The sequence below is a fragment of the Thermodesulfovibrionales bacterium genome (genome assembly GCA_035686305.1).
Classification (GTDB): Bacteria; Nitrospirota; Thermodesulfovibrionia; order Thermodesulfovibrionales; family UBA9159; genus DASRZP01.
The window spans coordinates 1-57,671 of the sequence record DASRZP010000026.1; the positions used below are offsets into that span (position 1 = coordinate 1).

54 protein-coding genes and 1 tRNA gene (1 of these 55 running past the window's edge) are annotated in these 57,671 nt (G+C 54.0%); 23 read left to right on the plus strand and 32 right to left on the minus strand.

All coding sequences use genetic code 11. From position 1 onward, the window contains the following. A partial coding sequence (locus VFG09_02715) for an SDR family NAD(P)-dependent oxidoreductase (protein ID HET6514045.1) occupies positions 1-5,426 on the minus strand: 5,426 nt, incomplete at its 3' end. Between the two features lie 348 nt (positions 5,427-5,774). Between VFG09_02715 and VFG09_02720 the strand changes: the two genes are divergently transcribed. After that, a complete protein-coding gene (locus VFG09_02720) occupies positions 5,775-6,065 on the plus strand; it encodes a hypothetical protein (protein HET6514046.1) in 291 nt (96 codons plus the stop codon). Here VFG09_02720 and VFG09_02725 read toward each other — a convergent pair. The 6 genes from VFG09_02725 to VFG09_02750 all read right to left on the minus strand — a co-directional run bounded on the left by VFG09_02725 (position 6,014) and on the right by VFG09_02750 (position 13,758). Then, positions 6,014-6,838 carry an alpha/beta hydrolase gene (locus VFG09_02725; GenBank protein HET6514047.1) on the minus strand — a complete coding sequence of 275 codons (825 nt, stop codon included), beginning with the start codon at positions 6,836-6,838 and terminating at the stop codon, positions 6,014-6,016. The two genes, VFG09_02720 and VFG09_02725, sit on opposite strands and share 52 nt — an antisense overlap. Before the next feature lie 162 nt (positions 6,839-7,000). Continuing rightward, positions 7,001-7,768 carry a response regulator gene (locus VFG09_02730; protein ID HET6514048.1) on the minus strand — a complete coding sequence of 256 codons (768 nt, stop codon included), beginning with the start codon at positions 7,766-7,768 and terminating at the stop codon, positions 7,001-7,003. 44 nt (positions 7,769-7,812) lie between these two features. Further along, positions 7,813-10,410, minus strand: coding sequence for a molybdopterin-dependent oxidoreductase (locus VFG09_02735; GenBank protein HET6514049.1), 2,598 nt, complete (start codon positions 10,408-10,410; stop codon positions 7,813-7,815). Next, positions 10,407-11,645, minus strand: coding sequence for an NADH-quinone oxidoreductase subunit NuoF (gene nuoF / locus VFG09_02740; GenBank protein HET6514050.1), 1,239 nt, complete (start codon positions 11,643-11,645; stop codon positions 10,407-10,409). The genes VFG09_02735 and nuoF (VFG09_02740) overlap by 4 nt, the downstream gene beginning before the upstream one ends. Before the next feature lies 1 nt (position 11,646). Continuing rightward, positions 11,647-12,162 (minus strand): NADH-quinone oxidoreductase subunit NuoE, encoded by a 516-nt coding sequence (gene nuoE, locus VFG09_02745; GenBank protein HET6514051.1) that lies wholly within the window; start codon positions 12,160-12,162, stop codon positions 11,647-11,649. A gap of 114 nt (positions 12,163-12,276) precedes the next feature. Next, positions 12,277-13,758 carry a menaquinone biosynthesis decarboxylase gene (locus VFG09_02750; protein HET6514052.1) on the minus strand — a complete coding sequence of 494 codons (1,482 nt, stop codon included), beginning with the start codon at positions 13,756-13,758 and terminating at the stop codon, positions 12,277-12,279. A 210-nt stretch (positions 13,759-13,968) separates the two neighbouring features. Here VFG09_02750 and VFG09_02755 point away from each other — a divergent pair, with 210 nt between their 5' ends. From VFG09_02755 to VFG09_02765, 3 genes are all read left to right on the plus strand, one after another. Beyond that, positions 13,969-14,400, plus strand: a complete 432-nt coding sequence (locus tag VFG09_02755) for a CBS domain-containing protein (GenBank protein HET6514053.1) — start codon at positions 13,969-13,971, stop codon at positions 14,398-14,400. Between the two features lie 2 nt (positions 14,401-14,402). After that, positions 14,403-14,996 carry a hypothetical protein gene (locus tag VFG09_02760; protein ID HET6514054.1) on the plus strand — a complete coding sequence of 198 codons (594 nt, stop codon included), beginning with the start codon at positions 14,403-14,405 and terminating at the stop codon, positions 14,994-14,996. Between the two features lie 232 nt (positions 14,997-15,228). Next, on the plus strand, positions 15,229-15,948 hold the full coding sequence (locus tag VFG09_02765) for a PilZ domain-containing protein (protein HET6514055.1): 720 nt from the start codon (positions 15,229-15,231) through the stop codon (positions 15,946-15,948). Between the two features lie 119 nt (positions 15,949-16,067). On the opposite strand, the gene VFG09_02770 is transcribed toward VFG09_02765, so the two are convergent. The 5 genes from VFG09_02770 to VFG09_02790 are packed head-to-tail and all read right to left on the minus strand — an operon-like array spanning position 16,068 to position 21,508. After that, positions 16,068-16,355, minus strand: coding sequence for a hypothetical protein (locus tag VFG09_02770; GenBank protein ID HET6514056.1), 288 nt, complete (start codon positions 16,353-16,355; stop codon positions 16,068-16,070). Positions 16,356-16,409: 54 nt separating this feature from the next. Beyond that, positions 16,410-17,768, minus strand: a complete 1,359-nt coding sequence (locus VFG09_02775) for a sigma-54 dependent transcriptional regulator (protein HET6514057.1) — start codon at positions 17,766-17,768, stop codon at positions 16,410-16,412. Continuing rightward, the gene (locus VFG09_02780; GenBank protein ID HET6514058.1) at positions 17,765-19,795 is read right to left on the minus strand and encodes an ATP-binding protein; all 2,031 of its coding nucleotides are present in this window, start codon (positions 19,793-19,795) and stop codon (positions 17,765-17,767) included. The genes VFG09_02775 and VFG09_02780 overlap by 4 nt, the downstream gene beginning before the upstream one ends. A 42-nt stretch (positions 19,796-19,837) precedes the next feature. Further along, on the minus strand, positions 19,838-20,824 hold the full coding sequence (gene tsaD / locus VFG09_02785) for a tRNA (adenosine(37)-N6)-threonylcarbamoyltransferase complex transferase subunit TsaD (GenBank protein HET6514059.1): 987 nt from the start codon (positions 20,822-20,824) through the stop codon (positions 19,838-19,840). Positions 20,825-20,866: 42 nt separating this feature from the next. Further along, positions 20,867-21,508: an outer membrane lipoprotein carrier protein LolA gene (locus VFG09_02790; GenBank protein HET6514060.1), complete on the minus strand. Its 642-nt coding sequence runs from the start codon at positions 21,506-21,508 to the stop codon at positions 20,867-20,869. Between the two features lie 347 nt (positions 21,509-21,855). Between VFG09_02790 and VFG09_02795 the strand changes: the two genes are divergently transcribed. From VFG09_02795 to VFG09_02830, 8 genes are all read left to right on the plus strand, one after another. Beyond that, positions 21,856-22,839 (plus strand): hypothetical protein, encoded by a 984-nt coding sequence (locus VFG09_02795; protein ID HET6514061.1) that lies wholly within the window; start codon positions 21,856-21,858, stop codon positions 22,837-22,839. Further along, positions 22,823-23,572: a thiamine pyrophosphate-dependent enzyme gene (locus VFG09_02800; GenBank protein HET6514062.1), complete on the plus strand. Its 750-nt coding sequence runs from the start codon at positions 22,823-22,825 to the stop codon at positions 23,570-23,572. Before VFG09_02795 ends, VFG09_02800 begins: the two co-directional genes overlap by 17 nt. After that, a complete protein-coding gene (locus VFG09_02805) occupies positions 23,565-24,155 on the plus strand; it encodes a 2-oxoacid:acceptor oxidoreductase family protein (protein ID HET6514063.1) in 591 nt (196 codons plus the stop codon). The genes VFG09_02800 and VFG09_02805 overlap by 8 nt, the downstream gene beginning before the upstream one ends. Then, a complete protein-coding gene (locus tag VFG09_02810) occupies positions 24,127-24,582 on the plus strand; it encodes an N-acetyltransferase (GenBank protein ID HET6514064.1) in 456 nt (151 codons plus the stop codon). Before VFG09_02805 ends, VFG09_02810 begins: the two co-directional genes overlap by 29 nt. A gap of 315 nt (positions 24,583-24,897) precedes the next feature. Next, the gene (locus VFG09_02815; protein HET6514065.1) at positions 24,898-26,262 is read left to right on the plus strand and encodes an NAD-dependent succinate-semialdehyde dehydrogenase; all 1,365 of its coding nucleotides are present in this window, start codon (positions 24,898-24,900) and stop codon (positions 26,260-26,262) included. Between the two features lie 6 nt (positions 26,263-26,268). Continuing rightward, a complete protein-coding gene (locus VFG09_02820; GenBank protein ID HET6514066.1) occupies positions 26,269-27,900 on the plus strand; it encodes an acetolactate synthase large subunit in 1,632 nt (543 codons plus the stop codon). A gap of 114 nt (positions 27,901-28,014) precedes the next feature. Beyond that, positions 28,015-28,443 carry an OsmC family protein gene (locus tag VFG09_02825; protein HET6514067.1) on the plus strand — a complete coding sequence of 143 codons (429 nt, stop codon included), beginning with the start codon at positions 28,015-28,017 and terminating at the stop codon, positions 28,441-28,443. Between the two features lie 53 nt (positions 28,444-28,496). Beyond that, positions 28,497-28,757: a hypothetical protein gene (locus tag VFG09_02830; GenBank protein ID HET6514068.1), complete on the plus strand. Its 261-nt coding sequence runs from the start codon at positions 28,497-28,499 to the stop codon at positions 28,755-28,757. A 28-nt stretch (positions 28,758-28,785) separates the two neighbouring features. Here the strand turns inward: VFG09_02830 and VFG09_02835 are convergent, their stop codons facing one another. The 15 genes from VFG09_02835 to VFG09_02905 form a co-directional block, all read right to left on the minus strand. Next, positions 28,786-30,228, minus strand: coding sequence for an NADH-quinone oxidoreductase subunit N (locus tag VFG09_02835; GenBank protein ID HET6514069.1), 1,443 nt, complete (start codon positions 30,226-30,228; stop codon positions 28,786-28,788). Next, entirely contained in the window at positions 30,225-31,778 is a 1,554-nt protein-coding gene (nuoM, locus tag VFG09_02840) for an NADH-quinone oxidoreductase subunit M (protein HET6514070.1), read from the minus strand. The genes VFG09_02835 and nuoM overlap by 4 nt, the downstream gene beginning before the upstream one ends. Next, the gene (gene nuoL / locus VFG09_02845; protein ID HET6514071.1) at positions 31,775-33,664 is read right to left on the minus strand and encodes an NADH-quinone oxidoreductase subunit L; all 1,890 of its coding nucleotides are present in this window, start codon (positions 33,662-33,664) and stop codon (positions 31,775-31,777) included. Before nuoL ends, nuoM begins: the two co-directional genes overlap by 4 nt. A gap of 1 nt (position 33,665) precedes the next feature. Further along, complete coding sequence (nuoK, locus tag VFG09_02850) at positions 33,666-33,974, minus strand: NADH-quinone oxidoreductase subunit NuoK (protein HET6514072.1); 309 nt, start codon at positions 33,972-33,974, stop codon at positions 33,666-33,668. Next, on the minus strand, positions 33,975-34,490 hold the full coding sequence (gene nuoJ / locus VFG09_02855) for an NADH-quinone oxidoreductase subunit J (protein HET6514073.1): 516 nt from the start codon (positions 34,488-34,490) through the stop codon (positions 33,975-33,977). Between the two features lie 13 nt (positions 34,491-34,503). Beyond that, positions 34,504-35,019 (minus strand): NADH-quinone oxidoreductase subunit NuoI, encoded by a 516-nt coding sequence (nuoI, locus tag VFG09_02860; protein HET6514074.1) that lies wholly within the window; start codon positions 35,017-35,019, stop codon positions 34,504-34,506. A gap of 78 nt (positions 35,020-35,097) precedes the next feature. Further along, positions 35,098-36,051: an NADH-quinone oxidoreductase subunit NuoH gene (gene nuoH, locus VFG09_02865; protein ID HET6514075.1), complete on the minus strand. Its 954-nt coding sequence runs from the start codon at positions 36,049-36,051 to the stop codon at positions 35,098-35,100. Next, complete coding sequence (gene nuoG, locus VFG09_02870) at positions 36,048-38,768, minus strand: NADH-quinone oxidoreductase subunit NuoG (protein ID HET6514076.1); 2,721 nt, start codon at positions 38,766-38,768, stop codon at positions 36,048-36,050. The genes nuoH and nuoG overlap by 4 nt, the downstream gene beginning before the upstream one ends. 63 nt (positions 38,769-38,831) lie before the next feature. Then, the gene (gene nuoF, locus VFG09_02875; GenBank protein ID HET6514077.1) at positions 38,832-40,106 is read right to left on the minus strand and encodes an NADH-quinone oxidoreductase subunit NuoF; all 1,275 of its coding nucleotides are present in this window, start codon (positions 40,104-40,106) and stop codon (positions 38,832-38,834) included. Between the two features lie 9 nt (positions 40,107-40,115). Beyond that, positions 40,116-40,577 carry an NADH-quinone oxidoreductase subunit NuoE gene (gene nuoE, locus VFG09_02880; GenBank protein ID HET6514078.1) on the minus strand — a complete coding sequence of 154 codons (462 nt, stop codon included), beginning with the start codon at positions 40,575-40,577 and terminating at the stop codon, positions 40,116-40,118. Positions 40,578-40,813: 236 nt separating this feature from the next. Continuing rightward, positions 40,814-42,595 carry an NADH-quinone oxidoreductase subunit C/D gene (gene nuoC, locus VFG09_02885; GenBank protein HET6514079.1) on the minus strand — a complete coding sequence of 594 codons (1,782 nt, stop codon included), beginning with the start codon at positions 42,593-42,595 and terminating at the stop codon, positions 40,814-40,816. Next, positions 42,585-43,205: an NADH-quinone oxidoreductase subunit B family protein gene (locus VFG09_02890; protein ID HET6514080.1), complete on the minus strand. Its 621-nt coding sequence runs from the start codon at positions 43,203-43,205 to the stop codon at positions 42,585-42,587. The genes nuoC and VFG09_02890 overlap by 11 nt, the downstream gene beginning before the upstream one ends. Then, positions 43,202-43,618, minus strand: a complete 417-nt coding sequence (gene ndhC / locus VFG09_02895) for an NADH-quinone oxidoreductase subunit A (GenBank protein ID HET6514081.1) — start codon at positions 43,616-43,618, stop codon at positions 43,202-43,204. The genes VFG09_02890 and ndhC overlap by 4 nt, the downstream gene beginning before the upstream one ends. Next, complete coding sequence (locus tag VFG09_02900; GenBank protein ID HET6514082.1) at positions 43,615-45,309, minus strand: cytochrome b N-terminal domain-containing protein; 1,695 nt, start codon at positions 45,307-45,309, stop codon at positions 43,615-43,617. The genes ndhC and VFG09_02900 overlap by 4 nt, the downstream gene beginning before the upstream one ends. Positions 45,310-45,318: 9 nt before the next feature. Next, entirely contained in the window at positions 45,319-45,849 is a 531-nt protein-coding gene (locus tag VFG09_02905; protein ID HET6514083.1) for a ubiquinol-cytochrome c reductase iron-sulfur subunit, read from the minus strand. 252 nt (positions 45,850-46,101) lie between these two features. Between VFG09_02905 and VFG09_02910 the strand changes: the two genes are divergently transcribed. Continuing rightward, on the plus strand, positions 46,102-47,316 hold the full coding sequence (locus VFG09_02910; protein ID HET6514084.1) for an HD domain-containing protein: 1,215 nt from the start codon (positions 46,102-46,104) through the stop codon (positions 47,314-47,316). Positions 47,317-47,344: 28 nt separating this feature from the next. Here the strand turns inward: VFG09_02910 and VFG09_02915 are convergent, their stop codons facing one another. Both VFG09_02915 and recN read right to left on the minus strand, forming a co-directional pair. Beyond that, complete coding sequence (locus VFG09_02915; protein HET6514085.1) at positions 47,345-47,557, minus strand: 4Fe-4S binding protein; 213 nt, start codon at positions 47,555-47,557, stop codon at positions 47,345-47,347. Further along, on the minus strand, positions 47,554-49,212 hold the full coding sequence (gene recN / locus VFG09_02920) for a DNA repair protein RecN (protein ID HET6514086.1): 1,659 nt from the start codon (positions 49,210-49,212) through the stop codon (positions 47,554-47,556). Before recN ends, VFG09_02915 begins: the two co-directional genes overlap by 4 nt. Positions 49,213-49,346: 134 nt before the next feature. Here recN and VFG09_02925 point away from each other — a divergent pair, with 134 nt between their 5' ends. The 4 genes from VFG09_02925 to VFG09_02940 all read left to right on the plus strand — a co-directional run bounded on the left by VFG09_02925 (position 49,347) and on the right by VFG09_02940 (position 52,096). Further along, the gene (locus VFG09_02925) at positions 49,347-49,655 is read left to right on the plus strand and encodes an HU family DNA-binding protein (GenBank protein ID HET6514087.1); all 309 of its coding nucleotides are present in this window, start codon (positions 49,347-49,349) and stop codon (positions 49,653-49,655) included. Positions 49,656-49,841: 186 nt separating this feature from the next. Further along, a complete protein-coding gene (locus VFG09_02930) occupies positions 49,842-50,147 on the plus strand; it encodes an MTH1187 family thiamine-binding protein (protein HET6514088.1) in 306 nt (101 codons plus the stop codon). A 72-nt stretch (positions 50,148-50,219) separates the two neighbouring features. Continuing rightward, on the plus strand, positions 50,220-51,074 hold the full coding sequence (locus tag VFG09_02935) for a universal stress protein (GenBank protein HET6514089.1): 855 nt from the start codon (positions 50,220-50,222) through the stop codon (positions 51,072-51,074). Continuing rightward, positions 51,074-52,096, plus strand: coding sequence for a sodium:calcium antiporter (locus VFG09_02940; GenBank protein HET6514090.1), 1,023 nt, complete (start codon positions 51,074-51,076; stop codon positions 52,094-52,096). Before VFG09_02935 ends, VFG09_02940 begins: the two co-directional genes overlap by 1 nt. Before the next feature lie 28 nt (positions 52,097-52,124). On the opposite strand, the gene VFG09_02945 is transcribed toward VFG09_02940, so the two are convergent. Beyond that, the gene (locus VFG09_02945; protein ID HET6514091.1) at positions 52,125-52,415 is read right to left on the minus strand and encodes a hypothetical protein; all 291 of its coding nucleotides are present in this window, start codon (positions 52,413-52,415) and stop codon (positions 52,125-52,127) included. Positions 52,416-52,541: 126 nt separating this feature from the next. Between VFG09_02945 and VFG09_02950 the strand changes: the two genes are divergently transcribed. Further along, positions 52,542-52,617: transfer RNA gene (locus tag VFG09_02950), tRNA-Thr, on the plus strand. A 70-nt stretch (positions 52,618-52,687) separates the two neighbouring features. Continuing rightward, positions 52,688-52,924: a hypothetical protein gene (locus tag VFG09_02955; protein ID HET6514092.1), complete on the plus strand. Its 237-nt coding sequence runs from the start codon at positions 52,688-52,690 to the stop codon at positions 52,922-52,924. A 174-nt stretch (positions 52,925-53,098) separates the two neighbouring features. Here VFG09_02955 and VFG09_02960 read toward each other — a convergent pair whose 3' ends face one another. Further along, entirely contained in the window at positions 53,099-53,530 is a 432-nt protein-coding gene (locus tag VFG09_02960; GenBank protein HET6514093.1) for a helix-turn-helix domain-containing protein, read from the minus strand. A gap of 340 nt (positions 53,531-53,870) precedes the next feature. Here VFG09_02960 and VFG09_02965 point away from each other — a divergent pair, with 340 nt between their 5' ends. Both VFG09_02965 and VFG09_02970 read left to right on the plus strand, forming a co-directional pair. Beyond that, on the plus strand, positions 53,871-54,719 hold the full coding sequence (locus tag VFG09_02965) for a DnaJ domain-containing protein (protein HET6514094.1): 849 nt from the start codon (positions 53,871-53,873) through the stop codon (positions 54,717-54,719). Between the two features lie 102 nt (positions 54,720-54,821). Further along, the gene (locus VFG09_02970) at positions 54,822-54,989 is read left to right on the plus strand and encodes a hypothetical protein (GenBank protein ID HET6514095.1); all 168 of its coding nucleotides are present in this window, start codon (positions 54,822-54,824) and stop codon (positions 54,987-54,989) included. Positions 54,990-55,238: 249 nt separating this feature from the next. Here the strand turns inward: VFG09_02970 and VFG09_02975 are convergent, their stop codons facing one another. Beyond that, complete coding sequence (locus VFG09_02975; protein ID HET6514096.1) at positions 55,239-55,469, minus strand: hypothetical protein; 231 nt, start codon at positions 55,467-55,469, stop codon at positions 55,239-55,241. 208 nt (positions 55,470-55,677) lie between these two features. Here VFG09_02975 and VFG09_02980 point away from each other — a divergent pair, with 208 nt between their 5' ends. Continuing rightward, entirely contained in the window at positions 55,678-57,360 is a 1,683-nt protein-coding gene (locus tag VFG09_02980; protein HET6514097.1) for a DUF4388 domain-containing protein, read from the plus strand. Continuing rightward, positions 57,357-57,671: the start of a hypothetical protein gene (locus VFG09_02985; protein HET6514098.1), read on the plus strand. Its footprint extends 594 nt past the window's final position; the window shows 315 of its 909 coding nt (coding positions 1-315); its start codon is at positions 57,357-57,359; its stop codon lies off the right edge, out of view. The genes VFG09_02980 and VFG09_02985 overlap by 4 nt, the downstream gene beginning before the upstream one ends.

The following is a 57,671-nucleotide window of genomic DNA, read 5'->3' on the forward strand; positions in this document are numbered from 1 at the left end:
TCTTCAACAACGGCACGGATACGCGCCTCAACTGAGCCGTCGGCATCTACGGCAATTGGGTAGTTCAGACGTACGTCTTCAAGCCTGAGATGGTCAACAGGGCCAGTGCCCGAAACAAAAAATACCGCCTGCGCCATGGCCTCAAGTCCAAAGACCGCAGGCAACAGATACGTGCCTTTAAAGACATGGTCCTTCAGATAGGGATCTTTGTCCAGCGTGAGCACTGCTTTCGCCTCCACTTCGACTCCCCTTTCATAGGAGAGTATCTCTTCGAGAAAGCGCCAATCCTCTGGCTTAGAGACCTGCTGTCGCTGGACCGTGTGGATCCCCTCCAGTCTGCCCGCGATGACGACCTGTTTCATCCCCGGATCATGTTCCACCATCCGCAAAAAATGCTCTACGCCTTTGTCCTTGGGTATCGCATTGATCCCCATTTTTGAGAGCACGGCGACACTTCCCATCCTCTGCCCCATGCCGACCTCATCCCAGACGCTAAATGCAAGAGACATCACTTTCGTAACTTCTTTCGTGGAAGATTCATATTCCTGGAGAACCAGGTTCATGACTTCGTTGGAGAACCCATACCACCCATTGCCGGCCATTCCCGTTATACCGATGATAGATGATAACCCGACAAATAGTTTTGGCGGGTTGTCCCTGAGGACATCGCAAAGGTGAATGGCGCCGAGGAGTTTGGGGGCTACTTCGTGCGCCGCTTCAATAAGAGTGACCTGTTCCGTTCTGCGAGGTCTGTTTATCGCAGCTCCGTGGATAACGCCGGTGATTCTGCCAAGGTCCTCCTCTACGCGCTTCTTCAGATCCACGACTTTGGCCTTGTCGGCAATGTTGCATGCGTAGTAACGATGGGTAATCCCGCTTTCCTCATAGCGCTGTAATGCATGCTGTATCTCGTCGCTATTGTCAATGAGGACCGTGCTTCCGACAAGGGCCAATTTCACGCCCGTCTTCCTCGCGAAAGCGAGGGCGCACTCGGCAGTAATGCCCTTGGCCCCGCCCGTGACAAGGACCACATCCTCTCCGCTCCAGTGGATTTCCCTTTCCCGGAATGACCTCGTGTCAGCGAGCTCCAATACAGGAACTCGCCGGGTAAGATGCCTGTCGAAGGCTGCAATGCCGAGCGCCTCTCCCGAGCCGAGTTCTCCCATGATTTCCTGCAGCACCCGCAGGGAGTCTTCTGTTTTGCAAAACTCAAGGACTCGTATCCGTTCCGCGGGATTTTCGAGAGCAACGCTGCAGAGAAACGCGGTGCTCCCTTTGGATGCGATGGAACCATGCAGGTCATAGCCATGGAAGTCACCAGAGCCGAACTGCACAACGGCATACGTCGGCTTCGGTCTTTTCTCCTTCAGAGAATTGATGACCGCACCGATGCAGTGGATTCTTTCTGCCATCCTCAAAACCCCGTCTCTTGTCAGCAGCCCTGTACTTTTTCCCTGGGGGAGCAGGAATATGAAGTTCAGTTCCTCACTGCGCGTCAGAGAACAGTCCTGAAGAGATTTGAAATTTATTGAAGTCCACGAGACTCCTTGCTGGGTCAAGATATGCCGCATTTCGCGGGAGATGCTGTCCGCGTCATCATCCGAGACAATGAAAAAGTGCCTGTTTTCCGCAGCCCCGAATGAGCGGACCGATGTGCGTTCTCGCGCCACATAGGCAACCTTGAATTCGCGAACCCAGTGGTCTGCCGTCCCCTCAACTGAAACACCTTCAGAGCCCGACGATATGTGCGTGCGTATGGTCTCGTATATCTCCTGCAGTGAACTGTTTGCCATGGTTGTCGGATCAACTCCGTTAGCGTCATACAGTTTCACTGCCCTCGCCACAAACTGACTGGCCTTGATCGAGTCGAGATTAAGGTCGTCAAGGAGACGCTGTTCAAGGGATATCGACTGACGAGGGAATCCTGTGATTTCCGACGCAAGGGTCAACAGGCCTTCAGGGCCGCGGTCAGTAACGGTTGAGGGCACGGAAAGCTCCCCGTGGGCACCGACAGTTGGTGCAGGTGTCGGCCTTCTACCATCGTGTGGACGGTCGGGAACTCCTCTTGATTCAAGGCCCATGCGCATGGTTTCACTGCGTATCAATTTTCGGATAAGGTCTAATTGGTCAGCGGTGAACACCTTACCTGTTTCATCCAGAACACGAGAAAGAGACCGAGCCGGCTGAATATCGATTCTGGGAGGAGAATCTGGTAGTTCTCCGTCAGGGAAGACAAGAGGTCGTTCGCATGGATTATCAATAAAAGTGCGTTCCGAGACAGGAATGAATGGTCTCACCAGTCGGCCTTCGAATAGGGGTCGCCAATGTATCTTGACCCCATGTATGAAGAGCGACGCAAGCAAGACATTCAACGCCCGGTCGTCCCCGGCGCTTGGTTCAACAGGAAGGCACGATGTCCCATCTGTTCCCCGAATCGACTTCACTAAATGAGACAGCACATGTCCCGGACCAACCTCCACGAGAATTTCACATTCCTGCGTTATCGAGTCAACCAGCGAAATAAAATCAGCCTTTTCCTTCACCTGCCGTGCAAAGTAATCGCGGAGATTGGTCTCCGGCGTTACCTCCTTGCCATCCATGCAACTGAATACCTTTATTCGCGGCCTCGTCAGGGTCTCCGGAATAGGTGCACAGCTGTATATGGTCTCTGCCGCCTTATTCATGAACCGTGAATGGAAGGCATTGGAAACAGCCAACCTTTTTGTTCCAATGCCGAATTGCGACGCCAGGTGCAGCGCCTTTTCGACAGCCGGTCCCTCGCCGGATATTACGGTCTGGACGGGACTGTTGATATTCGCCACAACCGCATATCCATCAATATCCTTCAAAAGCTTCTCGGCCTGTTCACGGCCGCAGCCAAGAGTGGCCATGATCCCCGGATTCCCGTCATGAGCAGACGTCGCCCTGCCTCTCATCGCCGCAAAGGCCAGCAATGCCTTCTCGTCAAACGCTCCGGCTGCATAGAACGCTGTCAGCTCCCCGAGACTATGGCCGCCGACAACTACAGGTCTGATCCCGAGACGTTCAAGATGTCTCATCCATAAGAGCGATGTCATACATATAGCCGGCTGGGCAATTTCGGAACGGGACAGCACGTTTTTCCATCCGTCAATTTGATCGCTGTTCAGAGCCCGATCAAGGGGGCGATAGACGGCTTCCCGTATTGGGCTATGAGCTGATTCCGAGAGCCAGGCATCCACTGCATCCGCAATAGTGCGGGCCCAGGAGTACCGCCCGATAAGCGTCCGACCCATGTTCAACCGCTGGGAACCCTGGCCGGGAAAAAGGAAGCCGACGCGGCTGCCTGCCACCGAATTCCCGATCCAGATGTCCTGCTGGGCGCTCGACATGGTCTTGCCTGTTGGAATATTGTTCCCTCTGAGCATCTCAGCCACCCGCCCCAGACAGTCCAACAGACTCTCGGGAGAACCGGCAATCACGGCAACACGGAAAGGCTCGTCAGGGGAAAGATCTCCTGCCAGATGACTCGAAAGGTCGACGAGTTCACCGGTGCTGATCCCTGTTGCGAGCTTTTGAATCTCGGCCACGCGGGCGACCATCTTCTGCTGCGATCTCGCTGAGAGAACGAAGAGCTCAGTCTCCTGATAGGACGCGAGAAGCTCCCGTTCACCGGCGGAGGGTTGAAGTTGCAAGGCAGGCTCGCCGGCAGATTCAATGGTTACGTGGCAGTTGATCCCGCCGAAACCCATGCTGGAGATTCCGGCGCGCATCACCTTATCCGAGGGGAGGATCTCGCCCTGCAAGACGGGATAGAGCCTCCGGGCCTTCTCCTGGAATACCGGGTTGGGTTCCGTGCATCCCGCAAGGGGCGGGATAACACGCCTGTTTACTGCCATGACCGCCTTTATGAAGCCGCCGATTCCCGAGGCGGCTTTGGTATGACCGATCAGGGATTTGAGCGACGTGATGCCGCAGGACCGCAGAGGTTCAGTCTCCTTGTCCCCCATGGCATAACCGATCCCCTCGAGTTCGGCTTTATCACCGGCCCTCGTGCCGGTCCCATGGCCTTCAATGAAATCAAGGTCCCGAAGGCCGTAGCCTGCCTTGCCGTAGGCGCGGCGGATCGCAAGGGCCTGGGTCTGGGCCTTCGGCGCAGTTATGCCTCCCTTGCCGTCAGAGGATATGCCCCATCCCTGGAGCACCGCATAGATATAGTTTCCATGAGCACGGGCATTTTCGAGCCTCTTCAGGATCACAAAGCCGGCTCCCTCTCCTGGAATGAAACCGCTCGCCCGCCGGTCGTATACCTGCATATCTTCCCTGGTCAGGGCATTTGTTTTTGCGAAGCCGATCAGTTCGAACGTGTCGAGGCTGATATCGACTCCTCCCACGACGGCCACATCGAGGGTGCCGGTCGATAGCGCGGCAGCGGCGGTTGTTACCGCAATAAGGGATGACGAGCATGCGCCATCAACGGTGTAGCCCCCGCCCCGGAGATCGAGGAAATTGCAGATTCTTCCGGCAATGGTATTGGACAGATTCCCTGCAAGCGTATCTTCCGTGATAGGGGCAAAGGCGGACTTGTAATACTTCTCCATCGTCTCGATGAGTCCTGCTGTGACATCCAGAGACAAACGCCTCTTTTCGGCGGCGAGTTTCAGGGCCTTCTTCACGTAAGGCCAACGCAATCTCATATACTGTGACCTGCTGTGTTCACCCGTCAATGTATTCCCGAGAATGACTCCTGTCCTATCACAAGGGACGTTCTTGCGGTCGTATCCGGCGTCTTCCAGAGCCTGGAGGGCGATTTCAAGTGCGAGCCAATGGACAATGTCCGAAGACTCGACGACTGATTTCGGGATGCCCCGCTTGACCCAGTCGAACTCAAACCCATCAATGACGGCGGCGCGATTCGCGTAGGTTTTATCAGGAGCAACGGGATCGGGATCAAAATATTCCGAGATGGGCAGACGCTGGTCCGGGAAGCGCCGGAATTCTCTCCTCCGGGCAAGGATATTCTCCCAGAACGATCTTATATTGGGAGCGCCCGGGTAGTAACAGGCCATGCCAATGACGGCTATAGCATCATGAGATGTCTCGTTCTTTATCTTATAGTAGGTTTCCTTGTAAAACTTCCTGAACTCCGGGGAAGGATCAGAAATCTCAAGCCGCATTTTGACGGTTGATCGATCGGATGTTTTTTGAAGTGAGACGATATTACACTGCAGCCTCAGGGACTCTCCCCCGGGCACATAGAGTTTCACCTCGACCGCTTCTTCCTGGGAAAAGGGGACGGGAAGTTCTTTGATGCCCTGCGACAGGATAACCTGGAGACCCTTTGCTGAAACATTGGTGACTAACGCTCTATAGGTTGCCCCCCGGAAAATGAGATCACCCTCCAGTGCGAAGGGTATCCTCTTACTGCCCCTCTTTTCCACGTCCATCCCCCTTTCTCATGAGTCAAGCCAGGAAACAAGATGTCTCTTCAAAGGCCGAACGGCGTCGCAGATATCACTTTATCGGCTCGTTCTCAAGGCCTCCGATGCCACATGATGATGTATTCCTCTCCACACGGATCAAATCCCTGGATATCGAAGATGGCGAGTGACCCGCCGAAATTGAGGCGGTTTATCGTCGGGACTTGTCCTACGAAATTGTGAGCAAACATTAATGTCTCTTGACAACGCATAATATCGCTTGCAATAGCCAAACTATAGCACCAAACCCTCAGAAACTTCAAGTTATTTGAAGCCTCAAGGAATGTCCCGGCTGATGAGAAAATGAGGAGTCTGATGAAAGGAGAGATTATCACTGCGTCAGACAGTGTCCATTCCGGGACCGATGACCTGCTCGTCACCGTCGGCAGTCTCATGACAGAAACGAAAAATGAGGTATCCGCAATTCAGCGCCGGGCAGGGATGGAGATCATCAGGAAGAACGTTCCAGCCTTGTCCGATGTCATCGTGACGCTCGGCAGAAAGGCCGAGGAAGCTCTGACCAAAAGATTACTTCGGTCTTCTATGGTCTGGAGTCAGTTGTCACCTAAACAGCGTGACAGAAAAGCCTTGAGGCCCTCAACATAAGGACCGCCGGAGAGCAAGAATCCCTCATTGTGTCCGCCGGCGATCCTGAGGAACTCCTTTGGCTCACCTGCCTGCTCAAAGAGTTTCACCCCATGATCATAGGGGACAATCTCGTCATCGGGACTATGGATGAAGAGCTTCGGTATCTTTATCCTTCCTACCTTACTGATTGACGCGTACTGATATCGCGAGATGAGCCCCACAGGCAGGTGCGGAAAGAACCTTGCTCCGAGGTCTGGGACTGACGTGAATCCCGACTCCATGATGAGCATACCTGCCTGTTTCCGCAGAGCTATCTCGGCGGCAACAGCACTTCCCAGGGAACGTCCGAAGATGACGATCTTCTCCGGTCTTACGTGAAGGCCCTTTACAAGGTAGTCCCACCCTGCCTCTGCGTCACGGTACGTCCCTTCCTCATCGGGAGATCCCTGGCTCCTCCCATATCCCCGATAGTCGAAGATAAGAACGCCAAGGCCCAGGCCATGGAATATCCGTATTGAATCGATGCGGTGAGAGATATTCCCCGCATTCCCGTGACAAAAGAGCACGAGGCCAAGTGCGGCGTCGGCAGGTATGTACCACGCTGAAATGTCGATGCCGTCTACGGTGCGCAACGTGAGCTCCTCGTAAAAAAGCCCGATGCTCAGGGGTGTCGAGACGATCTCCCTTGAAGGGAAGTAGAGCATCGAGCCCTGCCTTGCGTAGACGTAGAGGATCAAGAGCAGATAGCCGATGACGAGGCAGGCCGTAATCAGAATTGCGGTGTTCTTCACGTTTCGCGGCAAGACCTTCCTACCGTTCCCGGATATTAACCTTCCTGTTGCACAAAACTAGCTTGTTCGGGAAGGCAGGTATGGTGAGAAGCCTTGTATTGCGATACCTTTGATGGTTGCCGACTGCACGATCAATAACTTCACGAGTCGCAGATCGGGCGGCTACTGCGGAGAACTCGCAATCCTTGCAAGCCACAGGAACCATCCTTCAGATACATAGTCTTTCAACAACCCTGATATCGCCTCGTTCGCATGCTCGTTCAGTCTCTTCACGATGCCCGTCATCGGAGAGCGCAAGTCGTGGATAGTTCCGTCACTGGAGGTGAGCCTTGCAAAGGGCTCTCCTGCGACGAGGGCCTTCACATCTCTCAGGTGCTCGACATAGATGAGTTGACCGCTTGCCAAGAAATGCCTGATATCCATACCGATTTCCCATATCTCTTCCTTTATGATCGGCCTCGCCCATATCCCGTCTTTATAATAAACGGTAAGCTCATCCATCTGTGTTGCATCAACAATGTAGTTCTTGAACTCGTTAATGTAAGCCTTCTTTACTATCCATCCCCTCTTGTCAAAGACCTTCTTCACGCTGTTCAGCACAAAGTCCGGCGTAAAGGGCTTCTCGATATATTCAAAGGCCCCAAGCCTCACAGACTCCTGGGCGTCTTCCAGAGAGGGATATCCTGATATGACGACGATGTCTGCCGAGGGCTGGACGATCCTCGACTCCCTTAAGACCACAAGCCCGTTTACATCAGGGAGCCTGACATCGGTGATGACCAAGTCAAAGCTCTCATGAGAAACCTTCTTAATGGCGCTCTCACCATCTTCGACGGTAAATACGGTGTAGCCCTCCACCCCCAGTATTTTCTTGCAACTCATCCCGATAACTGGGTCGTCGTCAACAATCAGAATTCTCTGCTTCTCCATACCTTCTCCCCAGCGAGGCACTCGCCCGGCTTGTTCGGATATTATTACCCCGATTTTTCAAGAGAGACCGCATTGCCATCGAATACAGGGACCTTTAAGACAGGATTGATCTTCCACTTCATGATCTCAAAGACCCCGTTCGTTTCAAAATTCGGCACAAGAAGAACATCCTCAGGTAACAAGGGGTCTATCTGCACAGACACTCTGATGCTGCCTGCATCTGCAGAGACCTTGAGATAATCACCGTTTCTTACCGACAATCTCTCGGCCAAACCCCTGCTGATCTTCCCATAGGCTTCGGGAGAGATGCTCTTCAAGGCTGCCGAATACCTGCTCGCGTTCTCGGAATGAAAAAGAGATACATCCCGACTGACATAGACCTTGCCGTCGGTATCGGATTTCCGTAGGAGAGGACCAAGATCAGGCAATGCAATCCCTTCCATATGGGCGTCATGCCGCAATGGCTCTCCCCTGTAAGGCCAGACGTACCTGCCGCCCCTCATATCTTCATATGTAGCGCCCCTGTAAAGAAGTGAAACTCCAGCTATCTCTCCAAGGACATCTGTCACGCTCTTATAGCCCATATCAAAACCCGATATGTTGCTCATCTCGGCAATTGCCTTCCATGCCTCAACACCTTTGCCGTCGATGGCCTTTCTGGTTGTCTGTACCCTCCGTTCAAGGTTCGTGAAGGACCCCTCTTTCTCTCCCCACAATGGCGCAGGAATCACCACATCGGCCATCCGGGCCGTTTCCGTGAGAAAGGCGTCCTGGACCACGAGGAATTCGATCTTCTCAAGGGCATCCCTCACATAGCCGCTGTGAGGGAGGCTGAGCGCAACGTTTTCACCCATGGCGTAAAGGGCCTTAATCCTCCCGCCATGGGCAGCTTCCATGACTTCTGCAAAACCGAGCCCCGGGCTCGAAGGGATCTCGCTCCCGAGAGTCTCCTCGCACCTCTTTCTGAAGGTTTCTATCGCCAGCGGTCTCCCGCAGGGAAGCATGTCCGGCTGGCAACCCATATCGAGTAAACCCTGCTCATTGGGAAGTTCGGAGAGGAGATAAATCCTGCCGTTCAGCAGATAGACAAGAGCGGCAAGGAGGAGAAGGTTGATCTCTCCCCTCGTTGTCTGGACGATCTCTCTTCCTATGATGACTGAGGTGTTCGTCATACCCGACAGGGTATCGACAGCTTCTGCAAGCTCATCCTGACCCACTCCGCTCACGTCGGATGCGTCTTTGAGTCCTACAGACTGGATTTCATGAATGATCTTCTCAAAGAAAGGCCTCTCCCCGGACAAGGGTTTCTTGTCCCTCAAGGCCGAAACCAACGCTGCCAGGAGCACGGTCTCAGTAGAGGAGTTCGGGATCAAGAGGTGCCTCGAAAACCTCTTTAATCCCTCGGCATATCCTACGGTAACAACGGGCACCCCTTTCCTCGACGCAGCCCTTATCTGAAGGCCCAAAACAGGATTTACGGAAGTCGGATCGCCCCCGATGACGAAGACGCCGTCGGAATTGGGTATACCATAGATAAAGTTTGCCGTTATGCCCTGACCAAAGATCTTTTCGAAGAACCGCTGAGCAGGTCCGTATGCAAGACCTGCAGCGGAATCGAGGTTATTACTGCCGAGGACCTGCCTGAAAAACTTCTGGAATACGTAGATATCTTCATTGGTACACCTTCCCGATGCTATCCCTGCTATGGCTTCACCCCCGCTCTCTTTCTTAATCTCCTTCAGCCTCTGAGCAACATGGGTGAGGGCCTCCGACCACGAGGCCGGTCTCAGTTCCCCGTCTCTCCGTATGAGAGGGCTCTCCAGCCTCCTCGCGTCTCCAACATAGTCATATCCGAACCTTCCCCTGCCGCAGAGGAGCCCCTTGTTCAGCCCTAAACCGATTCTCGGTATAGTTCTGACGATCGAATTCTCTCTCACCTGCAAGATCATGGAGCATCCGACTCCACAGTAAGAACAGACCGTTTCGATGTCCTTTTCGATCAGCCACGATCTGTAATCATGCCTGTGCAAGCGCGACAGGATGGCGCCCACGGGACAGACGGTCAGACAGTTTCCGCAATACTCGCAGTTATATCTGCCGCCAGAAAAAGGCTCGACAAAGGACTTCGTGCCCCGGTTCGTGATCGCTATGGCAGACGCTCCCTGAACATCCTCGCACATCCTGACGCACTTTGAGCAGAGGATACAACGCTCCATGTTTCTCACGATCAGCGGGTCATCAAAGCTTTCAGGTCTCGTTCTCTTGCCTTCGGCAAACCTTCCCGTTGCCGGACCGTACTTCATGGCAAGGTCCTGGAGGTCGCATTCGCCTGCCTTATCACAGAAGGGACAATCAAGGGGATGGTTTATGAGGAGGAATTCAAGCATGGCCCTTCTTGCCGTAACAACGTCCTTCGTTTCTGTCCTGACCACCATACCGTCGGTCACAAAGAGGGTACAGGCGGTCTGGAGTCTCGGCAGATTCTCAACCTGAACGAGGCAGAGTCTGCAGCCTCCGTAGGCCTCAAGGATATCATGATGGCAGAGGGTCGGTATGGATATCCCCGCAGACCTAGCCGCCTCAAGGATCGTGACAGGTCTTTCCAGGGATATCTTTTTCTCGTTTATGGTGACCGTTATCATCCCTTACTTATCTTTCCCTCAAAATCGTTCCTGAAGCTCTCGATAAACCTCCTCACGACGATCGCGGCGCCGTCTCCAAGGGGACAGAAGGTCTTGCCGAGGATATTCTGTGAGATCTCCAAGAGGAGGTCCAGGTCTTCTCTGCGTCCTGCGCCGTCTTCTATCCTGCCGAGGATCGTCCTCATCCAGCTCACTCCTTCCCTGCAAGGCGTGCATTTACCGCAGGATTCATGCTCAAAAAATTTCGTGGCCCTCAGACAGACCTTCGCCATGTCGACGGAATCGTCAAAGACCATTACGGCGCCTGAGCCGAGCATGCTGCCGACCTTCGGCAGATTGAGGAAATCCATGGGGCAATCGATCTTGTCAGGCGTAAGCACCGGCGTCGATATCCCGCCGGGTATTACAGCCTTAAGCCTTCCCGTGCCGCCAACGCCGCAGTGCGTATAAATGATCTCTCTCAAGGTCACGCCCATGGGAAGTTCATAGACACCCGGCTTATTAACATGCCCGCTTACAGAAAAGAGTTTCACGCCAGGGCACTCGGGGTTTCCTATTTTCGAGTATGCGTCCCCTCCTCTTTCCACGATGAAGGGAATATTGGCGAGGGTCTCGACATTATTGACGACCGTCGGTTTTGAGGAGAAGCCCCTGTTGACAGGGAAAGGAGGTTTGATCCGCGGTTGGCCCCTTTTGCCTTCAAGGGATTCTATGAGGGCCGTCTCTTCTCCGCAGATATAAGCACCTGCGCCCATGTGAAGACCGAGCCTGAATACAATACCCTTTCCCATAATATCGTCGCCGAGATAGTCTCTTTCCTCTGCCTCTTTTATGGCCTTCAACAGGACATCTCTAATCTTCGGATATTCTCCTCTAAGGTAGATATATCCCTTCTCAGCGCCCAAGGCATACGCAGAGATCACCATCCCCTCTATGAGGAGATGGGCGTTGTTTTCGAGAATGACCCTGTCTTTAAAGGTGCCCGGCTCTCCTTCGTCGGCATTGCAGATCAGGTATTTCGGCTTCTGGGGATCTGCTGCTGCAAAGGACCACTTCATGCCTGCGGGGAATCCGGCGCCCCCTCTGCCCCGCAGCCCGGACTTCTTCACCTCATCAATAACATCGGCAGGCTTCATTTCAAAGGCCTTCGCAACGGCATGGTACCCGCCATCCGTAATGTATTTGTCTATGTCGGCTGCATCCGGGCCGATGGTGTTCTTCAGGAGAATCGCCATGTTAGGTGTACCCCTCCAAAATCCCTATCATGCCTTCCCCGGTTAGGTTTCCGTGGAGGTCCGTATCAACGAGCATGGCAGGGGCTTTGTCGCAGGCGCCGATACATTCCATAATGACGAGGGAGAATCGTCCGTCCGGGCTCGTTCGGTTGGGCTCGAGGCCGTATCGTTCCTTCAGGATATCGGAGAGTCCCTCTCCACCCATGATCATGCACGCAACATTCGTGCAGAGCTGGATGAGGTGTCTGCCCATGGGTTGGTGGTTGAACATTGCATAAAAGGTCGACACGCCCTTTACGGTTGCCTTCGGGATATTGAGGAGTTCTCCGACCATTTGCAAGGCACCGGGGCTCAACCATCCAACCTCTCTCTGGAGGATATAGATGGTCGGCAAGAGGCAGGAGCGAGCATCATGGTATCTGTTCCTGATTTCATTCACTTCCTGCAAGATTCTGTCGTTCACGGTCACCATGTTTTCGCCCATATCGGCTTGGTCGTCTTGCCTAAAGGTTATCATGGAATGATTTCATAATCAACTGCCCGGAGGTGACCGATATATCGGGCTTCTTTGCATACGGAGAGAGCGGTAAGGCTTCAGATCACAACCACACAACAGGGAAGAGAAACAAGCTCAATCGAACCCGTATTCCCTCCACCGCGAATCCACGAGCCTCTTGATCTCAGCGGACATAAAGAGTTCCTGAGGCCAGTCCCTCGTCATGCCTTCCTCCCTTGTCTTCCTTGTGGCGTCAATGCCCATCTTCGAGCCGTATCTCGGAAAGTTCGCAGCATGGTCAAGGTCATCGAGGGGCCCGTCGGCAATGACAACGTCCCTCTTCCAGTCCACATTATTGAGGACACGCCACGCAGTATATGAAAGGTTCTGGACATCGACGTCATCGTCGACGATGACGAGGAGCTTTGCAAACATCATCTGACCCTTGCCCCAGAGGCCGTGTATGATCTTCTTTGCATGGCCGGGATAACTCTTCTTGATGGAGATCATTGCACAGTTGTGAAATACCCCTTCCATGGGCAGATTGATGTCCCGGATCTCCGGGAAATCAAGTCGCATGAGGGGCAGGAATATCCTCTCCGTTGCCTTGCCCATGTAACAATCTTCCATGGGAGGCTTGCCGACTAAGGTCGCAGGGTAGATCATATCCTTTCTGTGAGTTATGCAGGTCGCATGGAAAACAGGGTAATAGTCAGCTGCGGAATAGAAGCCTGTGTGGTCGCCAAAGGGCCCTTCGATCCGCATCTCCCCGGGCTCCAGATAACCCTCAATGACAAGCTCGCTGTTTGCCGGAACCTCGATGTCAGAGGTGATGCATTTCACCATCTCCACCGGCTCTCTCCGAAGGAATCCGGCAAAGAGCATCTCGTCTATTGACTCGGGGAGAGGAGCGCTTGAGGAATAGACGACGGCCGGATCGCTGCCGACCGCTATGGCAGCAGGCATTCTCCTCTTCAGCGCCTTGTATTTGTCGTAATGCCGCGCGCCGTCCTTGTGAATGTGCCAATGCATACCGGTGGTGGCCTTGTCATAGATGTGGATCCGGTACATGCCGCAGTTTGGACGGCCGGTTTCAGGGTCTCTCGTAAAGACCATCGGAAAGGTGATGAACCTTCCCTCATCCCCGGGCTGTCCGTCTCCGGGCCAGCATTTGATTACCGGGAATCTGCTCAGGTCAGGGTTCTCCCGTTCCACAACCTCTTGACAGAGTGCGCCCTTCACGCTCTTTGGAAGGTACCGCGAAAATTCGAAGAGCTTCGGGAGCATCGCAAGTTTTTCGATGAGGGTCTTCGGCGGCGACTGGTTCAGGAGGTCCTCGATGCGCTCTGCCACGTCGTCGAGTTTCTCGACCTCAAGGGCGAGACTCATCCTCTCAAAGGATCCGAAGATGTTCGTAACGACAGGATAGCGCGAACCCTTGACACTCTCGAAGAAGAGGGCCTTGCCCCCATTCGGGCTCTTGCACATCCTGTCGGTGATCTCAGAAATTTCGAGAACAGGATCGACTTCTGCCTTCACTCTGTGGAGGAGCCCCCTCTTCTCGAGGACAGTAATGAATTCTCTCAGGTCCTTATAGGCCACACGAAATGATACCATGTTTGGACGGTGCACATCCACAGCAGGTGGAAGATCAGGGAACGGGACCTTCACCGGCCTACGGAATTCTTCTTCCAGGAGACTTTTCGCTTTCTCCCTCGACGGAACAATTCTGCGTCCAGACCCGCCTTCAGCTGAAAAAAAAGCTGCGGAGTGCTAAAATAGTGAGACCGAATTATCTTGAGCCTCTCTTGAAAGGGGGAAGTGTTTATGACGGTAAAAGAACTGCTGGCCACAAAGGGCAAGGATGTTGTCTCGATGGACTCGGACAATACGGTGGAGGATGCCATCAGATCGATGCATGCCAGGAAGATAAGCGCCGTACTCGTCACTGATAGCGGCAAGCCCCATGGGATATTTACCGAGAGAGACGTAGTGAGGGGATATGTGGCAACAGGCGGAAAATCCTTTAGCACCGTCCCTTTGAAAGACGTTATGACCGCTGATTTGATCGTTGCCGAACCCGATGATGAGTTGGGCAATGTCATGTCCGTAATGGTTCAGAAGAACATAAGGCATCTCCCTGTCTCGGACAAGGGAAAGATCGTCGGCATGCTTTCTATCCGCGACATCATTCAGACCCAGATCGGCAAACTCACGGCAGAGATTCATTATCTGAAGGACTATATTTCAGGAGCTTAGCCGTGTCCGAGAGAGATCGACCCCTGCCAAAACCACCGACCCAGGCCTTCGGGTGGAAGAGAGGTTCTGCGGAGAGAGAAGAACAGGCTCCCTTGATGGCCGACCGGATCGCAATGGCTATGTCCGAGGGTAAGTTGGAGGAATTCATGGAGAAGGAATTGCCTGATAATGAATATGCAAGGAGCCTCGCCATGATGATGCTGGGGATGACAGGAATGGCCTCGGGAAGGAGCTCTCCTGCCTCGGCGGCAACATCCTCTGAAAATGAAAAGGGTGAGGCTGAGAGGGCGGGTGAATCCTCTCAGAAACCGTCCGATGACCATCCGCCTGAAGACGTCATGAAGGCTGTCAGGGCCGGCGATGTGGGAGAGCTTACGGCCCTCCTTGAGCGTGAACACAGGAGAAGGACCTCCGACGCCGGGGCAAGATCTCCTGAGGAAAGGCCTGAAGAGATTTCCGGCCTTTCCCCTGTCGAAAGGGAGACCCTAAACAGTCTCATGAAAATCGCCTCCCAAAACAATCTGACGATGGACTGGGTCGTCTTGCGCGCACTCAGGCTTTATGTCGACGAATACCGGAAAACAGGGCGGCTCTGACCTAAATCCCCTTCCCGACAAGAGAACAGTCCCCTATAGCTGATCCGACTCCCCAGCCCTATAGTCTCTCTGTCCTGAGCACTCGCCGCACACGCGGACGGCCAATAACCCCGACGCTTGCCTGCGAATCGGAATACCGATGTCTTATGAATTAGTCCTGGTATAGCATTTGCTTTTCGTTAGTTTAGAGGCCTGGGGCCTCTTGACCAGGAATAAACCACAGGGAGGGACTATGGAGGAAAAAAGGACTCATAGACGATTCAATGTAAGCGCGCTGGGAGTAAACGGCACGGTCATGCTTGCCAATCATGTCGAGGTGCGGGATCTCAGCATTGGGGGCATCTCTCTCAAGGCTGACAGAAAAATGAATATCTCGAATGAGTATATGCTCAGTCTGGGAGACAGGGACAGGATCACGGCAAAAGGAGCGGTTATGTGGTGCACCTTGAGCGAACTGAAGGGCCCGGGTCCCCAGTTCATTCCTATCTATTCTGCCGGTCTGAGATTCACCGATATCGTGAAAGAGAGGATTATTGAATTTGTGAGGTCCATCGAGAACCATCTTGAAGAATCATATGGAGGAGAGACGGGCAAGAGATACGAGGTGAGGTTGAGAGGGTATGAACATAAGAGAGCGGTCCTGACGGCACAGGGAGCGTGCAGACTGAAGGCACTGAGTCCCGGCGGCATGGTTGTCGAGACCGATCATTCTCTGCAAATCGGAGAGAGATTCCTTATCGAGATCATTTCCTGGCAAGGTGATCACGTCAGCCTTACCGGCAGAATCGCCTCCTGCGTCGTGGCCAAAAATCAGTGCGATGTGGGAGTGAAGTTTATCGAGATGAGAGACGAAGCCCGGAGGAAGCTTGATCGGATAAGGGACGTGATGAATCGCCACAAAAGGATATCGTCTCCCCTCTCACCGCTGCGGGTTATCAATGAGGCGATATGACATTGCACACAGTTGTGCCATCGTCAACGGTGACATGTCACACCCTTCCAGGTCCGATGCAACGGCGAAGGGGGTCCTTCGGATACCCGGAGATTCAGGAACTTGCCGGACGACAAAGGCTAATGCTCTTTCGTAAGAAAGGAGAGGAGGCGGCCGATCATGAGACCGAATATCCCGCCCACAAAGGCGCCGAAGGCTCCAATGATGCCCAGGACAAAAACAACCCCGATGATCACAAAGAAAGAATTTTGGCCAAAGGGCCTTCCGAAGAGTGAGCCGAGGTCATGGGCGACAGCTTCCCTCCAGCCACCGCCTACAGCGCCTCCGAGGAGGAGGTCCATACTGAGGGCGACGGCGATTCCGAGTATTCCACCGACAACCGCGCCGATAGAGAACGCCCTTTTCATCAGCCTATTCCCTTCGACCCTTGCCGCTCATAAAGGAAACCAACCAACCGGTCTTCAATCGGCTATGCCGTACTTCTTCAGTTTCCGGTAAAGGGTCGCCAGATCGATGCCGAGGGTCTTTGCGGTCACTTCCTTATTTTTCTGTTGGGAGGAGTAGGTATTCGCGATGAGACTCTTCTCGAAGTCTTCGATCGATGTTTTGAGGGAGCATACGCCTTGCTGCCCGCCGACAGCGTCTCCGTTCCTCTTCAACTTTTCAGGGAGCTCATTGAGGGTGATGCTCTCTCCCTGGCATAGGACAACAGCCCTCTCGACAACGTTCTTCAGCTCCCTTACATTGCCGGGCCATGGATACTGCATGATGGCCTGCATGGCGGAGCTGCTGTAGCCACTTACCTTCTTCTTGTTTTCTTCACCGAACTTTCTCATGAAGAAGTGCGCGAAAAGAGGAATATCGTCCTTTCTCTCTCTGAGAGGAGGTATCTTCACCTCTATGACGTTCAACCGGTAATAGAGATCCTCCCGGAACTGTTTGCTCTTGACCTTCTCTTCGAGATCCTGGTTCGTTGCGGTGATCAACCTGACATCGACCTGCCGGGGACGGATATCGCCAAGGGCTATAAGTTCTGAGGATTCAAGGACCTTCAGGAGCTTTGCCTGGAGATTGACCGGCATGTCACCGATTTCATCGAGGAAGAGCGTCCCTTCGTGGGCCATGGAGATGAGACCGGGCTTGTCCGTCACGGCCCCGGTGAATGCGCCCTTCTTATAGCCGAAGAGTTCGGATTCAAGGAGCCCTTCGGGTATGGCAGAGCAGTTAATCGAGATGAAGGGCTTGTCCCTCCGCGGACTGTTACAGTGGATCAGGTCTGCGATGAGCCCTTTGCCTGTGCCGCTTTCACCAAGGATCAGGATATTGGTCTTTGTCGGGATGACCTTTTCCAGGGTCTCAAAGATCGACAACAGTGCTTCCGACTCGCCGATGAATTCCTTGCAGCCCATGCGCTGGCTCAGCTGCTGCCTGAGTGCGATGTTCTCCTCAACAAGCCGCTTCTGTTCCAGGACCCTCCTGATCGTATGTCTGATCGCCTCATTGAGGAAGGGTTTCACAATATAGTCTGCTGCCCCTTTCCTGATGGCGTCAACTGCCGATTCGATCGATGCAAAGGCCGTCATGATGAGGACTTGCGTGTCGGAACTCAATTCCTTCGCCTTCTCAAGGACGGCGAAACCGTCCACCTTCTCCATCTTGAGGTCGGTGAGGATTACGTCGAAATGTTCCTTTTGGAATTTCTCGATCGCCTCTTCCCCGCTGTAGGCAGGCACGACAAGGTATCCCTCATTTCTGAGAAGAAACTCGAGGGCCCTGCAGATGTCTTTCTCGTCGTCAACTACCAGTATCTTCGGTTTCATACCTTTCCATTCACGGGCAGGGCAATACTGAATTTCGTACCCTTGCTTACTTCGCTCTCCACGGTGAGGCTGCTGTTCAGTTTCTTGATGATACTGTAGCTCACTGCCAGCCCCAGGCCCGTTCCCTTCTCTTTCGTGGTAAAGAAGGGATCGAAGATCCTCGTGATATGTTCCCTCGGTATTCCAACCCCCGTATCTTCGAAAGAGATGATGATATTTCCATTGTCCATTGTGCTCCGGATCGTCAGGGTTCCCCCGCCGGGCATCGCGTCAACGGCATTCAGGATGAGGTTGACGAAGACCTGCGAGAGTTGCCCGCCATCGGTCGTAATCTCCGGCAGCTCAGGAGAGAGATCCCTGGCAATCGTGATTTCCTTCGCCCTCTTGTCATACTGTATGAGCGAGAGGGAGGATTCGATGAGATCATTCACATTCCAGCTCTTCAACTCCACGGCGGGCATCTTTGAAAAGCCCGAGAGCTGCTTCAGGATCTCCGCTACCCTGTTGATATGGAAATAGATGGTGCCGAGACTCTCCTTCTTGAACTCGTCATCCTCCATCTCCTTGAGTATCTGGACAAAGGAGAAGACCGACGTCAAAGGGTTTCCTATCTCATGGGCGATCCCTGCCGTCAGCCTGCCGAGTGAGGCGAGTTTCTCGGAATGCATCATCTGCTCTTCCATCTTCTTCATCTCCGTAACATCTTGTACAAGCCTGATATAGCCGTGGAGCTCACCGTCCTCGCCCTTCACCGGGGCCGTCGTTATCTGGAAATACTTGTCCTTCCTTCCAAAGAGGTTTGACATGATCTCCGTCTGCAGATCGTTCACCACATAGGAACTGATGATTGAGCAGTCTGAGCAGATCTCCTCACAGTTCGCTCCCGTGACGTCCCGACCTGCCATATCCTTCATAGCCTGGTTTATCCATTTGATCCTGCCCTCTGTGTCCATCAGGACAATGCCGCTGCCGATAGCGGTCACGATGGTGTTGAGTTTCTCCTTTTCCGAGGTGAGTTCCTCCGTCCTCTTTGCGACCTCCTTTTCGAGATTCCCCGCGTAAAGTTTCTGATGGTGCTCGATCTCCTCAGCCTTCAGCCGTTTACGGTAGAATACGATGAGCATTCCCGAAACAACCGACGTTGTCGCGAAGATAGCGATAATAAGCCACGAATACAGCTTCATGGACCTCTGTATAGACCTCGTCACCTCAGAGTAGGGGGCTGAGACTGCCACGATCCACTTCGACAGACCCACGGACAGACTCGAGTAGGCAAGGACCTTATCTTCACCCGAAGGCGCAACATAGATCCCATAGTTCTCCTGCTTGCCCTCGATAATCTTCTTTTCGACCTCAAAGGATTTGTGGCACGTAAAGCATGATCTGTCGGTCTTATAGAGGTTTCTCCCGACCATGCCGGGCTGGGTTGGATGGAACAGGAGATACCCCCTGTCATCCATCATCCAGGCGTATCCTCTCATCCCTGATTTTATTCCCTTGAAGAAACGGCTTCCTACGTCACTGACGGTGAAAGAGATGAAGACCACTCTGTCTGACCTCCCAGGCCTCTGTATCGGCGAGACAATGGTGACCATAGAGGGAGTATTCACTAACCTTACATCCTGCCATCCTGCCGCCTTTCCCTCCCGTGCTATCTCCTGATAGTACGGCTCTATCACTTCTTCATCACCCCTGAAGAAGATCACCTCCCCCCCCTTACCGAGGACCCCTATATTCGCCCTTACCATTCGCGCGTGTTTCAACTCCTGATCCACGACAGCATCAAAGGTTGCCTGTGTGACAACATCCTGTTTCGAGAGTTCATAGGCAAGCTTCGTAACTTCGTCTTTCATGGAGCCAATATAGGACTTTATATTGTCTGCAATGGAGCGCGAAAGCAGGAGCTGCTGTTTATTGAACTGTTCCGCCACCTCGAGCTGGAGGGACTGCTGAAAGAAGATATTGAGCGTCACGAGGGCTGAGACAATGATTGCAAGGACGCCGATGATGAGAATGTAACCCTTCATATGCTCCTATAATAACAGAAACCCGATGCCGGGCACATCTGCTCAGAGCGGCAGATAGGCTGCAGGATTAAGGTCAAGGCCTGCGAAATCGCGAGAAAGGTAACGGTGATAACCCGCCGCAGCGATCATGGCAGCATTGTCGGTGCAGAGACGGACTGACGGCGCGAAAATCTCAACGTTCCCCTTCTCTGCCATGGACCTGAATCTCTCCCTCAGTCCGCTGTTCGCTGCTACCCCCCCGGCGAGGGTCACCGTTCTGATCCCCGTCTGCCTGATCGCCCACTCTGTTTTCCTGACAAGCACATCCACGACGGCCTGCTGAAAGCTTGCGCAGAAGTCATTGAGCGGGACCTGTCTTCCATGTCTCATATAGTTGACAACCGCCGTCTTCAGCCCGCTGAAGCTGAAGTCGAGACTCTCGGGAAGATAGGCCCTCGGGAAATCAACTGCTCCGGGGTCTCCGTCCTGCGCAAGCTTGTCTATGACAGGCCCTCCGGGATAACCAAGGCCGAGGAGCTTTGATACCTTGTCATAGGCCTCGCCCGCGGCATCATCCCTTGTTCGACCTAGCTCACGGTATCCTCCGAAACCCTCCACCCGGTAAAGGCTGGTATGTCCCCCTGAAACAATAAGGGAGAGGAACGGAAATTGAGGCCTCCTCTCCTCCAAAAAGCAGGAGAAGACATGCCCTTCGAGGTGGTTCACGGCAACAAGAGGGATATCGCGGGAAAAGCAGAGGGCCTTTGCAAAAGAGCACCCTACAAGCAGAGAACCAATAAGACCGGGACCATGGCATACGGCAACTGCAACAATGCCGTCCAGTCCTGTCTGGGCAGATTTCAGGGCCTCATCCACCACCGGCCAAATCATCTCAATATGCCTGCGGGACGCGAGTTCAGGAACTATTCCACCATATTTCTTGTGGATAAACTCCTGGCTCGACACGATATTCGAGATTATCCGAGAACCGTCGCCGACAACAGCGGCTGAGGTATCATCGCATGACGTGTCGATGCCGAGAATCAGCATGCAGAGAGGAACGGTTCAACCTTCATAATTCATCCTATATCCTTACTTGTAGTCAAAGGTGCTGGCGCCTTTCGGAAGGGAAAAATCAAAGGCCCCGTCGTTGATCCCGGAGTTCACATGGACATCCTTAAGGGTGATATCGATCCTGTTTGAACGCTTGTCAATGATGGTCATCGCGGCTATGGGGAATTCCCCGTCAGAAGGGGTTACCTCTATGGAGACAACCGTTCCCATCTCCCTCTTCGGCTTCAGCAGGATCTTCTCGCCTTTCTTCATCACCTCAAACTCTTTTTCGATGCTGCCGAAGCCGCCAAGAAGGGCTATCGGAGCCTGGCCATAAGTCTGCCGGTCGAACCTTCCCTTAAATGCCTGTTTCTCCTTCTTCTGGTAAATGATTAGCTCCTCACCGTTAATGACAACTTCCGTCTCCTTCTCGTCACCCCGGTAATGCCATCGCATCTTCGCCGGCATCTTTATCATAAAGGAGCCCTTGAAGGTATCGGTTCTTTCGAGGTCCTTGATAAGGCTCTTCTGAATGAAACTTCCTTTAACGTCCCTTATCCCCTGATAAGCATTCTGGATCCTTTCGACAGCAGGATCACCACCCCCCGAGGATGACAAGGGGAGACAGAGGACGGCAACCACCACCGAGAGCATGCCAATGCGTGTCACGATGGAGTTCATCGCATTACCGCCATGCCGTCGACTGAGGACACTACGACAACGATCTTCATGAGGAGTCTCAAAACAATCTTCTTCTTATTCATTCTCAGCTCTTCGCACTCAATTCTACCATACGGTGATCTTCATCTGTTCATAGGATGTGCCGGGCTTTTATCCATGCCTGCCTGTCACTGTCTGTAACGTTACGGCCAAATTGAAGAGCGGAGAGAAAAACTGTTATAGTTTTTTTGTGAGATTGGGTGTCTCTACGCTAACAGAAAGCAACAGCCAATGAACCATATAAACTTCGGGGCGATGTCCGATTTGCAGGCAAGAGTCCGGATTATTGGCTGAATTAGACCTTGAATGTGAAGAATGACGGAACGCGGCATGCCGCCATCGACGTAGGTTCGAATACCCTCAGACTCCTCATAGGCTCCGTCCAGGGCGATGAGGTGACCCGCATCTACACTGCCCGGTCCGTGACACGGCTGGCTGAAGACCTCAGGGAGACAGGGAGCCTCAGGAAAGAGAACAGGGAAAGGTCGATAGAGGCCCTTAAAGACTTCAGCCGCTCCATTGCTCAATACGGGGCAACTCGTGTATCAGCCGTCGGGACAAGCGCTCTGAGAGAGGCTAAGAACAGCAGAGAGTTTGTCCTGAAGGCCTATGAGGACAGCGGCATACTGATCGACATCATCTCCGGGATTCGGGAAGCTGAGCTCACCGCAAGAGGGGTGCTGGCGGGCATCCAACCGACGGCCGCTCAATCCCTTATTATCGATATTGGAGGTGGAAGCACGGAATGGATAATTCAGGAAGGGCCGTTCCGTGAGAAGGTCCTCTGCGGCACGGTTCCCCTGGGAGTAGTCAACCTTCAGGAGAGATTCATGAAAACCGACCCGCCGGCCGAGCATGAGATCTCTGCACTGACGGAGAGGATCAACGACTCTTTTCACTCAGGTGAGTGGGACATCGGCGACGCAGCACGGAGAGAGACGAAAACTGGGAATCACGCTGTTTCGCCTAGGGGGCTCATAGGCACCGGCGGCACGATTACAACCCTGGCATCTCTGGATCTCGGCGTGAGAGAATATGATTATCGTAAGATCCATCTGCACCAGATCCCTTTGGCCAGACTCCGCCAACTCATGACTCTGTTGGTCTCTCTGCCCCGTCATGAAAGGCAGAAGATCGACGGCCTTGAACCAGAAAGGGCAGACTTGATTATCCCCGGGATTCTGCTTACAATTAGACTTATGGAAATCCTGGGTTTTGACGGGATCACGGTCAGCGACTACGGTCTGCTCGAAGGGCTCCTGGTGGAGACGAAGAATGAAGAAGGTCTTTGAGAGACCCGAGAGCCTGAAAGAAGCTCGCTTCAGATACTGTCCGGGCTGCGGTCACAGCATTATTCACCGGTTGATTGCCGAGTCCATCGATAAACTCAGCCTGCGCGAAAAGACAATAGGGATAGCGCCTGTGGGCTGCGCTGTCTTTGCCTACGATTATTTCAATTTTGACATGCTCGAAGTGGCCCACGGCAGACCGCCTGCCGCTGCAACGGCCATGAAAAGGGTCCTGCCCGACAGGATAGTCTTTTCCTATCAAGGCGATGGTGACCTTGCTGCTATAGGGATGGCAGAGATCGTTCATGCCGCAGCCAGGGGAGAGAACATATCGGTCTTCTTTGTGAATAACGCAACCTACGGGATGACCGGCGGCCAGATGGCGCCGACGACCCTCATCGGCCAGAAGACAAGCACTACGCCGAAGGGAAGGGATGCTTCCCTCACGGGCTATCCGCTCCATGTTTCAGAGATGCTGGCCACGATAGAAGGGACTTCCCTCGTTGTGCGGACTTCTCTCGATACGCCCCATAGCGTTCTGAAGACAAAGGCCCTCATTGAGAAGGCCTTCAGATACCAGATGGAGGGTAAAGGCTTCAGCTTTGTCGAAATCCTCTCGCCCTGTCCCACAGACTGGGGGCTCTGCCCAAAGGATTCCCTTGAATGGCTCCGGTCCTCCATGATGTCTGTGTATAAAACAGGCGTGCTGAGGGATCGTTACGGCTCGCATGCATGAACTGAGGATTATTGCCGCAGGTTTCGGAGGCCAGGGAATTCTCTTTTTTGGAAGGCTCATCGCCTACGGAGGGATGATCGAGGGCAAGGAAGTCACGTGGTTTCCTTCCTATGGGGCGGAGATGCTCGGGGGCACTGCCAACTGCACCATTGTCATTTCAGACGAGATGATCGGCTCACCCGTCGTCAGAAACCCCGATATTTTTATAGCCATGAACGAGGCGTCATTGAGGAGATTCCAGCCTCGCATAAAGCCAGGGGGGCTCCTCATCCTGGATTCATCCCTTATTAAATCGCCTGAACTGCGGCCGGATGTCCGGGCTGTCAGCGTCCCTGCGAGCGAATTGGCGGCTTCCCTGTCTGCTTCAAGGTCTTCCGGCATTGCCGCTCCGCAGGTGAAGTCGGCAAACATGGTGATGCTCGGCGCCCTGCTCGCCTCAACAGGCGTCATGAAGCTCGAATCCGCCCTTCAGGCCCTCGAAAGATTGACGTCGCAAAGGAGAAAGAGAAGCCTTGAGGAAAACAGGTCTGCCATCATGAAAGGAATGCACTACCTTGAAGATTCGGAAGGCAAGAACATCTGACATAAAGACCGTCCACAAACTCATCAATGAGTTCGGGAAGAAGGGGGAGATGATCCCTCGGGCATTGAACGACCTGTATGAGAACATAAGGGACATCTTCGTCTGCGAAGACCATGGGGAAATCAGAGGTGTCTGCGCGCTCCATGTTCTCTGGGAAGACCTTGCGGAAATACGGTCCCTCGCGGTGAGGCTCGACTCCCAGAGCGCCGGCATCGGAAGGAAACTTGTGACGACCTGCGTCAGGGAGGCGGGGAACCTCGGGATACCAAGGGTCTTTGCCCTCACCTATCAACCGGAATTTTTCAGGAGGATCGGATTTCATGACATTGATAAGGCTAAGCTCCCCCAGAAGATATGGGGGGACTGTCTCCGCTGTCCAAAGTTTCCTGAATGTGACGAATCTGCGGTGATCATGGAGATGAAGTGAGTAGCCGATATCATTCATGCATGGCCTCATCAGCGACGGACATGCGATTCTCTCCAAGGCAGTAGCCCTTCCGCGCAATACTAACAACGCTCTATCATGAACGTGGCCTTACGGTCGGCAAGAAGCGACAGGGCTTCGATCCATGCCTGGCCGACAGTTTGCAACATTAAGGTTGAGTTAGCCCCAGAAGTTTGGACAGAAAGACTGCTACAGCATTTGACTCCTGGTATCTGTGGGATATAATGAAGAGAGAAAAAAGGACATGCCCTAGTCTGCATGATGGACAGCTCATCGCAATGTCAGGGAGGTGTGAAGATGAAGATACAATCCATGAATCCTTATACCGAAGAGGTGATAAAGGAATTTGAGCCTATGACTGCCGATGAAGTGAACAGGGAGGTCGGCAATTCCCGTCGGGCCTTTTCAGCATGGAGGGGATCGCCGGTTTCGGAGCGGGCCGCCCTGATCAGGAAGTTGGGAGAACATCTCAGGGCTGAGAAACGCAGGTACGGAGAGATCATGACCGGTGAAATGGGCAAGCCCATCAGGGAGTCGGTCTCCGAGATCGAAAAGTGTGGCTGGGTCTGCGACTATTATGCCGAGCACGGGGAAATGTTCCTCAAACCGGAAGAGATCAGGACTGAGGCAAAAAAGAGCTACGTCCTCTTCCAGCCCCTCGGAATCGTCCTCGCTATCATGCCGTGGAACTTCCCCTTCTGGCAGGCGTTCAGGTTTGGTATCCCTGCGATAACTGCCGGGAATGTTGTCGTCCTGAAGCACGCCTCGAACGTTCCGCTGTCCGCCCTTGCCATCGAAGAGGCCTTCAGAAAGACGGGCTTTCCTGAAAACGTCTTCAAGACCTTCCTTATCACTCCCGGAGATGCCCTGAGGCTTATCGAAGACGACAAGGTAGATGCTGTGTCTCTGACGGGCAGCAATAAGGCAGGCGAGGAAGTCGGGGCTCTTGCGGGCAAGAAGATCAAGAAGCTCGTGCTCGAGCTGGGTGGGTCCGACCCCTTCATCGTCCTTGACGACGCGGACATCGAAAAGGCAGGCAGGACTGCTGTGAACGCTCGGATGATCAATACCGGTCAGAGTTGCATTGCAGCAAAGCGCTTTATCGTTATGGAAGCGGTGGCTGCGGAGTTCAGAAAGGTCTTTCTTGGGCGCTTGAAGGAACTGAAGATCGGAAATCCCATGGATGAAGCCACCGACATCGGTCCCGTTGCCAGGAGGGATATCCTCGATGCCCTTACGGAGCAGCTCCGTGATGCGAAGGCGAAAGGAGCCGAAGTCTTCCAGACTGACCATTCCTTGCACAAGGGATTCTTTTTCGGACCCTGTGTTGTTCACCATGCCAAGGAAACGATGAAGGTCCTTACCGAAGAAGTCTTCGGCCCTATAGCCCCGATCATAACGGTAAAGGATGAGGACGAGGCTGTCAGGGTCGCGAATGAGACAGCATACGGTCTCGGCGCGGCTGTCTGGAGCCGCGATCTCGAACGGGCTGAACGGCTCGCGATGAGGATCGAAGCCGGAGTAGTTGTCATCAACGATATGGTGAAATCGGACCCGAGGCTGCCATTCGGAGGGGTAAAGAAGTCGGGAGTCGGCAGAGAATTGTCCCATTACGGCCTGAAGGAATTTGTAAACATCAAGACCGTCGTGGTCAGGGAGTGATCACCCATGAAGGCCTCTGATCTCTTTGTGAAACAGCTTGAAGAGGAAGGCGTTACCCATATCTTCGGCCTCCCGGGGGAGGAGAACCTCGATCTCCTCGAGTCCCTCCGCACATCATCGATCACCCTCATTCTCACCCGCCATGAGCAGGCTGCAGCCTTCATGGCCGCAACGTACGGCAGATTGACCGGAAGAGCGGGCGTCTGCTTTTCGACGCTCGGACCGGGCGCAACAAACCTTGTGACGGGCGTTGCCCATGCACAACTCATCGGCGCCCCCCTTGTATCGATCTCCGGCCAGAAGGCGATCAGGGAAAACTGGCAGGCTCGCTTTCAGCTCATTGATGTGGTAAATCTCATGAGGCCCGTCACGAAGAGCTCGTCCTCGATCCTCGATCCCGACACGATCCCGACGGTCCTGAGAAACGCCTTTAAGCTCGCGCAGGCAGAAAGGCCCGGAGCGGTGCATGTGGAACTTCCTGAAGATATCGCGGCGAGCACGACCGATGCTCCGATACAGAGAAGGGGGTACGTGCGAAGGGCCGGTCCGGATGACCGTGCGATCGTGGCTGCTGCCGAACTGATCAACAGGGCGAAGTATCCCCTCATCATTCTCTCTTCCGGGGCAAACAGGAAACTGATATCGGTCCAGCTCCGGGAGTTTGTGGGGTTGACGGGGATATACGTGGTGCATACCCAGATGGGCAAAGGTGTTCTGAGCGACAGATCTGAGCACAGCCTCTTTGCAACAGGCATGCACGCTCATGATTACGTCAATTGCGCTATCGACAGGGCAGACCTCATCATGCCCGTAGGGTACAACATCGTCGAATATCCTCCGTACATATGGAACAAGGATCTCGACAAGAAGATCATCCATATCGACTTCAGTGCAGCAGAGGTCGACAAATACTACAATCCTGACGTAGAAGTGATCGGAGATGTTTCCTGTTCCCTGAGGAGGCTCGGGGAACGGATAGAGAAGAAGGATGGGGAGATCTTCGGGAAGTTTCGGAGGTTCCTCGATGCGAAACTTTCCCAGGGCTTCACGAAGGGCTATCCTCTAACTCCCCAGGAGATCGTCTGGCATGTCCGGAACGTATTGTCTGAGGATGATATCCTCACCCTGGATAACGGGATATACAAGCTATGGTTTTCACGCCTTTACAAGACCTACAAACCGAATACCTTTCTCCTTGACAATGCCCTGGCGACCATGGGAGCCGGACTGCCAGCAGGCATAGTTGCCAAGATGCTCTATCCGGACAGAAAGGTGCTGGCAGTCGTGGGAGATGGCGGTTTTATGATGAACTCTCAGGAACTCGAAACCGCCGTACGCCTTAACATCCCGATTGTTGCCCTGATCGTCAACGATAACGGCTTCGGCTTCATCAAATGGAAGCAGGAGAGGATGGGGTTCCCGAGTTACGGGCTGGACTATTCGAATCCCGATTTTGCCCGGTATGCCGAAAGTTATGGTGCGGTGGGAATGAGGGTGAACAAGGGAGACGGTCTCTCCGAGATACTGGAACAGGCCTTCTCGAGGAAAAGGCCTGTTCTCATTGAATGCCCCATCGATTACTCGGGCAATTACGAGACCTTTTCGAGAGAGCTTGAACATCTGGTCTGCGAGATTTGAGTTTTGATTCATATGGCAGTCACTGGAACTAAATGACGAAGGGTAGCCGAACCGAGAGGGTAGACCGTCGGCATGCCTTTCATACAAACAATCAACGTTGTGAGGAGGTGTACCATGCCGGTACGGAAGGCGGAAGCACAATGGGAGGGAACGTTAAGCGATGGCAGAGGCAAGATGAAATTGGGGAGCGGTTCCTATGAAGGGGCCTATTCATTTGCATCGCGCTTCGGTGACGGCGCCGGGACAAACCCTGAGGAGCTCATCGGCGCCGCCCATGCAGGCTGTTACTCCATGGCCTTTTCGATGTTCCTCGAAAATGCGGGATTCACGCCTGACCATATCAGGACAACCGCACGGGTGCACATCGACAAGGTCCCCGACGGTTTTAAGATAACGACGATCGAACTCGATACGGAAGCAAAGGTGCGGGGCATAGACGAGAAGAGATTTCTCGAACTGGCAGAAGATACGAAAAAGGGTTGTCCCGTATCCCAGGCCCTCGCGGGTGTCGAGATCCGGCTGAAGGCCAAGCGAATCTCCTGAAGTCCTGCTGTTCTCAGCGTGACGGATTATGAGCTAACAAGGGAGGAGGTCACATGGGTTACACGAACGTTGCATTAAAGGACAAGATCGTAGAGATGTATCCTGAGATAGAAAAACATGGTATCGCTGTCAGTCTTGACTTCAGCGGAGCAAAGAATGCCTTCATCGTAACCTTCAAGAAAGGCAGCCATGAGCTTACTACGCATCTTGAAAAGAAAGACGCCGATGAATGCATGGACGGTATCAAGTGTATTTATCTTGGTGTCCAGCTTGGTCAGTTCGTAAAGAATTTCGAGCTCATCGAAAAAGAGTAAGCAGGAAGGAACCCTGCGGCACCATGTGTTACATGAGTCCGGTGACAGTTGCCTGAAGGAGACGCATGAGCGGTGACGGATAGATGCCGAGCCCTATGAGCGCCAGGGTGAGGACCACTAAAACAATCCCTCCCGTTAATGACAATCGTCCGGTACGAATCCTCCCGGTCCTCTTCTCCCTTGCCCCTGAGTACATGACAATCATCACCCTGAGATAATAGAAAAGGGCGATGCCGCTGTTGATGACGAGGGTTATGACAAGGCCCCAGAGGGCCGCATTGACACCTGCTGTTACGATAAAGAACTTCGCGATGAATCCGGCTGTCAGGGGAATCCCTGCAAGGGACAGGAGCATTGCCGTAAAGACACCGGCGATCAAGGGATGATCCGAGGCCAGCCCCCGGTAATCGTCGAGGGTGTCGGCGTCTCTCTTTTTTCCCGAGAGCACCGTGACTACGCCGAAGGCGCCGAGGGTCGTCACAAAATAGGAGACGAGGTAGTAGGCCACAGCCTCTGCTGCAAAGGGTCCTCCTGAAAGAAAGGCAACGAGCAAATACCCGAGATGGGCTATTGAAGAATAGGCGAGGATCCTCTTCAGATTGTTCTGCTGGAGGGCAAGGAGGTTCCCAACAAACATCGATGAGGCTGCGATGAGGGCAAAGATAAGGAAGAACGCGCTCGATGCATGAATATGCACGTAACGGGAATAGCGGAGGAGCAGGGCAAAGACGGCGCCTTTGGAGATCGTTGCCACAAAGGCAGTGACCGGTGCAGGTGCACCTTCATACACATCGGGTGTCCAGAGATGGAAAGGAACCACAGCCAATTTAAAGCCGATGCCTGTAAGGACCATTGCCGAGCCTGTCAGAAAAAGCAGATCCTTTGAACCCAAGACCCCTGCCTCCGAGGCGATCCTCCGAAACTCCAGGCTCCCGCACTCAGCATAGATGAGGGCCATCCCGAAAAGGAGAAAGGCTGCTGAGACCGAAGCCAGGACCAGGTACTTGACACCCGCCTCCATGCTCCTTTCGTCGTCACGGAGATAGGAGAACAGCGAATAGAGGGAGATACTCAATAGCTCGAGTCCCAGGAAGAGCGAAGCGAAATGGCTGCTTGCGACGAGGACCGCAGCGCCAAGCGTTGCAAGGACGAGGAGGAGATAGAATTCCTCATGATCTCCTTCACGCCTTTCGAGATATCCGAAGGAGAAGAGCGTCACGGCGATACTTGCTGCAATGATGAGTCCTGTGTAGAAAAGAGCGTAATCGTCAATAATAAGGAGCGGCGTCGCCCTTCGGGGCGATAACGAAGAGACCAGGAAAAGCGATGCGAAAGAGAGTCCAAGTCCTCCGAGGGTCAGGGCTGCCACGACCCAATGGTTTCTGTGAAGAGCGATGACGAGCATAACCGCGAGGGCCGTCAGGGCCATGGCAGCGAGAGGAGTCAGGACGAGGAGATCAGGAACGCTCATCGTCCATCTCCTCGCCGTTTCTCCTTTTCATGCCCCGAGGGCACTGTCCCCGTGCTCTTGTCCTTAATCTCCTTTTCCGAAAGGTTCTGCTGAAGGCCTTCGACAACAGGCGCCGCAATGGTAAGGACAGGCCGGGGATAAAGGCCCAGCCACAATATGGCCGCGATCATAACTGTCATGACCGACATCTCACGGAGCGAGAGGTCCCTTTGCTTCAATCCTTCCGGTCTCGGGCCGTGAAAGACCTGCTGTATCATCCAGAGCGCATAGACTGCGGCAAGAATAAGGCCTGCTGTTGCCAGCACTGTCATCATGATACTCACTCTGTATGAACCGAGGAGCACGAGGAACTCTCCGATGAAGTTGCCCATCCCGGGGAGACCGAGGGAAGCGAGGCCAAAGACCAGTCCCGCTCCACCCATCCGGGGCATCGTTGACCAGAGTCCGCCCATGAGCCTCATGTCGCGGCTATGCATCCGCTCCTGGAGCGCTCCTGCGAGGACAAAGAGCGCACCGGTGCTGATGCCGTGGCAGAGCATCTGCATAACCGCACCCTGAAGGGCGACCTCGTTCCAGGCAAGGACGCCGAGGAGGACAAAACCCATGTGGCTGATGCTTGTATAGGCCACGAGTCTCTTGAGATCGGTCTGGGCAAAGGCAAGGATGGCACCGTAGAGGATTCCGACAACGGCAAGGGCCATTCCGACAGGGGCGAAATCGGATACTGCACGGGGGAAAAGCGGTACGAGAAAGCGCAGGAAACCATAGGCGCCCGTCTTCAACAGGAGGCCTGCCAGGATCACGCTCCCCCCGGTAGGCGCTTCAGTGTGTGCATCGGGAAGCCAACTGTGGAAAGGCACCACCGGCAGCTTCACGGCAAAGGCAGCAAAAAACCCGAGCATGAGACAGAGAGAGACGAAGGAGTTCATCGGTGTTCCGAGGAGCTCAAAGTAGTCAAAGGTATAAACCCCCGTCGCGCGGCCGTGAATGATATAAAGTCCGAGGATAGACAGGAGCATGAGCAGTCCGCTGAGCTGAGTGAAGATAAAGAATTTCATGGACGCAGCAGAACGGTTTTCATGGCCCCAGAGGGCTATGAGAAAGTACATCGGCACAAGCATCAGTTCCCAAAAGAAATAAAAGAGGAAGAGATCAAGGGCGAGGAAGACACCGATAATCCCCGAGAGGACCCAAAGGAGGTTTCCGTGAAAAGCGCCTACCTTCTCCTTTATCTCTGTCCAGGAAGAGAGAACGGATATGATGCCGAGGGAAAGGGTGAGAACAACCATCAGAAAACTCAGACCGTCCAGCCCAAGATGAAGGCCGATCCCGAGTTCGGGGATCCAGGCAATCTTCAGTTCTGCGACCCACGGCATCTTTCCTACAAAACCATCCCCGTTGCATTCCGGCAGGAGCGTCAACACCAGCCCGAGGTCAAGGACAAGGGCGCCGAGAGAGACCAGACGCGTCAGGGAAGGATCCCTGCGGCCAAGAAGCCATGCTCCAAAACCACCGGCCAAGGGTATGATAACAAGCCAGCCAAGTATCATAGGATGACCGCCATGCCGATAACGACGATGGCGCCGAGGGTTATGCCCATCGCATACCACCTCACCTTCCCTGTCTGGGAACGGCTCAGCATTTTGTGAAAGAATACACTGTACCATGCAGCGCCTTCATAGAGGAGATCGATGCCATCATCTTTGTTGATGCGGGATATCCATAGAAAGGGCCTGACAAATATCCTCTCGTAGAGCCAGTCGAAACCCCACCCTGAATACCAAAGACGATGGACCATCTGAAAGATTGGTCTGCTCATGAGCCTCTCAGCATCGTGCGGCCGACTGAAGAAAAAGAGATAGGCCAGGAAGATACCACAGAGAGAAAAGACAGAAGCGATGATCTCAAAGAGAACCTCAGTCTTGAAATCATGGGAATAGGCTGTCGCAGGCAATGTGGTCTCCATGAAATCGGAAAAGAGCGGGAGACCTCCAAGCGCAGGAGGCAATTCAACGAGGCCTCCAGCCAAAGAGAGAAAAGCCAAGACGACTAATGAGATCTTCATGCGGGGTCCGGCAGCATCAATTGCCGGGGATTTAGCCTCGCCGAAGAAGATGAGGAAGACCATGCGGAATGTATAGAGGGAAGTGAGAAGGGCCCCCCCCACACCTGCAAGCCAGAGCAGAGGGGTGCCCTTTTCCGACGACCATGCAAGCCACAGGATCAGGTCCTTACTGTAAAAGCCGGCTGTCACAAGGGGCAGTGCCGAGAGGGAGGCAGCGCCGATGAGGAAGGTCTGGAAGGTCACAGGCAGCCTTGTTCGCAGTCCTCCCATCCTGAACATATCATGCTCCCGGCCGAGACTCAGAATGACCACTCCGGCGCCGAGGAACAGGAGGGCCTTGAAAAAGGCGTGAGTCATAAAGTGGAAGATTGCGGCTGACCATGCCCCTACTCCCAGGGCCAGAAACATATACCCGATCTGGCTTATGGTGGAATAGGCAAGGGCACGCTTGATATCATGCTGCGTAAGGGCGCTGAAACCGGCGAGAAGGAGGGTCAACGCCCCTATGACAGCCACTGCCGACTGTACGGCAGGCGCAAGGACAAAGAGCGCGTTCGTCCTGGCGATGAGATAGACACCGGCAGTGACCATGGTCGCAGCATGGATGAGTGCACTGACAGGCGTCGGTCCTGCCATGGCGTCAGGTAGCCACGTCTGGAACGGCAGCTGGGCAGATTTCCCCAGGGCCCCTGCCAGGAGGAGAGCCGCAACAGTCGCAGCGATCATCGATCCCTCAGGCCATTGCTGGGAGGAGCGCGCCATCAGCTCCTGTATCTGGAGCGTCCCGAGATTCGTAAACAGCATGAAGAGACCGACCGCCATTGCCGCATCACCGACACGGGTCACGAGAAAGGCCTTCCGTGCAGCGTATCCGTTGGCAGGATCACGGTACCAGAAGCCGATGAGGAGGTAACTGCAGAGGCCGACCCCTTCCCATCCGAGATAGAGGAGCAGGAGATTGTCGGCAAGGACGAGGATCAGCATTGAGCCGACGAAGAGATTCATGTACGCGAAAAAACGACTGTAGCCCTCTTCATCCCTCATGAACTCTGCGGAGTAGAGGTGGATGAGAAAACCTACGCCGGTAACGACGAGCATCATCACGAGGGCAAGGGCATCGAGATAGAGCGAAATCGACGCGCGAAAACCTGCAACGTCGATCCATGTCCAGAGGTTCTGAGAGAAGGCATGTCCCTTCGACGGGAGAGAGATGAAGCTGAACGCGACGAGCACTGCAGTCACGGCTGCAGTCCCTATCGAACCTGTCCCGATAAGCGTGACAACTTTTCGGGAAAGCCTGGAGCCTGAAGTCGCGAGGGCAAGGGCCCCTGCCAAGGGGAGTGCGGGAACTATCCAGAGGAGACCGAGCATTTCACCCCCTCATTTTACTTGCAGCATCGGCATCTAAGGTTCCGAGGCTGTGATAGAACCTGAGCAGAAGGGCGAGGCCCACCGAAACCTCGGCAGCAGCCACGGCGAGGATGAAGATAAACATCACCTGACCGTCAGGCTGTCCCCACCGCGAACCCGCAACGACAAAGGCCAATCCGGCGGCGTTGAGCATGACCTCAACAGACATAAGGATAAAGAGGATGTTGCGCCTGATGATCAGACCTCCGAGTCCGATGACGAAGAGAAGACCGGCAAGGATGAGTCCGTGTTCCATCGGCACCGAAACCATTTACTCTCTCCCTCCGTCTCTCTTGCGGGCACTCTTCCGGCCGAGATGGAAAGCGCCGACGATCCCGCTTAACAGCAGCATCGATGCCAGTTCAACGCCGATGAGATAGGGTCCAAAAAGGGCAGTCCCTATCTGCCCCGGTTCCAGAACGGCAATGGCGAGAGACCTTCCTCTGCTCTGTGTAAGGATCGAGACAAGTTCAGCCAGGAGAATAAGGGATAGAATAGCAGGCCCTACCCAGGTTCCAGGATGCAGCCATGCCCTTTCCTGTCTTGCCGTTTGGGGACCGATATTGAGCATCATGATCACGAAGACGAAGAGGACCATAATCGCGCCCGCATAGATGATCACCTCAAGGGCAGCCGCAAAAGGCGCGCCGAGGATGAAGAATATGAGCGCAACGGAAATCAGGGAGACGATGAGATAAAGGAGGGCATGCACAGCGTTCACCCTGGTGATGACCATGAGGGTGGAGACCGCCGCAACAGCAGCAGCACTATAAAAGAGAACGTTCATGATTATTCTCCTCTCACGGAAGCAGGTCCCTCACGTCCACAGGAGGTTCCTCATTCTCGGCCTCACCCTTATCCTTGCCGCCTATTGATAATCCCGCGACCTTATAGAAGTTATAGTCCGGATATTTTCCGGGCCCGCTTATGAGGAGGTCCTCCTTCTCATAGACGAGATTCTGCCGGTGATACTCCCCCATCTCAAAATCAGGCGTCAACTGGATGGCATATGTTGGGCATGCCTCTTCACAGAAGCCGCAGAAGATGCAGCGTGAAAAATTGATGCGGAAGAACTCGGGATAACGCCTCCCCCTTTCATCTTCCGCCGCCTGGAGAGCGATGCAGCTCACCGGACATGCAACAGCGCAGAGGTAACACGCCACGCAGCGTTCGCCTCCGTCAGGGTCCCGGGAGAGGATGATCCTGCCCCTCCATCGGGGCGGCAGATAAGGTCTCTCCTCAGGGTAAAGGACCGTCTCCCTCTTCCTGAAGGCGTGCAGGAAGACGCTCCATATGGTCTTCAACAGACTCAGCATAATGTCATTTCTCTCTCAATAAACTCGTTAATAAGCAAAAATACCATTTCCTGTCCCGACGGCCGCCCCATAGAATACCTATCCCTTAGCAAGGAGTACCCCCCCTGTCACGATAATATTCGCGAGGGACAGCGGCAGCATGACTTTCCAGCCAAAGGCCATGAGTTGATCGTATCGCGGTCTCGGCAGCGATGCCCTCAGGAGGACGAAGCCGCAGATGAAGACAAAGGTCTTGAGAAAAAACCAGACAAGCGGCGGGAACAGGGGCCCGAGCCAGCCTCCGAAAAAGAGGGTCACGATCAGGGCAGAGATGAGCGTGACGCCGAGATATTCGCCGACAAAGAACATGCCGAATTTCATCCCCGAATATTCCGAATGGAATCCGGCGACAAGTTCGCTCTCGGCCTCGGGCAGATCAAAGGGCAATCTGCGGGTCTCTGCAACGCCGGCGATCATAAAGACGACGAGACCGAAACATTGGGGGACACAGAACCAGAGATCTCTCTGGGCCTCAACAATCTGACGAAGATTAAAGGATCCTGCGAGCATCACCACCCCCACGAGCGATAACCCCATGAAGACTTCGTAACTCAGCATCTGGGCCGATGCCCTCAGACCTCCGAGGAGTGAGTACTTGCTCGCCGACGACCATCCCGCCAGGGCAGTACTGTAAACGCCGAGGGAAGACATGGCAAGAACAAAGAGGAGTCCGATGTTGAGATCCACGATTTCGATACCCGGTCCGAAGGGGATCACGGCAAAGGAGAGGAGCACGGTGACCATGATGACGGCTGGTGCAATGATGAAGACCGGTTTATCGGCAAAGGGAGGAATCCAGTCCTCCTTCGTGAAAACCTTGAGCATGTCTGCCAGCACCTGAAGAAGTCCGAAGGGACCGACGCGGTTCGGGCCATAGCGGTCCTGCCAGAGGGCAAGCAGTCTCCGTTCGAGCCAGATAAGCAAGGCGCCGAGAGACATGACAACACCGAGGACGCCAAAAACCATTATCAATGAACGGAGAGTTGCGTTCATCTCTTATCCGCTCTCTTAACCCTGCCGAGCAACGGCAGGTCAATCATGTTCAATGCGGTGAGGCCGACGGGCAAACCTCCGACCCCTCCGGTCATAGCAGGCATGAGACTGACACGAAGCCGATGGACCTTGCCGGAGAGGGACAATTCAACATCATCGCCATCATCGACACCAATCTTTGCCGCGTCACCAGGACTGAGGGCCAGATAGGGCTCCGGAGACCGTTCGTAAACACCGGGGGAATGGATACTCAATTCCTCAGACCCGAAGACATGATAAAGGGGGACTATGAGCAGACCGTCTCCGGTCGGCTTAAAGGCTTCAGGGATATCGCTGAAATAGGAGATCTCTCCTTTCTGCGCCGGTTCAATGAGCCGCCGTCCCGGATCACCTCCGAGCAAAGCTCCTCCAGCCTCCTTCTGAAATTTGGTGAGTGACTGGACAGAATTCCAGCCGGGGGCCCAGTACCTCGGTATGAGAGGAGCAGGCGGCATGCCGCTATAGCCCTCCATGGAAAAGGAGAGCGGTGAATCAGGATCATCGGGAGATGGCGGTTCATGAATGCTGAGATTCGCATCCATCGCTGTTCGTCCGCTATACCTGTGGGGCCTGCGCGGTATCTCCATGCCTGAAACGCGGAACCCCGCAGAGGGCACAGCATCCGCGAGAGGACCGAGAACCGGCAGGGCCCTCGACATGGCCGAGGTGACATCGTCGAAGGTCCTCCAGATCTCAGCCTCCAAATGTCCTGAAGAGAGCATGAGATCATGGAGCCAACGCCAGCTCTCCCGCACCTCACCGCCGGGTATGAAGACTTTATAGAAGCGCTGTCCCCGTCCTTCGTTATTGACCAAGGTGCCTTCACCCTCGGCAAAGGTGGCAGCAGGAAGGACGACATCAGCCCTCGCCGCTGTCGGGTTAGGGAGATGATCGATGACAACAATATTCTTGACGTGATCGAAAAAGGCATTCACGCTCTCAGCCTCTGCCCTGCGAAAGAGATCATTCTCAAGGACAATGACCGTTTCGACGGCCTCCTCCCGGGCGACTTTGAAGGCCTCTGCGACACTCTTTTCCGCCATGAGCGTTAGCCCCAGGCTGTTGCACTCGGGGAGAACGAAGCAGAGCTCTGCGGGCCTTCCGATCCGGCAGAGCGACCAAGCCACGTTTGCGGCTGCATGTACCATGACTTTGCTGCCGCAGCCCGTACCGGAGACAACAAGGGGACGCCGTGCATTCTTCAGTGCCTCTGCGATCTCCCTTGCAAGCGAGCGGACTCCCTCGTCGGAGAGAGAGACCAGATCAGCATGGCTGCCCAATTCCTGCGCCACGGCGAAGCCAAGGAGGGCAAGGTCATCAGGAGGAGCATGGTATGTCCTGAGCGCCACATCGTCAAGCCTCGTGCTGTGGGGCGCAGCGATAAAGAGCGGCCCCTTCTCGTCTTGTGTCGCGGTCCTGACTGCTGCATCGTTCCATTCCAGGATCCCGAGGTCTTCAAGCTTCTCCATCGGTTTATTCCGAGCCGCCTGTCTGAGCGAGAGGCCGAGGACAGGCGCCGTATTCGCAACATCCTCCCCGAGGACGAATATCGCATCAGCCTCCCTTACGTCCTTTAATGACGGTGACCGGGCAGGACCGTTTTCGAATATCGAGACTATCTCCGACACCAGCCGGAACTCTCCTTCCGATGACCCAGAATAGAAGCGCTCAGGTCCCACAAGGGAACGGAGGGCGAAATTCGCCTCAAGGGAGGCCCTCGGTGAGCCGATGCCGATCACCCCTGCGCCGAAGTGGAGGAGAGCCGACAGGTGATGAAGAGCCGCCTTTCTTGAGATAGGCTTTTGGAGACCTCCCTTACGGTCTCTCAACAGAGGCCCTCTGATGCGGTGATCGCTGTTGACAAATTCATATCCGAAGCGGCCGCGGTCGCAAAGGAAGTAGCCGTTCAGATCTCCATGGTAGCGGTTCAGGACCCGCCGCAGAAGGCCGTAGCGCTCACCAGGGATCGTATTGCACCCGAGGGAGCAATGAACGCAGACAGAGGGAGCTGTCTGGAGGTCCCATTTGCGGGTATAATGGCGTTTCAGAGTCTTATCCGTAAAAACTCCGGTCGGACAGACCTCCACAAGGTTGCCGCTGAATTCATTCTCAAGGACGCCGTCACGCTCTCTTCCGAAATAGACGTGGTTGTGGGAGCCAAAGACCTCAAGGTCCCGCCCCCCGGCATATCCACGATAGAACCTGACACAGCGATAACACTGGATGCACCGGTTCATCTCATGGTTGACGAAGGGGCCAAGATCCTGGTTGCGGTGCGTCCGTTTTTTGAACCGGAACCTGCGGTAGTCATGTCCTGTCATGACCGTCATGTCCTGGAGATGGCATTCTCCTCCCTCGTCACAGACCGGGCAGTCATGGGGGTGGTTCGTCATGAGCCATTCGAGGACAGCAGCGCGGAAGGCCTTTGCATCGGGGTCATTGATAGAGATGCGGGTCCTGTCGGAAGCGGGCGTCATACAGGACATCACGATCTTGCCGCGTCTGTCTTTCTCGTCCTTAAACTGCTTCACGGCGCACTGTCTGCACGCGCCAACGGAATGCATGGCAGGATGCCAGCAGAAATAGGGTATGTCGAACCCAAGGGAAAGGCAGGCATGGAGCAGGTTCTGTCCGTCCTTCACCATATAAGGCTTATCGTCTATGTATATCGTCGCCATCTTCATCCAATGTCTGAACAAGAGTCCTCAGAGCCGATTCACCTTTTTTCAAAATGGTCGGTTTCATTTCCATGGGCACTTCTTCTCTTTTATATGCAGCTCGAAATCTTCCCTGAAGTACTTCAGCGCACTCTGGAGCGGTTCGACGGCGCCGGGGGCAAAGGCGCAGAACGTATGCCCCGGCCCGAGCAACCCGGTATGGGATTCGAGGATCCCGATGTCTCCGGGCTCCCCCTCTCCGCTCTCGATAGCCATCAGCAACTTCTCTATCCATGGCAGGCCTTCACGGCATGGGGTGCACCACCCGCAGGACTCGCGGCTAAAGAAGCGTTCGAGATTATGGACCATCCCGACAGGACACGTCCGGTCGTCAAGCACGATCATGGTGCCTGTCCCCATTCTGCTTCCCACCTTCGGGACCGAGTCGTAATCCATCCTCACATCGAGATGCTCTTCGACGAGAAAATCCGTCGAAGCGCCGCCGGGTATGACGGCGCGGAATCGGTATCCGTCGGCCATGCCTCCGGCGTGCTCTTCGATGATCTCCCGTATTGTCGTCCCCATCGCCAGTTCCCAAGCCCCGGGTCTCCTGACCCTCCCGCTCACACCGTACATCTTTGTACCTCCCTCTTCGGTATGACTGAGTCCCTTGTACCATGCGGCGCCGTTCAGAATGATATGCGGTATATTGCAGAGGGTCTCGGCATTATTGATGATCGTGGGCCTCCCCCACAGGCCGCTCGCCTGAGGGTGAGGCGGCTTGGCGCGCGGGATAGGACGCCTGCCCTCGAGGGCATTCAGCATCGCCGTCTCCTCGCCACATATGTATCTCCCCGCACTGACGTGAAGATAGAGTTCAAGTCGAAAACCTGATTTGAGAATATCTCTGCCGAGATAGTTCCCGGCGTAAGCGTCGGCTATCGCCCTTGACAGTCGTTCAGCAGCACGACGGTATTCCCACCTCAGGAAGACGTAAGCGGTATCGACGTGGAGGGCATAGGCGCTGATGATCATACCCTCGATCAACTGGTGGGGGTTTCCTTCGATAAGTATACGGTCTTTGAAAGTGCCTGGCTCCATCTCATCGGCATTGGCGATGAGGTATCTTGGACGGAGAACATTATCGCCTGCCGGCATGAAACTCCACTTTATGCCTGTCGGGAACCCGGCGCCGCCGCGTCCCCTGAGGTTGGAATCCTTGACTGCCTGCACGATATCTCCTGGGGTCATGGTCTTCAGGGCCTTCCTCAGGCCCTCGTAGCCGCCGGCCTTCTCGTACTCCTCAAGGGTCAGGGCTTCGCCATCGGGCCGCATCATTCCTGTCAGTGGTTTCTCCATAACATCCCTTTAACGATATCTCTCAAGAATCTCATCAATCTTCTCCGGCGTGAGATTCGTGTGGAGTTCGTCATCAATCATCATGGCCGGCGCCTGATCACAGGCTCCGAGGCATGCAACCGGCAGCAAGGTGAACTGTCCGTCGGCGCTCGTCTCCCCAGGGGTAATGCCGAGACGTGATATCAGGTGTTCACGAATCCGCTCGTATCCCATGACCCAACAACTAACGCTATCACAGATCAGGATCAGATGCTTGCCGACTGGCTTCCGGAAGATGAGGCTGTAAAACGTTGCTACGCCGTCGAGCTCTTCGGGTGTCATCTCAAGGATTGCAGCGATGTCCCTTATTTCATCCGAAACCCACCCCCGGTAGCGCTGAACGATCCTCAGCGCCTCAACGCAGGCTGCATGCCTGTTGGAAAGGTGCTCTAATTCCGCAAGGATCTCTCTCCTCTCTCCGTCAGTGAGCATTATCTGTCGAGCCCGCCTCCCCGCCAACCGTGCAAAGGATCCTCCTTCCTCCTAAAGGACATCATCAGTATGCCTGCACTTTTCGTCACCCCTGCTTGTCCGGAGTCATTCTCAGGAAGGATTCCCGACGAGAGCGAATGACACCAGAGGAATGAACCAATTCGTAACAGCTTCACAGCTGGGAAAAGATTTTGAACGATGCCAGCCTTGTCTCCCGTACAGGATATCATCTCCTTTTACCTATCCACGTCAGCCAGCACAAAATCGATACTCCCCAAAATCGCCAAAAGATCAGGGACCATGAGGCCCCTGCTCATAAGGGGTATCATCTGGAGATGAGCAAAAGACGGCGTACGGATCCGGACGCGATAGGCCATCGTACTGCCGTCGCTGATGAGATAATACCCGTTGTTCCCCTTTGTGGCCTCGATGCCGGAAAATGCCTCGCCGGCAGGGATAACGGGCCCCCAGCTTACGTTCAGGAAGTGCGTGATGAGAGTCTCAATATCGTGCATAGTCCGCTCCTTGAGCGGAGGAGTCGCGAGGGGATGATCGGATTTGTACGGGCCTTCAGGCATGTTCTTCATGCACTGCTCAATAATCCGGATGCTCTGCCGCATCTCTTCGACGCGGACAACGGCCCGGTCATAGCAGTCTCCGTGTATTGCTGTCGGTATGTCGAACTCGATCTGATCATACCCCGAGTACGGCCGTTTCTTGCGGAAATCCCATGCAAGACCGCAGGCCCTGAGGCCAGGCCCCGTTACACCCCATTCGATTGCCTCCTGGAGCGAGTAGACACCGATGCCCTTTGTTCTCGCCTTCAGGATACTGTTCTGCATCACCATCCGGTCAAAGTCAACCAGGCGGCGGGGGAACTCCCTGATAAAGTCCCCTATCAGCCGGTCCCAGCCTCTCGGAAGGTCCTGGGTAACGCCGCCGATGCGAAACCAGCTCGGATGCATGCGGCCGCCGCATATCGCCTCAACGATCTCAAAGATACGTTCACGGTCGTTGAACGTATAGAATACCGGAGAGAGAGCGCCGACATCCTGGGCAAAAGTGCCGTACCAGACAAGGTGGCTCGCTATGCGGAAGAGTTCGGCCATCATGACGCGCACAATCTTCACCTTATCCGGGACCTTGATCGCCGCCAGTTTCTCGACTGCCAGGACATAGGCAAAATTATTCATTACACCACCGAGATAATCGATCCTGTCGGTGTACGGCACATAGGTATGCCAGGACTGCCGCTCTCCCATTTTTTCCGCACCGCGATGGTGATAGCCGATGTCGGGAACTGCGTCGACGATCTCTTCACCGTCAAGCTGCAGTATGATGCGGAGGAGGCCATGGGTCCCCGGATGCTGGGGGCCGAGGTTGAGGAACATGAAGTCCGTATCCTCCCTGTGGCGTTTCATTCCCCAATCGCCGGGACGGAACTGAAGGGCTTTCTGCTCTTCCTCCTCCTTCTCCTCAGGGAGACGGAAAGGCTCCATCTCCGTGGCGCGTGCAGGGTGGTCTTTCCGAAGGGGGTACCCCTCCCACGTTGGAGGCATCAGGATGCGCCTGAGATGGGGATGGCCTTCGAAGGTCACGCCAAACATATCCCACCCTTCCCTCTCATACCAGTCTGCTGAAGGCCAGATACCGGTTACCGAAGGGATAGACGGATGATCACCTTTCAGCGCAACTTTGATCCTGAGGTCATCATTCCTTTCGTAAGACAGAAGGTGATAGACGACGGTAAAGTCGCTCTCGGGCTGCCCACTCCTGTTAGCACGGACACGCTCATCAATGACAGTTAGGTCGTACAGACTTCGGTAAGGGTTTTTGACACTGTTTTTGAGATAGCGCAGAACATCGGGGGTCTTCTCTCTTTCTGACCAGAAGGTCCGTATGTCGTCACACGTTGCCTGCGGCAGGAATGACTTCTCGCCGAACTCCCTCTGCAATTCACGGATGACACTCCCGTCATCGTTCATACGCTCCTCACTGGCCGCATTCTCAGATTTCATCAGGGGAGCGCAAGGTCGTGGCCTTCTGTCTCTCTCCACGCTTTCTGTCGCGCTCGGACGGCATTTCGGGCCTCTGAGTCTCCTGAGGTCCGGTAACCCAGCTCAGGGGACGTCTCTCTCTGCCAACAGCCTCACGGAGCAGGAGGAGGCCTTCCATAAAGGCATCGGGCCTGGGTGGACAGCCCGGAACATAGACATCGACGGGGAGAAAGGTATCGACACCCTGGACAACGCTGTAGATGTCATACATGCCTCCTGAGTTCGCGCAGGACCCCATGGAGATGACCCATCTCGGCTCCATCATCTGCTCGTAGAGACGCCTGATCACCGGAGCCATCTTGATGAATACCGTGCCGGCAATGACCATGAGATCGGCTTCCCGGGGGGTCCCGCGAATCACCTCTGAACCGAAACGGGCTATGTCGTACCTTGATGTAATGCTCGTGGCCATCTCGACGTAACAGCAGGAGAGACCGAAGTTGAAGGGCCAGATCGAATTCTTCCTGCTCCATGCGAGGAGATCCTGCAGTCTGGAGAAAAGAAGGCTTTGCCGGACAGCGTCCTCTGCGGATCTTCCGGGGCCCTTCGGTTTCTCGAAAGACCATCTCATACCTTCAGAACACCCTTCCCTCTTTCATCATCTCTCCTCAGGCCCGATGGTCCCCAGTCCAATCCCCCGAGCCGCCAGAGATAAACGAGGATAACGACAAGGACGCCGACGAAGAGAAGGATTGCGATATATCCGGCCCAGCCCAGTTCCCGGAAAGCGGAGGCCCAGGCGAAGATGAAGACTGATTCAAGATCAAAGATGACAAAGAACATGGCGACCATGTAGAACTTGACATCAAATCTCACCCGTGCCGAACCTGTTGAGACAATGCCCGACTCGTAGGGTTTTCCTGTGGCCCTCTCCCTGTGACGCTGTCCCAGGACAGAGGAAAGCGCTAACATCGATGTCACAAGAAGGACAACAGCAGCACCATAGAGGGCAAGGGGCCAGAGAGGGGTCGTGGTGTCGCTCATTGGGAAGATCTCTTTCTCCAGAGCCCTCCGAGCGCCAGGACGACGATCCCATAGAGTATGATGACCATCGCAAAGAATCTTCGGGGCGCTACGCCGGGGGTGATGAGCTGGCCGCGATCGACGCCGTTCAGAAAAAGGACATAGGCCTCGATACTCGATATCGCCTGCTGCGTCAGGGTATTGGTATCACCAAAGGCAGGCATGTGAATTGCCGGACCGGTACCGGGGGGCACAGAGCCATGCTGGATATAATGGTCGATGTTCTCTGAGAACGTCCGCGCATCCGCGCTATAAATTTCCCGGTCTATCGGATTGAGCTGAGGTACCTTGCCCTCATGGGAACCGGGATTTGAAAGGCCGCCCTTCCCTTCATTTCCATGGCACGAGGAGCAATTCTTCTCAAATAATTTGGCCCCCTCCTCAGCGCTTCCTATTATGTACGCAGCCTTACCGGGAAGACCTTTCGCAGGGGGAACGGAAGAAGATTCTTTTCCGGCAGAAGTCTGAGATGACGGTGGAGGCGTTCCATCACGCGATGTCTGCGTCGCCTCGCTGGGACTCGGGAGAAAGACTTCTTTCAAACCCTTCATCTCGGACCGTTCGCGATTCATTGAAGTCTTTTCCTGAGGAGGAGCCTGGCTGAATCCGGGGCTCAGATACCCTTTAATGGTGAGGCCTATGAGTATCCCGCCAAGGATCAGGGCACCAAGCATCGCAACCGGCCGCTTCAGAGGGTTCCTCTCCGGGTTGCGATCGAGAAAGGGCAGGAGGACAAGGATAAGGATCAGGACTGTAGGAACACCCACGGTACCGACAGGCTCGAGGCTGCCCTTGAAAAATTTGAGACCTTCGTAGAGGAACAGAAAGTTCCACTCCGGTTTCGGAATATAGGAAGTGTCAAGGGGATCGGCCATTCCTGAGTAATGGGGGGGAAAGAAGACTGAAAGGCTGACGAGAACGAGGAAAATCACCGTCCCCACAACGGCATCCTTGAAGACCTGATCAGGCCAGAAAGGTCCCTTCTCCTTCCTCTTCTCGTCCTGCCACGGCCCCACCGTACCGAAATGCCGCATCGCAACGATATGGATTCCGAACAGTCCGGCAAGGCTCAGCGGCAGAAGCGCGACGTGGAGACCAAACATGCGGGAAAGGGCAAGCTGTCCCATCTCTTCACCGCCCCGCAAAAATCGTTTCATAATGTCACCGGTGACAGGCGCAGTGCCGGCAATGCTCGTGCTGACCTCGCCTACCCAGTAGCCGCGCTGGTCCCAGTGAAGGGGGCCGCCGGTAAAACTGAAGGCCATGGCTGTCAAGAGGAGGGCCACACCGGCCAGCCACGTGAGTTCCCTCGGTCTCTTGTAAGCGCCCCAGACGAAGACCCTTGTCATGTGGAGCAGGAGAAGGACGATCATGAGATTGGCACCCCAGTAATGGAAGCCATGGATCAGCCATCCGAAAGGAACACTCGTTCGCAGGTAACTGATGCTGTTGTAAGCATGATCGGTTGCAGGAGTATAAAAGAAGAGTTGCATAATACCCGTCAGCGCCTGGAGTGAAAAGACGATGAGAACGGCGCTCCCGAGGGTGTAAGCATATCGTGCACCTCCGGGGATTTCCTCCTCAAGCGTCAGCCTGAGCAAGGAAGAGAGAGGCCATCGTTCATCGATCCACGCCTGTATTCGTCTCAGCATCACAACCTCCTAAACCTGGACCTTTTCAGGAGTCCCCGGCTTAAATCGTTCCCATTGGACAAAGAGTACGCCGTTTTCGATTCTATAGTTCAATGCATCAAGCGGTCTCGGGGCAGGCCCGGAAAGCACTTTGCCGTCAATGGAGAAGACGCTTGCATGGCATGGACATTCGAAATGCCCGGTGCCCGCATCCCATGTGAAGCGGCAACCCAGATGAGTACAGATCGGCGAGAAGACGGTCACCGTCTCTTCTCCGTGCTTGATGGTCCACGCAGAGTGCAGGACATTCCCGATATGGTAGGCATCTTCCGTCCTGGCCTCGAACTTGATCTCGACGGGCTGGCCTTCAGGCAATGAACTCATCTCTGTGACTCTTGACCACGGCGCCTTTTTCGCGCTGACGCCCTGGCCGAAGAGGCTGTTGAGAAACGGGACTCCGACGACCAGCCCATTGAGAAAGGCCAGGGTGCCGATAACGATCTTGAGGAACCCCCGCCTCGTCGTTGCTTCAGAGGTCTGTGAAGAGGAACCTTCATTCATAAGCCGCCTCCTATAGGGTCAACACCCTTTGCCGTCACGTAAACATGTTGGATCAGGAACACCAGACTCACGGGCCTATACATACTCTATACTCTCCTGACCCTTTCCTAATAAGAAGTTTACCCGTTTATTTTAAAGAGTCAAGTAAGAACCAGAACATTTCTTTCCCCCTTCATTCCCGCTTGCCGGAAATCCTTCTGAAGATGGATAACTTCCGTCTTCTGTTTGGCCCGCCTTTCGGTTATTATATCAATGAGAAGAAAGGGAGACGACGATGCCATGATGAGAAAGGCGCTCATCCTGAAGATTTTCGATGCTGCGAATATGCAGCGGTGGAACGATAAGATACGTCCTGTCGAATTGCGGGAGCTTGACAAGCAGGCCCACAAGATGATGATCGCCTATTTCCTCGGCAAGTTCGAGGAGGAGAGGCAGGGTTTTGACTGGATTGAGATCATAGAGGGGGGGCTCTTCGAGTTCCTCCAGCGTCTTGTCCTTACCGACCTGAAACCGCAGATATTTTACGAAATGGCCAAGGACAGAGAAAAGTACCGGAAGTTGAATGAATGGGTGTATGACAGACTGGAGTCTCTCATATCTCCTCTCGGCGAAGATTTCTGCGCAAGGTTTCGGGAGTATTTTTCGAACGATGACGACACCCTGAACAAAAGGGTCCTGAGGGCGGCCCACTTCTTTGCCACGAAATGGGAATTCGACATTATCGAGCGTGTCAACCCTGAGGGCTACGAGATCCCCGAGATCAAGAAAGACCTTCAGTCGAGACAGGAAAAATATTACGATCTCGAGGGGATCCATCAGCTGGCCCTTTACGCGAAATACCGGAATTTCATCGACCTCTGCGGACAACTGAGATTTCAACTCCGCTGGAGCCACATCCGCAGGGTTCCCGAGACGTCGGTCCTGGGACACCTCCTCATTGTCGCGATGCTCTCCTATCTCTTCTCCCTTGAAATCAAGGCCTGCAGGCGACGGTCCATCAACAATTACTTCACCGGCCTCTTCCATGACCTGCCCGAGGTCCTTACGCGCGATATCATCTCACCGGTCAAGAAATCCGTCGAGGGTCTCGGCGATCTTATCAAGGAGTACGAGAAGAGGCAGATGGATAAGGAGGTCTACGGCCTCATCCCCGAAGCCTGGCATGAGGAGATGAGGATGTTTACGGAAAACGAGTTCGCCGGTATTGTTACTGTAAAGGGGAAGCGCGTGGAGAAGACCTCCGATGAGATCACGAGAGAGTTCAACTGGGATGAATATAACCCGAGAGACGGGGAGATGATCAAGGCAACCGATGAACTCGCCGCATTTGTCGAGGCTTACCTCGGTCTTGAAAACGGCATAAAATCACATGAGCTTATGGAGTCAAAAAATTTCCTGAAAGCCAGGTTCGATCATGCAGTCATCGGCGGCATAAAGTTCGGGGAGATCTTTGCTGATTTTGAGTAGATTGTCGGGCGTCTGACCCTGCACGGAATCACTCTCGCCAGACTGTGATCGCAATGTCCGGACAGACCTGTGCGCATATCGTGCATCCCGTGCACCGTTCCTGATGCGCCGGTTTTGCCGGGAAGTAACCGTTGGAATTAAACTCACCATCCATCACAATCACCCCTTCAGGACAGAAAAGAATACAGTACTTGCACCCCTTGCAACGTTCACGGTCTATCTCGACCTTCCCCTTCATCATCTCCTCCCGAGAAGCTCCCGCGCGTGCCTGAGCGATATGTCCGTGATCTTCCCGCTCAGCATCCTTGCTATCTCCTCCTCCCGCTCCTCCCGTGACGTCTCTCTTACGCTCACCCACAGGCCATCCTTCTTCGAGAGCTTCTCTATCATCATGTGGCGGTCAGCCATCGCCGCAATCTGCGGAAGATGGGTTATACAAAGTACCTGATGCTTCGTCGCAAGACTCTTCAGCCTCATCCCCACGTGCTCGGCCGTCCTTCCACCGATGCCGGCATCAACCTCATCAAAGATGAGCACGGGGACCATGTCAACCTCAGCCAGGGTCTCCTTCAAGGCAAGCATGATCCGCGAGAGCTCCCCTCCCGACGCGATCCTGCCGAGCGGTCTGACAGGCTCACCCTCATTCGCCGAAAAGAGGAATTCAATGGTGTCCATTCCCGACGACGTCAGGGAGCCGGTCCTGACCTCCACGGCAAATTCGGCCTTGTCCATGGCGAGTTCCCTGAGGATCGGTTTCACAGCTGCCTCGATCCTTCCTGCCACCCTCTTCCTCATCCCCGTGAGACGCATGGCCTTTTCAGAGAGTTCAGCTTCCCGCGAGGCTAGGGTCTCCTGCCTCTCCTTCAGCTGTTCATCGGAGATGGTCAGTCCCTGCAATTCCTGTTCAGCCCTCTGCCGGTATTCCAGGATTCCCTCGGTACCCTCGCCGTACTTTCTCTCTAATCTCCTGATAAGATCGAGGCGCTCTTCAACGACATCGAGCCTGTCAGGGTTCAGATCGTATCTGTCCCGGCAGGACCTGAGAGAAGACGCTGCATCGTCGAGGAGAGGCTTTGACGATTCAAGGAGGTCGAGGACCTCCCGGATGCCGCTGTCGATCTTCGAGACTTCCTTCACCATCGATATTACAGCAGAGAGTTTTTCTGCCAGAGAGTCGTTTCCGCTGTAAAGGAGGGAATATGCCGAACCGCTCAGTTCAGCGAGTTTGGCCGTGTTTGCGAGGATGGCCCGCTCTTCTTCAAGGGTCTCTTTTTCGCCGGGCTTCAATGAAGAAGCGTCGATCTCCCCTATCTGGAACCTGAGGAGGTCGATCCTCTGTTCCTTCTCCTTGACGTTCGATGTCAGGGAGGAGAGTTCCTCTTTCATCGCCCGCACTTCGTGAAAGAGCCGCTCAACCCCGGCCCGTTCGGGGAGAAGTTTTCCGTAGGCGTCGAGGAGGGACCGCTGGTTCTCGGGAGAGAGGAGGCTCTGATGTTCATGCTGGCCGTGGATATCGACGAGGGTCCGCCCCAATTCGAGGAGTGTCTGGACATTGACCATGGTGTCGTTGATGTAGGCCCTGCTCTTTCCCGATGAAGAGAGAATCCTCCTGAGGATGATCCCCTCTTCCGAAGGGATACGGAGTCTTTCGAGCACGGGGTGACGAGCGATATCGAAGAATGCCTCGACAAAGGCCTCGTTCCTGCCTCCCCTGACCATATCGCTCTGTGCCCTCTCTCCCAGGGTGAGGCCGAGGGCATCGATGATAATCGATTTCCCCGCACCGGTCTCACCGGTCAGGACATTGAGGCCGGGCTCAAATTCGACGGTGAGGGCTTCAATGATCGCAAAGTCCTTTATCCTGAGCTCTCTGAGCATCGCCTTAAACCATACCACAGCAACCGGGGAAATTCCAACGCCCCGACCAGGCCTAAGTCGTGGTGATTCAGATAAACAGGCCCTTTGGCACGAATCTTTCTTCACCGTCACGAAATATTTTCGGCTTGACAAAGGGCCTTCTTCCTGTTAACATCTACAACTATCCAAAGAAGAAAGGGGGGAAAGAGATGACAAAGGCGGAGCTCATTGACAAGATTGCCTCGGGAGCGGGACTCAGCAAGTCTGATGCTTCAAAAGCTCTGGATTCAACACTGAACGCAGTAAAGGCATCTTTGAAGAAAGGTCAGAAGGTTACTCTCGTCGGATTCGGCACCTTTGGCGTTGTGAAGAGGAAATCAAGAAAAGGACGCAACCCGAGGACAGGAGCGGTGATTACCATCCCTGCTGCGAAGACACCGAAGTTCACCGCTGGCAAGGCTCTTAAAGACGCAGTAAGATAATTTTCTCTTTTATCCATACCGATCAGGGGATACTCTTCTATCCCCCTTTTTTTTGCTCCGATGGAGACACCCGACCTGCCGCTCTCGGTCCTTTCAAAAACCCTCTTTTTTTGATATGCTGAGGCTGAAGGACGGGGTTCCCGTCCATGACCTCTCAGTCTCATGGAAAAGAGAAAGGAGAAAAGTATGTTGGTGGAATTCAGCATTGTCCCCATCGGCGTCGGGAGCAGTATCGGCGATCAACTGGCAGAGGTCCTGAAGATCGTTGATGCGAGCGGATTGCCTTACAAGGTCAATCCCATGGGCACGGTCATCGAGGGCGAATGGGACGAGGTGATGAAACTCGTGAAGCAGTGCCACAAGACCATCATGAAGAGCGGGGAGCGGGCACTGACCACCATAGCCATCGATGACAGGAAAGGCAAACCGAAGAGGATCGACGCCAAGGTGAAGTCCATAGAACGGAGGATAGGGAAGTCATTGAAGAAATAGTGATCGGTATCCGCCGGTTTCCCGTGCGTCTGAAACATGGTATCCTATGACATTTACGGAACATCCCGGCACATGAAAATCGAACGAATTCTCGCGGGCGTTGATCTCGGGTCCGATACCGGCAGGGTACTCGCCTATGCTGCGCTTTTCGCAAAGGAGATGGGCGCCTCTCTGGATCTCTTGTCGGTGATCGATTATCTTGTGACCCCTCCGACATACCTCGTACCGTATATCGAGGAAGAAAAGAGAACGGTAGAGGGAAAGTTTCGTTTCTGGTCGAAAGAGCTTCAGGATTACGGCATCACGATAAAGACAGAGGTCATGGTGGGCAGGCTGAACGAGTCCTTTGAAGCAGCGATCAAGAAGGGAAAGGCAGATATGCTCGTACTCGGGTTCAGGTCCCATACCCTAAGAAGGAGCAGTTCTGAAAGGCTGATAAAAGGCATCGCACTGCCGATGCTCGTGGTGAAGGGCAGGAAGTCGGAATCGGCAGGAATCGGTGCGGTAAGAATACGGAAGGTTCTCTGTGCCGTCGATTTTTCTGAGATGTCAGAGAAGGCCCTAAACATGGCAAAGGCCTTGGGAGACCTCTTCTCTGCAGAAGTGGAGGCGATCCACGTCCTTCCGAGCCATGTTCTTGAAAAGAGGGTGAAGACAGAGTCGGCAAGAGAGCGTGCACGGAAGGAACTCCTGGATCACGCAGAGGGCAGACTGAACGCTCTCCTGAGAGAGGCCGGAATCGAAAATACCGGGGTGATCGAAGAGGGAGACCCCTACAGAAGAATCGTCTCCTTTTCGGAAGAGAGCGAAAGCGACCTTATCGTCCTTGGAGCCAAGGGCCTCTCTTTCATCAGGGGGGTCCTCATCGGAAGTGTGACCGACGCGGTTTTGAAATCGTCTCCCTGTCCTGTCCTCGTGGCACATTGATGCTCCGCGATACCACCTTTCTTCTTATCAGTCTTTTCGTCATACTCGCCGCAGCAGAAGGATTTACGAACGGCGTTGAGGCCTTTGGCAGGAGATTTTCCCTTTCACAGGCCGTTGTCGGAAGCATCCTTGCCGCTGTCGGGACAGCCCTCCCCGAGACAATCCTCCCCATCGTAGCGATCTTCCTTTACGGAGGAGCATCAGCGAATGATATCGGCATAGGAGCAATCCTCGGTGCGCCTTTCATGCTTTCTACGCTCGCCTTTTTCCTCGTCGGCCTGACCGCTCTTGCGTCCTTCCTGAAGAAGAGGCGGACCTTCGAGATCAATGTTGAGGCCCATTCCACGACAAGGGACCTGACCTTTTTCGTGCCGATGTATTTGATCGCTGTTTTTGTTCCGTCTCTCGGAGGAAGGTCCTTTGCCATACCGGTAGCCGTTCTCCTCGTAGCGGGTTACCTCTTCTACGCATATCAGACATTCAGAGGCGAGAGTGGGGACATCGGACACTCTGAGGGGCTCTATCTCTCGAGGCTCATGAGGAGACTGAGGTTTACAAAGGACGATACCCCTCACCCCGCCGTGACGATCGCGCAGGTCATCGGGGCTCTTTCAATGATGGTGGCCGGCGCCCATACCTTTGTCAGGAGCCTCGAACACGTCTCCCTGCGATTCGGCATGAACCCTCTCCTCTTTGCCCTTATCCTTGCGCCCGTAGCAACAGAGCTTCCGGAAAAATTCAACAGCGTCACATGGACATGGAAAGGACGGGATACCCTGGCAGTCGGAAACATAACCGGGGCAATGGTCTTTCAGTCGACCTTCCCCGTCTGCGTGGGATTGCTCTTCACCGACTGGAAGCTGACGGGCATGGCGCTCTTTTCGGCGATCCTCGCCCTCGCATCAGCATCGATAGTGCTTTTGCAACTCCTCTTCAAGAAACGCCTTTCACCCGTCACCCTACTCCTCGGGGGAGGACTATACCTGGTCTATGCCGTCGTATTGCTCCTCAACAGCAGATAATGAAGCAGACCTTCCCGGGCTGCCCCTCTCACTTCTTAAAGAGGTTCTCAAACTGCTTTCTCGCATCACTCTTCCCTTTCTCTGAAGAGGTGATACTGCCTCCCTCCCGAAAGGTAAACCAGTCGCAGAAATTTGCCCTGTCCCTCACCCGTTGAAACTCTGCCTTCGGCTCAAGACACTTGTTGTGCGCCGTCTCTGAATAGAATTTGCAGTTCAGACAGATGTGGAGGTCACCTTTGCAGAAGGGACAGACGGATTTCCTCGAAAAATATTTGTCGACGGCGATCTCTTTCCTGCACAGAGCACAAATCTTCATCATCTCCTCCTGACCCTTTCCTTATCATTCTACTACAAGAAGAGGGCGCAATCATATGCATGTGAACGTTAGGCCCGAAGATATTGAGCTTTCCCCTCAAAAGCGTGTAAACTATCGGCGTATTCCAAAGCCGGGATAGCTCAGTTGGTAGAGCAGCTGATTCGTAATCAGCAGGTCGTCGGTTCGAATCCGATTCCCGGCTCCATTAAGAAATCCGACATTGCCAGGGGTTACCTCTGGTATGATATTGATAGTTAACACAGAGGAGTACTGGTATGGCAAGGGCAAGTACGCTGGGAAAGATCGAGAAGGAGATCGAAAAGCTTTCCCCGAAAGATCAGCTTAACCTTGTAGAGAAACTCGCTCATCAGTTGAGTAAGGCCGGACTTGCTGAAAAAAAGGAGCTCGACTGGAAAAATATCTATGGTCTCGGCAAGGGGCTCTGGAGAGGTGAAGACGCTCAAGAATATGTTAACCGGCTGAGAGAGGAATGTACGCTTTATGCTCCTTAACGCTTCCATTCGTATACGTCGCCCTGCTCAGGGAGACGGTGGCGCATGGAGGCTGTGAGCAGCATATCCCACCCACGCGCCATGAAGAACGCGCCGTTCGCGTTCATGTCGTTCGCGATTTAGCCAGGCTTCGGGATCAGCTTGCCGGAAGGGTGAAGTCTCGGTGAAGAAATGTTAGGCAAGTTCTCTTATACGCTTCTGAGCTTGACGCTTCCCGATTCTCCTGAGGGCTGCCAAAGCGGTAATCTGCCGTCCTTTGGGGCGAGATCTACCACGTTCCCAGTTTCCTATGGTCCCGCCGCTCACACCGACAAGCAGACCGCATTCTTTTGCAGACAGCCCCAGCCGCTTACGCGTTGACCGCAATCCTTTGGCCGAGAACCTGACGCTCGCTGCCTCGATCTGTCCAGCGCCCGCGGGAGGTTGCGGAAGCCTTTTATGAAGGTGCATGACCTCCCGTTCCAAGCCTTTCAGGCGCGCGGAGAGCTGTGCAATAATCTTCCGGTACTGGCCTGACGCCTTCCGCAGAGCATGAGTCTCCGCACGAGCCTGTTTTCTCGCACCACGTTCGATCGTTTCCTTAAGCAGTTTGGCGATATTGCTCATCACATTCTCCTCTTTGTGTGGATTTTGACTCGGTTGTCACTCTCCTGCCCTCATGACGCAACGTGCTACCGTGGAAGCCGTTTTGGATTGCCTCCCTGGAATCGCCGTCACACAATTTATTGAACTCATTTCTTACAGAGGATATCGTCTCTTACGATTTCTGCGACGCAGAACCAGAAATGTGAGACTTCGTCACAGGCTTTTGCCATCACCTTTCTCCCTGAACAAAATGAATAATGAAGATACCACAAATTCTTGTCCTTGGCAACACCGGATTGTTTTGGGGTAATCACCATGGCGGTGAGGACGAAAATTATCTGTATGGTTATAATAATATGTCATGGAGCAGAAAGACTACTATAAAATGCTTGGAGTCAGCGAAGATGCCTCTTCCGAGGAAATAAAGAGCACCTACCGGAAGTCAGCCTTTCAATACCACCCGGACAAGAATCCTGGCAAAGAAGAAATGATGAAAGAGATTAATGAAGCGTATGCTGTCCTCTCAGACGAACGAAAGCGAAGGGAGTATGATTTCTACAGACAGAGTTATGGATTCTCCGCAAGGGACAAATTCAGACAAACCTATACCGACCAGGATATCTTCAAGGATTCTGACATTAATCAGGTCTTTGCAGAGCTGAGCAGGGCATTTGGTTTTAACAGGCCAGAGGACATTTTCGGCCGCAGCTCTTTCTATGGGAATCAATTCAGAACCTTCCAGTTCAAAGGGCCCGGATTCGCCGGGAAGGGTTTTTTCTTTCTTGGGCCGATGTCAGAGATGTACCGGGACATGTTAAGGGCCTCCCAGCATGAAACAGACGGAGCCCCGGCCCGTCGGCCTTCGCTTTTTTCTAGAATATTCCTCATGGGAATAAAGGCGCTGCAGAATCATATGGCCAAGAAATACGGATTGGAATTACCGGAAAGGGGCAAGGACATTGAAGATGAAATTACAATCCCCTCTGAGGTTGCCTCAGCTGGCGGCAAGCTGCGCTATCACTATGCCAGGCACGAAAATGCCCGTGATCTGATGATCAAGATACCGCCAGGGATAAAGGAAGGCCAGAAGATAAAATTAAGGGGCATGGGCATGGTTGGAAGGCGAGGTGGAGAGACCGGCGATCTTTATCTCAAAGCGAAACTTCATACCCCGTGGCTCGAGAAGATAAAAGAGTTTGTTGGAAAATAATGCCTCGGGAGGGCCTCAAAAGGCATAGGGTTCCCGCAGGACAAAGGCAGCTTGCCGTCCATTGTGCGGCAGCCCGTGAAAGTCGGCCAGCGAGAAGGCAAGGTGTACCTGGAAGTGCACAATGACGAATTAGAAAAAGATTCGGATTATCTTGAAACGGCCCAGATGCTGGTGGCGAAAGAAGGGCTCCTCAAGAGCGTGAGTACGAAAAAGCTTTTTCTTGCGATCAAGGAAAAACGGGGCATGCCGGTGGACATTTCCGATTATTGATCACGAAGAAGTCCGTTCCAAGGCTGATTCTCCCTGGGACAAGCCCGAAGAACTGAAGTTTAATTCGACATGAAGTCTCCAAACGGTCAGTTCAGAGCGGGCGCCAAGTTACGAGCGATGACTGTTACCCCGCCAAAATAGTACTGAAGGGATCACGAGACTCGCAATCAATGCATCGGCTGAGACGGTCTTATGGACATGGGTCATCTGCTCAAATGCACTGCGCCTGAACGTGAGCGCACCTGATCCCTATCTCTTCTTCTTCATCGGCTGCTCGCAACAGATGAGATGGGCGCCTTCTGCGCAGCAACAAGCATTGTCAACGGTGACTGCGAGGCCGCAGACGTCGCAACTGTATCTGCTTCCTTCCGTCACGCGCGTTGTTTTCTTTACAGCCTTTTTGACTGCCGTCTTCCTTGATACAGCCTTCACTCCTGCTTTCCTGGGAGATGCCTTCCCTGATGTCTTCACTCTTGCCATGTCCTTCCCCTTCCTGCTCTAAGCTCTTTAGCCCAAGGGCTATCTTTAATATAAGTATAGCGGAAAATTGCTGTCTCTTCCATCCTCAGAAAATTTTCTTCAACCTTCGGTCGGTCCATCTATACTGAGGGCATCCGAACAGCGAGGGAGGAATATGCTCTTCTTCTATTGCAAAGATTGATCAATCCACCTTATACTCTAGAAGGGAATGAGCAAGGACCATAGACACTTCAGGCGGTACAAGACAAGGCATCCTGCCAAAATATCCCTTCCTGACAGAGACCTCGATGCTGAAATCGTCGATTATTCTTTGGGCGGCGTAGGCATTGTCTACGGAGATGGCCTTCAGCTCCAGGAAGGGGACATTCTGCGGATTGGAAGTGATCTCCTTGACCTGGACGCGAGGTGCGCAGTCGAGTGGTGGTCCCAAAGCACCGGTGAAATCCGTGCCGGCCTCAGGAAGATTGATCCCCTCAGGGGTTCGCTAAGACATTACCTTCTTCCCGATATCTTCATCGGTCTTCAGAGATCGCTGAAAACGGGGATCTTCGATCTGAAGAGTGGAAACATTGAAAAGAAGATCTACATAAAAAACGGTGATCTGATCTTTGCGACCTCGAACCTTGAAGAGGACAGACTGGGCGATATCCTTCTACGCGAAGGTAAGATTACGCGCAGCCAGTTTGACAGATCCGCGGAACTGATCCGCCAGACAGGAAAACGGCAGGGCAGCATACTCGTGGAACTGGGAGCAATTTCTCCCCAGGAACTTTGGTCGACCGTAAAACAGCAGGTGGCCGACATTATCTTGAGCCTCTTTGAATTTTCTGAAGGCGATTTTATATTCTTAGAAGGTAATCTTCCGACCGACGAAGTCATCATTTTGAAGCTCTCGGCCGGAAACCTGATTTACCGTGGGATCAAGAGGTCCAAGAGCCTCGTTCAAGCCAAGGACTACCTTGCCCTTGGGTCGGAGTCGGTGATTTCCTTTTCCGGGAATCCCCTCGATCTCTTCCAGGATATTTCTCTGGATGACGAGGACAAGCGGATACTATCCTTCGTGGACGGGAAGAGGACCTCCGGGGAGATCATTCAGCTTGCTGGGCTTGATAAGGCGACTGGGCAAAGATCGGTTGCAGCGCTCCTCAGCACATCGATCGTCGAGGTCTCTCACGGGGGCGACGTCGAACAGACGGTGACTCCCGATCATGTTATAGATGCCTCCGTCCCTCCGCCCAACATCGGAGAGAAGATCGAGCGCATGATCGAGAACTGCCGCAGCCTCAATTACTATTCCCTCTTCGGTATCGAAGAATCAGCTCCGGATCCTAAAATACAGTGGGCCTTTTACCGGCTTGCGAAGGAATTCCATCCGGACAGGCATTTCTACCTCGGCGAAGACATGAAGGGCAAACTCCACACCATATTCTCTACCGTCACAAAGGCTTATGGCGTCCTGAGCAGTCCGGAGAGAAGGAGGGATTATGACCGATCTCTTTCCGGTGGTCAGCGGACTTCGTCGCAGACCGAGGAGGCGTGCAGGAAGTTTAAAGAAGGTCTGTCAGCTGTCCACAGGAAGGATTTCTTGCAGGCCTCCGAGCTTTTTGATGCAGCATGCCGCCTGGATGAATCCGCACCCGAGTACTATTTTCATTACGGCCTTTCCCTCATTGAACTCAACAGGCTTCACGATGCTGCCCGCGCGATGACAAGAGCGTCAAACCTCGCCCCGCACAATGACAAGGTCTTCGCTGAACTTGGGAGTATCTACCTTGCCCTCGGATTCCCCATGCGTGCAAGGAGATACTTCAAGAAAGCCCTGGACCTGAATTCTGAAAATAGAGCTGCAAGAAAGGGACTCGAGGAATCGGGTCAGCCCCGTCGATCATGAACCCGCCAGAAAACCCTTCTCCCGACTACCAGGAATCTCTCAGCACCCTTGCGGAAGAAAAGAGGACTCTTACCGGGAAGCTTGTCAGGGCGCTGAAGGAGAATTCCGCACTCCACGACCGCCTTGCAGAGCTTCATGTAACCATGAGTATCAAGACGGCTGAACTCCAGAGGGAGATTGACGATCTTACCCGCGAGCGCAAGGACCTCCTCGAAGAAAACGAAGCTCTCTTACAGGATCTTTCATCGCAAGAGACTGCATCGGGGGTGTTGTCGCAGTCACTGACGGAGACGCGGCCGACAAGGGAAGAG

Coding starts and splice junctions, on each gene's coding strand:
- VFG09_02980 (HET6514097.1), top strand. CDS start 55,678: ATGAGCAAGGACCATAGACACTTCAGGCGGTACAAGACAAGGCATCCT.
- VFG09_02720 (HET6514046.1), top strand. CDS start 5,775: ATGAAAGGAGAGATTATCACTGCGTCAGACAGTGTCCATTCCGGGACC.
- VFG09_02910 (HET6514084.1), top strand. CDS start 46,102: ATGAGAAGAAAGGGAGACGACGATGCCATGATGAGAAAGGCGCTCATC.
- VFG09_02830 (HET6514068.1), top strand. CDS start 28,497: ATGGGTTACACGAACGTTGCATTAAAGGACAAGATCGTAGAGATGTAT.
- nuoM (HET6514070.1), bottom strand. CDS start 31,778: ATGATACTTGGCTGGCTTGTTATCATACCCTTGGCCGGTGGTTTTGGA.
- nuoE (HET6514051.1), bottom strand. CDS start 12,162: ATGATAACCTTTAGGCAAGACGACCAAGCCGATATGGGCGAAAACATG.
- VFG09_02820 (HET6514066.1), top strand. CDS start 26,269: ATGAAGGCCTCTGATCTCTTTGTGAAACAGCTTGAAGAGGAAGGCGTT.
- nuoH (HET6514075.1), bottom strand. CDS start 36,051: ATGAACGCAACTCTCCGTTCATTGATAATGGTTTTTGGCGTCCTCGGT.
- tsaD (HET6514059.1), bottom strand. CDS start 20,824: ATGCTGATTCTCGGCATCGACACGTCATGCGATGATACCTCAGCCGCT.
- nuoJ (HET6514073.1), bottom strand. CDS start 34,490: ATGAACGTTCTCTTTTATAGTGCTGCTGCTGTTGCGGCGGTCTCCACC.
- VFG09_02890 (HET6514080.1), bottom strand. CDS start 43,205: ATGAGATGGTCTTTCGAGAAACCGAAGGGCCCCGGAAGATCCGCAGAG.
- VFG09_02735 (HET6514049.1), bottom strand. CDS start 10,410: ATGATAACGGTCACCATAAACGAGAAAAAGATATCCCTGGAAAGACCT.
- nuoL (HET6514071.1), bottom strand. CDS start 33,664: ATGCTCGGTCTCCTCTGGATAGTTCCCGCACTCCCCTTGGCAGGGGCC.
- nuoC (HET6514079.1), bottom strand. CDS start 42,595: ATGAAATCTGAGAATGCGGCCAGTGAGGAGCGTATGAACGATGACGGG.
- VFG09_02730 (HET6514048.1), bottom strand. CDS start 7,768: ATGGAGAAGCAGAGAATTCTGATTGTTGACGACGACCCAGTTATCGGG.
- VFG09_02780 (HET6514058.1), bottom strand. CDS start 19,795: ATGAAGGGTTACATTCTCATCATCGGCGTCCTTGCAATCATTGTCTCA.
- nuoK (HET6514072.1), bottom strand. CDS start 33,974: ATGGTTTCGGTGCCGATGGAACACGGACTCATCCTTGCCGGTCTTCTC.
- VFG09_02915 (HET6514085.1), bottom strand. CDS start 47,557: ATGATGAAGGGGAAGGTCGAGATAGACCGTGAACGTTGCAAGGGGTGC.
- nuoG (HET6514076.1), bottom strand. CDS start 38,768: ATGGCGACGATATACATAGACGATAAGCCTTATATGGTGAAGGACGGA.
- VFG09_02805 (HET6514063.1), top strand. CDS start 23,565: ATGCATGAACTGAGGATTATTGCCGCAGGTTTCGGAGGCCAGGGAATT.
- VFG09_02935 (HET6514089.1), top strand. CDS start 50,220: ATGAAAATCGAACGAATTCTCGCGGGCGTTGATCTCGGGTCCGATACC.
- nuoF (HET6514050.1), bottom strand. CDS start 11,645: ATGGCGATTCTCCTGAAGAACACCATCGGCCCGGATGCAGCCGACATA.
- VFG09_02955 (HET6514092.1), top strand. CDS start 52,688: ATGGCAAGGGCAAGTACGCTGGGAAAGATCGAGAAGGAGATCGAAAAG.
- VFG09_02960 (HET6514093.1), bottom strand. CDS start 53,530: ATGAGCAATATCGCCAAACTGCTTAAGGAAACGATCGAACGTGGTGCG.
- VFG09_02750 (HET6514052.1), bottom strand. CDS start 13,758: ATGGTATCATTTCGTGTGGCCTATAAGGACCTGAGAGAATTCATTACT.
- nuoE (HET6514078.1), bottom strand. CDS start 40,577: ATGCTCACTGACGGAGAGAGGAGAGAGATCCTTGCGGAATTAGAGCAC.
- ndhC (HET6514081.1), bottom strand. CDS start 43,618: ATGAGCGACACCACGACCCCTCTCTGGCCCCTTGCCCTCTATGGTGCT.
- VFG09_02770 (HET6514056.1), bottom strand. CDS start 16,355: ATGAAAAGGGCGTTCTCTATCGGCGCGGTTGTCGGTGGAATACTCGGA.
- VFG09_02815 (HET6514065.1), top strand. CDS start 24,898: ATGAAGATACAATCCATGAATCCTTATACCGAAGAGGTGATAAAGGAA.
- VFG09_02900 (HET6514082.1), bottom strand. CDS start 45,309: ATGCTGAGACGAATACAGGCGTGGATCGATGAACGATGGCCTCTCTCT.
- VFG09_02930 (HET6514088.1), top strand. CDS start 49,842: ATGTTGGTGGAATTCAGCATTGTCCCCATCGGCGTCGGGAGCAGTATC.
- VFG09_02765 (HET6514055.1), top strand. CDS start 15,229: ATGGAGGAAAAAAGGACTCATAGACGATTCAATGTAAGCGCGCTGGGA.
- VFG09_02835 (HET6514069.1), bottom strand. CDS start 30,228: ATGAGCGTTCCTGATCTCCTCGTCCTGACTCCTCTCGCTGCCATGGCC.
- VFG09_02905 (HET6514083.1), bottom strand. CDS start 45,849: ATGAATGAAGGTTCCTCTTCACAGACCTCTGAAGCAACGACGAGGCGG.
- VFG09_02975 (HET6514096.1), bottom strand. CDS start 55,469: ATGGCAAGAGTGAAGACATCAGGGAAGGCATCTCCCAGGAAAGCAGGA.
- nuoI (HET6514074.1), bottom strand. CDS start 35,019: ATGCTGAGTCTGTTGAAGACCATATGGAGCGTCTTCCTGCACGCCTTC.
- VFG09_02940 (HET6514090.1), top strand. CDS start 51,074: ATGCTCCGCGATACCACCTTTCTTCTTATCAGTCTTTTCGTCATACTC.
- VFG09_02790 (HET6514060.1), bottom strand. CDS start 21,508: ATGAACTCCATCGTGACACGCATTGGCATGCTCTCGGTGGTGGTTGCC.
- VFG09_02825 (HET6514067.1), top strand. CDS start 28,015: ATGCCGGTACGGAAGGCGGAAGCACAATGGGAGGGAACGTTAAGCGAT.
- VFG09_02965 (HET6514094.1), top strand. CDS start 53,871: ATGGAGCAGAAAGACTACTATAAAATGCTTGGAGTCAGCGAAGATGCC.
- VFG09_02775 (HET6514057.1), bottom strand. CDS start 17,768: ATGAAACCGAAGATACTGGTAGTTGACGACGAGAAAGACATCTGCAGG.
- VFG09_02800 (HET6514062.1), top strand. CDS start 22,823: ATGAAGAAGGTCTTTGAGAGACCCGAGAGCCTGAAAGAAGCTCGCTTC.
- nuoF (HET6514077.1), bottom strand. CDS start 40,106: ATGGAGAAACCACTGACAGGAATGATGCGGCCCGATGGCGAAGCCCTG.
- VFG09_02945 (HET6514091.1), bottom strand. CDS start 52,415: ATGATGAAGATTTGTGCTCTGTGCAGGAAAGAGATCGCCGTCGACAAA.
- VFG09_02755 (HET6514053.1), top strand. CDS start 13,969: ATGACGGTAAAAGAACTGCTGGCCACAAAGGGCAAGGATGTTGTCTCG.